Source organism: Rathayibacter tritici (assembly GCF_002932875.1).
Taxonomy (GTDB): Bacteria; Actinomycetota; Actinomycetes; order Actinomycetales; family Microbacteriaceae; genus Rathayibacter; species Rathayibacter tritici.
Genome location: NZ_PSWS01000058.1, coordinates 169,529 through 227,199, shown reverse-complemented (window position 1 = coordinate 227,199; position 57,671 = coordinate 169,529). Strand labels below are relative to the sequence as shown.

The window sequence follows — 57,671 nt, the reverse complement described above, 5'->3', positions numbered from 1 at the left end:
GCGACCCCGACCTCAGCATCGCCGAGGGCGTCATCATTCCCTGGACCACCCAGGGCAAGGGCCTCTTCCAGTACTACGAGAAGCTGCTCGACGGCCTGGCGCGCGACCTGGGCTTCGCGCTGACCACCCCGTGGAAGCGCCTCAGCACCGAGGTGCAGCAGGCCGTCCTCCACGGCGACAACTTCGAGGTCAAGGTCAAGTGGAAGAACCGCTACGGCCGCGAAATGAGCTACACCTCCGGCTTCGAGGGCGTCGTGCCCTACATCGAGCGCCAGTTCGTTCAGGCCGAGACCGACGTCCAGCGCACCCGCTGGGCCGAGTTCCTCCGTGAGGTGCCCTGCCCCGTGTGCAAGGGCTCACGCCTCAAGCCCGAGGTGCTCGCCGTGCTCGTGCACGGCGCGAGCATCGCCGATGTGGCCGACCTCAGTCTGGGCGACGCCCAGGACTTCATGAGCCGGCTTGATCTCACCGACCGCGAGGCGCACATTGCCGCGCAGGTGCTCCGCGAGATCCGGGCGCGCATCGACTTCCTCATCGAAGTCGGGCTGAACTACCTCAACCTCTCGCGCGCCGCTGCCTCCCTGTCCGGCGGTGAGGCGCAGCGGATCCGGCTCGCGACCCAGATCGGCTCCGGGCTCACCGGTGTGCTCTACGTGCTCGACGAGCCGAGCATCGGCCTCCATCAGCGCGACAACCGCCGCCTCATCGACACGCTCATCAAGCTGCGCGATCTCGGCAACACTCTGATCGTGGTCGAGCACGACGAGGACACGATCCGCACTGCCGACTGGATCGTCGACATCGGCCCGGGTGCAGGGGTCAACGGCGGCAGGGTCGTGCACTCCGGCTCCTACGAATCCCTACTCCAGAACACCCACTCGCTCACCGGCGACTACGTGTCCGGCCGCAAGGCGATCGAGGTTCCGAAGAAGCGCCGCAAGATCGACCGCAAGCGGATGATCAAGGTCGTCGGGGCAAACGCCAACAACCTGCGCAAAGTCGATGCGGAGTTCCCGCTCGGCACGTTCGTCGCGGTCACCGGAGTCTCAGGATCGGGCAAGAGCACCCTGGTCAACGACATCCTGTATCGAGTGCTCGCCAACCAGCTCAATGGAGCCCGGAAAGTACCGGGCAAGCACACCCGCGTCACCGGCCTCGAGAACCTCGACAAGGTCGTGCACGTCGACCAGAACCCGATCGGCCGCACGCCGCGCTCGAACCCCGCCACCTACACCGGGGTGTTCGATCGCATCCGCAATCTCTTCGCAGAGACGACGGAGGCCAAGGCACGCGGCTATCTGCCCGGCCGGTTCAGCTTCAATGTCAAGGGCGGACGCTGCGAGGCCTGCTCGGGCGACGGCACGATCAAGATCGAGATGAACTTCCTTCCCGACGTCTATGTCGCGTGCGAGGTCTGCGGGGGAGCGCGCTACAACCGCGACACCCTCACCGTGCACTACAAGGGCAAGAACATCGCCGAGGTACTCGACATGCCGATCGCCGAGGCCGCCGACTTCTTCGAGCCGATCACGGCGATCCACCGGTTCCTCCGGACACTGGTCGAGGTGGGTCTCGGTTACGTCCGCCTCGGTCAGAGCGCGACCACGCTCTCCGGCGGCGAGGCGCAGCGCGTGAAGCTCGCCACCGAGCTCCAGCGCCGCTCGAACGGCCGCAGCGTCTACGTGCTCGACGAGCCGACCACGGGCCTGCACTTCGAGGACGTCCGCAAGCTCCTGATGGTGCTCAACGGCCTGGTCGACAAGGGCAACACGGTCATCACCATCGAGCACAACCTCGACGTGATCAAGTCGGCCGATTGGCTGATCGACATGGGCCCCGAGGGCGGAGCGGGCGGCGGCCAGGTGGTGGCCGTGGGCACGCCCGAGCATGTCGCGAAGGCCGAGGGAAGCCACACGGGCATGTTCCTCGCCGAGATCCTCGGCTGACGCGAGCGAGAGGCATGACGCAGACAGTCGACTTCCGGCCGAAGCCGGGCGAGATCCCGACCCTCCCGGGCGTGTACCGCTTCACGGACGCCCGGGGTCGGGTGCTCTACGTGGGCAAGGCCAAGAACCTCCGCGCTCGGCTGAGCAACTACTTCGCGCCACTCCCGAGCCTGCACGAGCGAACTCGGCGGATGGTCACCTCGGCCTCGGGAGTCGAGTGGACCGTCGTGGGGACCGACGTCGAGGCACTCCAGCTCGAATTCACCTGGATCAACGAGTTCGACCCGCCCTTCAACGTCAAGTTCCGCGACGACAAGTCGTACCCCTATATGGCGGTGACGCTCGGCGACGAGGCGCCGAGAGTGATGGTCACGCGCAACGCGAAAATTCGCAAGGCCCGCTACTTCGGGCCCTACCCGAAGATCTGGGCGATCCACGAGACGATCGACCTGATGATCAAGGCGTTCCCGATCAGGACCTGCAACGACTCCACCTACAAGCGCGCGATGCAGAGCGGTAAACCCTGCTTCGCGTCGCAGATCGGACGCTGCGGCGGGCCCTGCTCGCACCGGGTCACCTTTGCGGAGCACCGCGAGATGGTCGATCGTTTCGTCGCCTTCATGGGCAGTCATGACCGGCGGATGATCGGCGAACTCGAGAAGGAGATGCGCGAGGCCGCCGGCGCGATGGAGTACGAGCGAGCGGGCAAGCTGCGCGACCAGGCTGCCGCCCTCGACGCGGTCCTGGCCAAGAGCGCGGTCGTGCTCAGAGACAACGTCGATGTCGATCTCTATGCGATCGTGCACGACGAACTCGCCGCCTCCGTGCAGCAGTTCCGCGTCCGCGGGGGCCGCATTCGCGGTGAGCGCGGCTGGGTCGTCGACAAGGAGCTCGACATGAGCACGGCGGAGCTCGTCGACACGGCTCTTCAGGCCGCGTACGAGACCGGCGACCTCCCGCCCCGGGAGGTCGTCGTGCCGGAGCTCCCGGAGGATACCGAGGCGCTCGAGGAGTGGCTGAGCGATCTGCGCGGTACGAATGTCCGCCTCCGAGCGGCTCAGCGCGGTGATAAGGCGGCTCTGCTCGAGACGGCGACGCAGAACGCGAAGCACTCGCTGATGCTCTATAAGACCCGCCGCTCGGCCGATTTCACCGCGCGCACGCAGGCGCTCGAGGACATCCGCGACGCCCTGGGAATGAGTGAGGCGCCGCTGCGGATGGAGTGCTACGACGTCTCCCACCTCAGCGGCACCAACATCGTCGCCTCGATGGTGGTCTTCGAGGACGGGCTCGCTCGCAAGGACCAGTACCGTCGCTTCTCCATCGCCGAGTCCACCGATGACACGGAGTCGCTGCACCAGGTGCTCACCCGCCGCCTCGCCTACCTGCGCGAGCCGGTCGAGCCCGCGGCGATCGACCCGGAGACGGGCGAGGCCAAGCGGCGCAAGTTCTCCTACCCGCCGCAGCTGCTGATCGTCGACGGCGGTCAGCCCCAGGTCGCAGCCGCCCAGCGTGCGCTGAACGAGTCGGGGGTGACGGGCATCACCCTGTGCGGGATCGCCAAGCGCCTCGAGGAGATCTGGCTGCCCGACTCCGACTTCCCCGTGATCCTGCCGCGCAATAGTGACGCTCTCTTCCTCTTTCAGCGGATTCGCGACGAGGCCCACCGCTTCGCGATCACGCACCAGCGCACGCGACGCAAGCGCGACATCTCGTCGCAGCTCGCCGAGGTGCCCGGGCTCGGCAGCACGCGCGTGCGCGAGCTGCTCAAGCACTTCGGCTCCGTCGCGCGACTGCGCGAGGCGGGCGAGAGCGAGATCGCCGAGGTCACCGGCATCGGCCCGACTCTGGCGGGCGCGATCCACGCACACCTACACCCGGACGGGTCCGCCGCAGGGGGCACGCCCTAGGCTGGAGGCCCGTCCTCCGGGGAGAGCGGGCCGGTGCCCGGCACCGAGGACACGAGCAGACACGAGCACGGAGAGCGCATGAGCACGGAGAGCGAGCAGCAAGACGTGCTGATCGTCACGGGGATGTCCGGAGCGGGCCGGTCCACAGCCGCGAACGCGCTGGAGGACCTCGGCTGGTACGTCGTCGACAATCTGCCGCCGCAGATGCTGCGGCCGCTCGTCGACCTCGCCCAGCGGGCGGGGGACACGCTGCCGAAGATCGCCGCGGTCGTCGATGTCCGCGGACGCGACTTCTTCGAGGACCTGGGCGACATCATCCGCGAGCTGCGCGCCGGAGTCGACCTGCGGGTGGTGTTCCTGGAGGCGACCGACGCCGCCCTGGTCCGCCGCTTCGAGCAGGTACGCCGGCCGCACCCGCTGCAGGGCCGGGGCACGCTCCTGGACGGCATCTCCGCCGAGCGCACGCGCCTGGCCCAACTGCGGGAGTCGGCAGATATCGTCATCGACACCTCGGATCTCAACATCCACCAGCTCGCCACCAGCATCACGGAGCGCTTCGCCGAGGCCGGCCGCGCCGGTCTACAGGTCACGGTGATGAGCTTCGGCTTCAAGTACGGACTGCCGACCGACGCCGACATGGTCGCCGACGCACGGTTCCTGCCGAACCCGTACTGGATTCCGGAGCTGCGTCCGCATACGGGTCTCGACGAAGAGGTGAGAGACTACGTGCTGGCCCAGCAGGGCGCCGAGGAGTTCATCGACTCCTACTCCCGGGCTCTGCGCCCCGTGCTCGACGGCTACCAGCGCGAGAACAAGCGCCACGCGACCATCGCCATCGGCTGCACAGGAGGCAAGCACCGCTCCGTCGCGGTCGCCGGCCGTGTCGCGGCTCGGCTGGCTGAACTGCCGGGCGTCGCCGTCAACGTGGCGCACCGCGACCTCGGCCGAGAATGATCCCCGCGCGCTCAGCCGCGCACCCGACGTAAGGAAGACTCCGTGGCCCTCACCGCAGACGTCAAGGGCGAACTGGTTGCGATCGTCTCGCGCAAGAACACCGTCCGAGCCGCCGAACTGGCGACCATCCTCCGCTTCTGCGGAGGACTGCACATCATTTCCCACCGCCTCGCGGTCGAGGTCGAGCTCGACTCCGCCCCGCTCGCGACCCGCGTGCGCCGCGACCTCGCCGAACTCTACGGCGTCCGCAGCGAGGGCAGCATCGTCTCGGCCGGCGGCTCGCGTCGCACTACGAGCTGGCTCGTGCGCGTCGTCGACGGCGGGGACACCCTCGCCCGGCAGACCGGCCTGCTCGATCAGCGCGGCCGCCCCGTCCGCGGCCTTCCGAATCGCCTGACCACCGGCTCCCGTGAGGAACTCGCCGCTCTGTGGCGCGGCGCCTTCCTCGCGCAGGGCTCGCTGACCGACCCCGGCCGCTCTGCCGCGCTCGAGGTCGTCTGCCCGGGCAATGAAGCGGCGATGGCGATCGTCGGAGCGGCGGGACGCCTCGGCGTCCAGGCCAAGTCCCGCGAAGTCCGCGGCGTGCACCGCGTCGTCATCCGCGACGGCGAGAGCATCAGCGCGATGCTCACCCTGATGGGCGCGACCGCGACCGTCGCGAGCTGGGAGGAGCTGCGCCAGCGCCGCGAGGTCCGCGCGACCGCGAATCGGCTCGTCAACTTCGACGACGCCAACCTGCGCCGCTCCGCCCAGGCCGCCGTTGCCGCGTGCGCGCGAGTGGAGCGCGCGATGGAGATCCTCGGCGACGACATCCCCGAGCACCTCCGCTATGCCGGACGCCTGCGCCTGGCCCACCGCGACGCGAGCCTGGACGAGCTCGGTCACCACGCCGACCCGCCGATGACCAAGGACGCCGTGGCCGGTCGGATTCGCCGACTGCTCGCGATGGCCGACAAGCGCGCCTCCGATCTTGATATCCCGGGCACCGACGCGAACCTTCCCGCCGAACTGCAGGACCTGTAGACCCGGCGGGCGGGCCAGCGTCGCCAGGCGAACGCTGAGTGTCGCCTGGTCGAACAGCACAAGCCCTCCGAACGCCGCGGGGGCCTCTCGCTAGACTGATCGGGTCGCTCAGGACACTCCCGGCCCTCTTCCTCCGCCGTGCGGAAGACGCCGAGACGCCGACGGGTCGCACGGGAGCGACGACCACGAACAGGAGATCGCACATGGCTGACTACACGCTCGCCGAACTGCCCTACGACTACTCGGCCCTCGAGCCGAACATCAGTGGGCGGATCATGGAGCTCCACCACGACAAGCACCACGCGACGTACGTGACCGGGGCGAACACCGCTCTCGCCGCGCTGCAGGAGGCTCGCGACAGCGAGAATCTCGCGAACGTGAACAAGCTCCAGAAGGACCTGGCCTTCAACCTCGCCGGTCACGTGAACCACACCGTGTTCTGGAACAACCTCTCGCCGGACGGCGGCGACAAGCCCGTCGGCGAGCTCGCCGCGGCAATCGACGACAACTTCGGCTCGTTCGATAAGTTCCGCGCCCACTTCACCGCGTCGGCCCTCGGCATCCAGGGCTCCGGCTGGTCGATCCTCGCTTGGGACTCGCTCGGCGAGAAGCTCCTCATCGAGCAGCTCTACGACCACCAGGGCAACCTCGCCGCGGCGACCGTCCCGGTCCTCCTGCTCGACATGTGGGAGCACGCCTTCTACCTCGACTACGTCAATGTGAAGGCCGACTACGTCGCGGCATTCTGGAACATTGTGAACTGGGCCGACGTGTCCGCGCGCTTCGAGAAGGCTCGCGAGCGGACGTCGGGTCTGCTGCTACTGTCGTAGCGATCTCGGCGTCCCGGGCCCCGCGCCCGGGACGCCCTGTCGCCGGCTTCCACCCCTCCACTGCACCGTCGAGGTGCCTGTCCTCATCAGGAGATATCTGTGTCCGTCAAGATCGGCATCAATGGCTTTGGCCGTATCGGTCGTAACTTCTTCCGCGCGGCCCTCGCCAAGGGCAGCGACCTCGAGATCGTCGCGGTCAACGACCTCACCGACAACAAGGCCCTCGCGCACCTCCTGAAGTACGACTCCATCACGGGCCGTCTCGACGCGACCGTCGAGCTCGACGGCGACCGCATCGTCGTCAACGGTCGGCCGATCATCGTCCTTGAGGAGCGCGACCCCGCGAACCTCCCCTGGGGTGAGCTGGGAGTCGACGTCGTCATCGAGTCGACCGGCCGCTTCACCAAGTCGGAGGATGCGCGCAAGCACATTACCGCGGGTGCCAAGAAGGTCATCGTCTCCGCTCCCGCCACCGGCAGTGACGTCGCGACCCTGGTCCTCGGTGTGAACGAGAACACCTACGACCCGGCGACGCACGACATCATTTCGAACGCGTCCTGCACGACGAACTGCCTCGCGCCGCTCGCCAAGGTTCTGCTCGACACCTTCGGCATCGAGCGAGGGCTGATGACCACGGTCCACGCGTACACCGCGGATCAGAACCTGCAGGACGGCCCGCACAGCGACCTGCGTCGCGCACGCGCCGCCGCGCTCAACATCATCCCGACCTCGACCGGTGCCGCCAAGGCTCTCGGCCTGGTCATCCCGGAGCTCGTCGGCAAGCTCGACGGCTACGCCCTGCGTGTCCCGGTCCCGACCGGCTCGATCACCGACCTCACCGTTGAGCTGACCACCCCCGCCACCGTCGAGGAGATCAACGCGGCGTACAAGGCGGCCTCCGAGGGCGACCTCAAGGGCATCCTGAAGTACACCGAGGACCCGATCGTGTCGAGTGACATCGTGACCGACCCGCACTCCTCGATCTTCGATTCGGGTCTCACCAAGGTGATTGGCAACCAGGTCAAGGTCGCCTCCTGGTACGACAACGAGTGGGGCTACTCCAACCGTCTCGTCGACGTCGCCGAGTTCGTCGCCGGCAAGCTCTAAGGGCTGCGCGCAGTGACGTTCCGCACTCTGGACTCACTGGGTTCCCTCGCAGGCAAGCGCGTCGTCGTCCGCTGCGATCTGAACGTCCCCCTGAGGGACGCGACGATTACGGACGACGGTCGCGTGCGTGCGTCGGTCCCCACGCTCCAGCGTCTGGTCTCCGAGGGTGCCCGAGTCGTGGTCGTGAGCCACCTCGGGCGCCCCGAGGGGACGCCCGAGGCGAAGTACAGTCTCGCTCCCGTCGCCGCCCGCCTCGGCGAGCTGCTCGATGCTCCAGTGTCCTTCGCAGACGACACCGTCGGCGAGGCCGCTTCGGCCGCCGTCGACGCCCTCGAGGACGGCCAGGTCGTCGTCCTCGAGAACCTGCGGTTCAACCCCGGCGAGACGAGCAAGGACGAGGCGGAGCGCCGTGCCTTCGCCGAGAAGCTCGCCGCCTACGGCGACGCCTTCGTCTCCGACGGCTTCGGAGTCGTCCACCGCAAGCAGGCCAGCGTCTACGAGCTCGCTCAGCTGCTCCCCAGTGCTGCGGGCACGCTGATCGCGGCCGAGTTGAAGGTGCTGGAGCGTCTGACCGAAAAGCCCGAGCGCCCCTATTCCGTCGTTCTCGGCGGCTCGAAGGTGTCGGACAAGCTCGGCGTGATCGAGCACCTGCTGCCGAAGGTCGACTCGATCCTCATCGGTGGCGGGATGCTCTTCACCTTCCTCAAGGCCCAGGGCCACGAGGTCGGCGCGAGCCTGCTCGAGGCGGACCAGGTCGACACCGTGCTCGGCTACCTTGCGAGGGCGAAGGAGCTGGGGGTCGAGATCGTGCTGCCCACCGACATCGTGGTGGCCTCAAGGTTCGGCGCCGACGCCGAGCACGAGGTCACTGCGGCCGATGCGATCGAGGACACCGCGTTCGGTGACAAGGGCCTCGGCCTCGACATCGGACCGGACACGGCGAAGCGCTTCGCCGAGGTCATTGCAGCGTCCACGACGGTGTTCTGGAACGGACCGATGGGCGTCTTCGAGCTGGAGCCGTTCGCGGCCGGCACGAAGACCGTCGCGCAGGCGCTCACCGAGGTCGACGGACTCAGCGTCGTCGGTGGCGGCGACTCCGCCGCCGCCGTCCGGGCCCTCGGCTTCGAGGATGACCAGTTCGGCCACATCTCAACGGGAGGTGGAGCGAGCCTCGAATTCCTCGAAGGCAAGCGCCTCCCCGGATTGGAGGTCCTCGGATGGTAGACACCACCGCCCGCACCCCGCTCATCGCCGGCAACTGGAAGATGAATCTGGACCACCTCCAGGCCATTGCCTTCGTGCAGAAGCTGGCGTGGAGCCTCAAGGACGCCAACCACGACTTTGACGGCGTCGAGGTGGCGGTGTTTCCGCCCTTCACCGACCTCCGGCCGGTGCAGATCCTCATCGACTCGGACGCCCTGCCGCTCACGTACGGTGCGCAAGACGTCTCGAAGTTCGACAGCGGTGCCTACACCGGGGAGATCTCGGGCCAGTTCTTGAAGCAGCTGGACTGCGACTACGTGATCGTCGGCCACTCGGAGCGGCGCACGCTCCACGGCGAGACGGACGCGGACATCGCAGCCAAGTCGGCCGCAGCGGTCAAGCATGGCGTCGCCCCGATCATCTGCGTCGGCGAGACCGCGGAGGACCTCGAGAAGCACGGCCCCTCGGCCGTGCCGGTTGCGCAGCTGAAGGAGGCCCTCACCGGCCTCCCGACGGACGCCGACCTGGTCGTCGCGTACGAGCCGGTCTGGGCCATCGGCTCCGGCCAGGCGGCGACGCCCGAGCAGGCGCAGCAGGTCTGCAAGGCCCTGCGCGCGGTAGTCGCCGATGTCCTCGGCGCGGACACCGCGGCGAAGACCCGCATCCTCTACGGCGGGTCCGTGAAGTCCGGCAACATCGCCGGCTTCATGCGCGAGCCCGATGTCGATGGAGCGCTCGTCGGAGGCGCCAGCCTCCAGGTCGACGAGTTCGCCGCGATCGCACGATTCCGGAACCACGTCGGGGTCTGAGCTGGTGCGAGGAAAGGGCGGGCCCGTGGGGCCCGCCCTTTCCTCGTCCACACCGCTCCCTGCGCGGCGTTGCGCGGTCGGCTCGGTGGCGGGGTGCGTTGCGGAGAGCGTGCGACGCTCGGCTCCGTCGATCCGGTGGACCGCGGATCACCGGTTCGCCTTGCACGGCTGCGCGCGGCTTGTCGGAGGCCCGCCCATATCCGTCCGCGGGAACACGAGGCTACGCATTCCTCGGCGATTCGCAGGCGCCGTTATACTCGTCGGGGCGCGCAAGGCGCAAGAACTTCGAAAGGTACCGCGTGGACATCCTCCAGGTCGTGCTCCAGGTCATCCTGGGCATCACGAGCCTTCTGCTCACCATGCTGATCCTGCTCCACAAGGGGCGCGGCGGCGGTCTGTCCGACATGTTCGGGGGCGGAGTCACCTCCAACCTCGGTGCCTCGGGCGTCGCCGAGCGCAACCTGAACCGCATCACTGTGATTCTCGGGCTCATCTGGCTGGCGTGCATCGTGGTGCTCGGCCTCATCACCAAGTTCACCACCGGAGCATAGGGGTACTCGCAATGGCATCAGGCGGCAGTGCAATCCGCGGTTCGCGCGTCGGCGCAGGACCGATGGGCGAGCAGGACCGGGGCTTCCACGCGGAACGCGTCGCGGTCTCCTACTGGGACGCTCTCGGCAACGAGACGGTGCGCCACTTCTCGGCGGCGCTCCCCGATGACGAGATCCCCGAGGTGATCGACTCCCCGCAGTCCGGTCTCCCCGCGGGCCGTGACCGGGCGAACCCGCCCCAGGTCGCGAAGGCCGAGCCGTACAAGACGCACCTCGCCTACGTGAAGGAGCGCCGGACCGAGGCCGAGGCGGCGCAGCTCCTCGAGGAGGCCTTGCAGCAGCTGCGTGCTCGCCGGGGAACCGCCACCCCCTCCTGATCCTCTCGGACGGGAGAACGCCGGAAGGCCCGCCCCCTCGGGGACGGCCCTTCCGGCGTCTGCGAGCCTCAGTAGCTGGGGGCGATCAGCGACTCCGGGACCTCGGCCGCGGCCTCCTGGTCGACGAAGAAGACCGTGCGCTTGCGCCCGAACGCACCCGACGCCGGGACCTCGTTGGTACTGGCACCCGCGAGCGCGAGTCCGAGGGCCGAGGCCTTGTCGGCGCCGGCGAGGACCATCCAGATGCGGTCCGACTGGTTGATCAGCGGCAGTGTGAGCGTCAAGCGCTCGGGCGGCGGCTTAGGGGAGTTGCGGACCGCGAGAACGCCCGGAGTTCTCGAGCGGATCGCGGAGCGCTCGGGGAAGAGCGAGGCGATATGTCCGTCCGGTCCGACGCCGAGGAAGGTGATGTCGAACCGCGGGTACTCGCGGCCCTCGGAGGCGTGCTCCCGCAGCTGCGCATCGTAAGCGGCGGCGGCCCCGTCGAGGTCGAGGCCCTCGTCCGATGCGGGGTACGAGTGCACGTTCGCCGCTGGCACGTCCAGGACACGGAACAGATCTCCGGCCTGGACGTCGTTGCGATCCTCGTGTCTCCGCGGCACCCAGCGCTCATCGCCCCACCAGAAGTGCACACGCGACCAGTCGACGTTACCTGCGGCGGAGGAGGAGGCGATCTCCGCGAGTGTAGCGGCCCCCATGCTCCCTCCGGTGAGCACCACGTTCGCCGACCCCAGGTCGTCGAGGATGTCGATCGTCTTGGTCAGGAACCGCGCGGCGACCGAGCCGGCGAGGGTCTGCTTGTCGCGATGGACCAGCACGCGGCGTTCGGTGGTCATCTGGGGATCTCCTTCGGGTTCGGGTGCCGAGCGGCGGGGTTCGGCTCCGGTGTCGGGAAGTTCTGAGGTGGGGCGCCCGGGATAGGCGCTCGCACCTCAGGAGGCGCTGCGGGCCTCGGCCTTCTCGGTGAGCATGTCGACCCCGCGCGAGATCACTTCACCGTACAGGTCATCCGGATCGAGGCGGCGCAGCTCCTCCGCCAGACAGTCGCGGAGGCTGCGGCGCGGGAGCGAGATGTCGTGTACCGGCTGCTCGGGCTGCGTGAGCGTTGCGATATCGGGGACGGAGCGCTCGAGCTCGATGACTCCGGAGTCGCGGATCAGCCGCACGCCGTGGATCCCGCTGGACCCGGTCGCGCTGATCGTGAGCTCGTGGTCGACCGGGATGCCGAGTTCGAGCTGTAGCCAGGCGGCGAGCAGGATCGTCGAGGGGGAGTCGGGCGCGCCCGAGACCTGGACGGCGGTGATCGGCTCGTACGGCGGCTGGTCCAGCACGGCGGCGAGCTGAGCGCGCCAGAGGGTGAGGCGGGTCCAGGCGAAGTCGGTGTCGCCGGGCGCGTAGGTGGAGGCGAGGTGGTGCAACGCCTCCGCCGGGTTCGACTGGGCCGAGGCGTCGGTGATGCGCCGGGTCGCGATGCGGCCGATCGGCGACGCGGAGGCGTTCCCGGGCGCGCTGTTCGGCCACCAGGCGACGACGGGAGCGTCGGGCAGGAGCAGGCCCGTGACGAGGCTCTCCTCATCCACCGCCGCATCGCCGTAGGGGCGAAGGACCACCACCTCGCTCGCTCCGGCGTCGCCTCCGACCCGGATCTGCGCGTCGACTCGGGCGGTCGCGTCGACCGGCACCGTCGTGGTGCCGTCGTCCTTGGAGACCACGATGACGCGCATGGGATGCTCGCGGGACGCGTCGTTGGCGGCCTCGATGGCCTCCTCCTCGTGACCCCGGGAGGTGGCGATGATGAGGGTCAGCACGCGGCCGAGGGCGACGGCGCCGCCCTCCTCACGGATCTTGACGAGGGTCTTCGAGACCTCGCTCGTCGTGGTGTCGGGCAGATCGACGATCATGGACGCCTCCAGGTGCGGCCGTCGCGGGCGAGGAGCTCGTCGGCGGAATCGGGGCCCCAGGTTCCGGGGCGGTACTGCTCGGGCTGGCCCTGCGTGCTCCAGAACTCCTCGATCGGGTCGAGGATCTTCCAGGACAGCTCGACTTCCTCGTGCCGCGGGAAGAGCGGCGGCTCTCCCAGCAGGACGTCGAGGATGAGGCGCTCGTAGGCCTCGGGGCTGGCCTCGGTGAAGGCGTGGCCGTAACCGAAGTCCATCGTCACATCGCGCACCTGCATCCCGGCGCCGGGCACCTTGGAGCCGAAGCGCATGGTGACCCCTTCGTCGGGCTGTACCCGGATGACGAGCGCGTTCTGGCCCAGCGAGGTGGTCTGGCTCTCAGCGAAGAGCTGCTGCGGCGCGCGCTTGAACACGACGGCGATTTCCGTTACTCGACGACCGAGGCGCTTGCCGGCGCGCAGGTAGAACGGGACGCCGGCCCAGCGGCGGGTGCCGATATCCAGGCGCATGGCGGCGTAGGTCTCGGTGGTCGACGTGGGGCTCATGCCGTCCTCCTCGAGGAAGCCGAGGACCTTCTCTCCGCCCTGCCAACCGCCGGCGTACTGCCCGCGAGCGGTCGCTGTCGACAGATCGGCGGGCAGGCGCACGGCCGCAAGCACTTTCTCCTTCTCGGCGCGGAGGTCGGCCGCATCGAACGAGATCGGCTCCTCCATCGCGGTGAGCGCGAGCAGCTGGAGCAGGTGGTTCTGGATGACGTCGCGCGCCGCTCCGATGCCGTCGTAGTAGCCCGCGCGACCACCGACGCCGATGTCCTCGGCCATCGTGATCTGAACGTGGTCGACATAGTTCGCGTTCCAGAGCGGCTCGTACATCATGTTGGCGAAGCGCAACGCCAGGATGTTCTGGACGGTCTCCTTGCCGAGGTAGTGGTCGATGCGGAAGACGGAGTCGGGCGGGAAGACCGACTCGACCACGTCGTTGAGTTCGCGGGCCGTCGTCAGGTCGCTGCCGAACGGCTTTTCGATGACGACGCGGCGCCACTGGCCGTCCTTTTGCTCGGCGAGACCCGAGTTGCGCAGCTGTTCGGTGACCTGCGGGAAAGATTTCGGGGGAATCGAGAGGTAGAAGGCGAAGTTGCCGTTCGTCCCGCGCTCGCGGTCGAGTTCGTCGACCGTAGTCTTCAGTCGCGCGAACGCCTCCGGATCGTCGAACTCGCCCTGCACGAAGCGGATTCCCTGGGCGAGTTGCGCCCAGACCTCCTCGTGGAACTCGGTGCGTGCGTGCTTCTTCACTGAGTCGTGGACGACCTGCTCGAAGTCCTGGTCGTCCCAGTCGCGCCGGGCGAACCCGACGAGGGCGAAGCCGGGCGGCAGGAGACCGCGGTTCGCGAGGTCGTACACCGCGGGCATGAGTTTTTTCCGGGAGAGGTCGCCGGTCACGCCGAAGATAACGAGCCCGCTGGGCCCGGCGATCCGGTTCAATCGGCGGTCGAAGCTCAACCTCAGCGGGTTGAATTCGGGGGTGATGTCCACAGACATGTGCAGTGTCCTTCTGTGTGCCGGTGGGACCGACGCACTGCTCTCGGTGAGGAGGAGGGGGAGGAGTGGGCGCGCGCGGAGCCGTTCCCGGAAGTGATCGTGGGAAGTGATCACGGGGGACGACCGCGGGCACGCCGCTGCACGCCGGAGACGCGGCAGCGGCGTGCCCGGCGGATCAGGTGTTCAGGGCTTCGAAGAGCGCCTCGAGGTCGGCCTCGGGGTCGGTCAGCGTGAGCGTGAGCACCGGCCGGCCATGCTCGGCGAGCACGCTCGCGTCGCCTGCGGCCTGGGCCAGGATCAGCTGGCCGAAGGTGAACGGACTCTCCGGGATCTCGAGATCCACGTCGGAGCGCTCGGTGATCTGCAGGAACACGCCCGTCGGCGCGCCACCCTTGTGGTACTGCCCAGTCGAGTGGAGGAAGCGCGGGCCCCATCCGAAGGTGACGGGGCGCTGCGCCTGCGCGGCGAGCAGGTCGCGGACGCCCTCGAGCTGCGGCAGGGTGAGGCGGTCGACATAGGCCTGGATCGAGACGTAGCCGCCGACGCCGAGCTGGGCGAGGAGCCGGTCCACCGCCGCGGCGACGGTCGCGACACCCTCGGTGACGCTGCTGCTTCCGGTGACCTCGATGCCCGCGTCGGTGAACGCGGGTGCCTCGGGCTCAGGGCGCTTCTCGAGCAGCGCCCGGGTCGCGACCTTGGCTGATTCGACGTCGGGCTGGTCGAACGGGTTGATGCCGAGGAGCCGTCCCGCGACCGCGACGGCGTACTCCCAGGTCAGCATCTGCGCGCCGAGCGAGCCGGAGAGGAGGATCTCGCCCGCGTGCCGGTCGCGCGGGAACAGGTGCAGCGCGGTGGCGTCCTCGACGAGGCGGACGACCTGTACGTCAGGCAGGTCCTCCGAGAGCTCGGGGGCGAGGGTACCGAGGACGACGGGGAGGATGCCGGTGCCGTCCTTGCCGGTGGACTCGGCAATGAGCTGCTCGGCCCAGTCGGCGAACCCGACGATGTCGGTCCCGTCGGCGACGATCGCGAGCTTGTCGCGGCGCGGGCTGGTGGCGGCGATTGCCGCTCCGAGGATCAGACCCGGGTTCTCGGGGCTGTCGACGGCCAGCCCGAGCGAGGCCTCGGCAGCCTCGTCGAGGAGGGCCTCGATGTCGGCGCCGGCGAGCCCGGAGGGCACGAGTCCGAACGCGGAGAGCGCCGAGAAACGCCCGCCGATGTTCGGGTCGGCGTTGAAGACGCGGTAGCCCGCCTCGCGGGACGAAGAGTCCAACGGCGAGCCGGGGTCGGTCACGATGACGATGCGCTCCAGCGGGTCGATGCCCGCCTCGGTGAACGCCTTCTCGTAGGCCTTCTTCTGGCTCGCGGTCTCGACGGTCGAGCCGGACTTGGAGGAGATGACGACCGCGGTCGAGGCGAGCCGGTCGTTCAGAGCCGCGAGCACCTGCCCAGGCGCCGTCGAGTCGAGCACGGTCAGCTCGACTCCGGCGGTGCGCGTGATGACCTCGGGCGCGAGCGACGAACCGCCCATCCCGCCGAGGACGATGTGGTCGATGCCCTTGGCCTGAAACTCCTCGCGCAGGGCGAGGATCTCGGGGATCAACGGTCTGGAGACGGAGGTCGACTCGGTCCAACCGAGGCGCTTGGCCGACTCCTCCTCCGCCGCGGCGCCCCACAGCGTGGGGACCTGGGCGGTGATGCCGGACGCGACCTCGTCGGCGACGAGTTCCGGGACGACGCGGTCGACGGCCTTTTCGGCGTCTCCGCTGACGTGGATCTGGAGGGCCATGATCAGGCCTGCGCCTTCGCGCCCTCGAGCGCGGCGGTGACGGTGTCGAGCAGCTCGTTCCAGGAGACGATGAACTTCTCGACTCCCTCCTTCTCGAGCAGCTCGGTGACCTCGGCGTAGGAGACGCCCTGCGCCGCGACGGCGTCGAGGACGGCGTTCGCGTCGGCGTAGGAGCCGGTGACGGTGTCGCCGGTGATCTCGCCGTGATCGAAGGTCGCCTCAAGGGTCTTCTCGGGCATCGTGTTGACGACGCCGGCCGCAACCAGCTCGGTCACGTAGAGGGTGTCGGGGAGATCGGTCGACTTGACGCCGGTCGAGGCCCACAGGGGGCGCTGGCGGTTGGCTCCCGACTCCTGCAGCAGCAGCGCGCGCTCGGTGGCGAACGCCTCCACGAAGACTTCGTACGCGAGCTGCGCGTTGGCGACGCCCGACTTGCTCTTCAGCGCGCGGGCCTCGTCGGTGCCGACGGCCTCGAGGCGCTTGTCGATCTCGGTGTCGACGCGCGAGACGAAGAACGAGGCGACGGAGTGGATGGTGGACAGGTCGATGCCGGCGTCCTTGGCCTTCTCGAGGCCGGCCAGGTAGGCGTTGATGACGGCGCGGTAGCGGGCAAGCGAGAAGATCAGCGTGACGTTCACCGAGATGCCGGATCCGATGACCTCGGTGATGGCCTCGAGGCCCTCGACGGTCGCGGGGATCTTAATCATCACGTTCGGGCGGTCGACCTTCTTCCAGAGGGCCTTGGCCTGCTCGATGGTGCCCTGGGCGTCGTGCGCGAGACCGGGCTCGACCTCGATCGAGACACGGCCGTCGTAGCCGTCGGTCGCGTCGTAGATCGGGCGGAAGATGTCGGACGCCGCGGCGACGTCGTCGGTGGTGATCTCAAAGACGGCGTCGGTCACCGAGGTGCCGGCGGCGGCGAGCTCGCGCACCTGCGCGTCGTAGGACTCGCCGTTGGTCAGGGCAGCGGCGAAGATCGTCGGGTTCGTGGTGACTCCGACGACGTTCTTCTCCTCGATGAGCTTCTGCAGCCCTCCGGTGGAGATACGCGAGCGGGAGAGGTCGTCGAGCCAGATGCTGACTCCGGCGGCGGAGAGGTCTGCGGTGGGGGTGTTCTCGGTCATGTCTCTTCTTCTTCTGCGTCGATGGTGCGTGGTGTGAGGGGGAGCCGCGGCCCCGAGCGCGAAGGCCGCGTCCGTGGTGGACGCGGCCTTCGGGTCAGGACGCTGCGAGCGACTCCTTGGCGGCGGACAGAGCCGCCTCGGTGGTGATTCCGAACTCGCGGAACAGGGTCTTGTAGTCGGCCGAGGCGCCGAAGTGCTCGATCGAGACGGAGCGGCCGGCGTCGCCGACGTACTTCTGCCACCCCAGGCTCAGGCCGGCCTCGATCGAGACGCGGGCCTTCACGGAGGAGGGGAGGACCTTCTCGCGGTACTCGGCGTCCTGCTCCTCGAACCACTCGAGCGACGGAGCCGAGACGACGCGGGCGTTGATGCCCTCGCCCTTCAGCGCTTCGCGCGCCTCGACGGCGATCTGGACCTCGGAGCCGGTCGCGATGAAGATCACGTCCGGGGTGCCGCCCGGTGCCTCGGCCAGGATGTAGGCGCCTCGTGCCACGTTCGCGGCGGAGGCGAAGGTTTCGCCCACCGCGTCGCCGTCGCCGCGCTCGAACACCGGGATGTTCTGACGGGTGAGCGCGAGGCCGGCGGGTCCCTCGCGGCGCTCGAGGATGGTCTTCCAGGCGTAGGCGACCTCATTGGCGTCGCCGGGGCGAACGATGTCCAGGCCGGGGATCGCGCGGAGAGTCGCCAGCTGCTCGATCGGCTGGTGCGTCGGGCCGTCCTCACCGAGCGCCACGGAGTCGTGGGTCCAGACGTAGATCGCCGGCGCCTTCATCAGCGCGGCGAGACGGACTGCCGGGCGCATGTAGTCGGAGAAGATCAAGAAGGTGCCGCCGAAGGGACGGGTGTTCCCGTGGAGCACGATGCCGTTGAGGATCGCGCCCATCGCGTGCTCGCGGATGCCGAAGTGCAGCACGCGGCCGCCCTTCGTGCCGGTCCACTCGTGCGTCGAGAACTCCGAGGGGACGAAGGAGCCGGCTCCCTCGATCGTGGTGTTGTTCGACTCGGCGAGGTCGGCGGAGCCGCCCCACAGCTCCGGGATCACCCCGGCGAGGGCGTTGATGACCTTGCCGGACGCGGCGCGGGTCGAGACCTCCTTGCCCGGCTCGAAGACCGGGAGTGCCTCCTGGACGCCCTCGGGCAGCTCACCCGAGAGGACCCGGTCCAGTAGCTCCTTCTTCTCGGGATTCGCCGACGCCCAGGCGGCGAACTGCTCGTCCCATTCGGCGTGCTGCGCCTGGCCGCGCTCGACGGCCCTGCGGGTGTGCTGGATGACCTCGTCGGCGACGTCGAAGGTCTTCTCGGGGTCGAAGCCGAGCACCTCCTTCAGGCCGCGGAGCTCGTCGGCGCCCAGGGCGGAGCCGTGGATCTTGCCGGTGTTCTGCTTCTTCGGCGAGGGCCAGCCGATGATGGTGCGCAGGATGATGAGTGACGGCTTGTCCGTCTCGCTCTTCGCGGCCTCGATCGCGGCGTGCAGCTCGGCGACGTCCTCGTGGTACTCGCCGGTCTTCTTCCAGTCGACGACCTGGACCTGCCAGTCGTACGCCTCATAGCGCGCCTTGACGTCCTCGGTGAAGGCGATGTTCGTGTCGTCCTCGATCGAGATCTGGTTGGAGTCGTAGATGACGACCAGATTGCCGAGCTTCTGGTGGCCGGCGAGTGAGGAGGCTTCGCTGGTGACGCCCTCCTGCAGGTCGCCATCGCCGGCGATGGCATAGACGAAGTGATCGAACGGGGAGGTGCCCGCGGCAGCCTCCGGATCGAACAGGTCGCGCTCGAAGCGCGAGGCGTAGGCGAAGCCCACGGCGGAGGCGAGACCCTGGCCAAGGGGGCCGGTGGTGATCTCCACGCCGTCGGTGTGGCCGTACTCGGGGTGGCCCGGGGTCTTCGAACCCCAGGTGCGCAACGCCTTGAGGTCGTCGAGTTCGAGTCCGTAGCCGCCCAGGTAGAACTGGACGTACTGCGTCAGCGAGGAGTGGCCGACCGACAGGATGAAGCGGTCACGACCGATCCAGGTGGCATCGGACGGATCGCGGCGCATGACCTTCTGGAACAGGAGGTACGCGGCCGGCGCGAGGCTCATGGCGGTTCCGGGATGGCCGTTGCCGACCTTCTCGACTGCATCCGCGGCGAGAACCCTCGCCGTGTCGACTGCCTTCTCGTCAATGGATTCCCATTGCAGTTCTGACACTTGGTACTGACCCTTCTCGAGACGTGGGGCAGACGGGGACCGTCCGCCCTCTCGCATGGTGGAGCACGCCGCATGACGACGTCGACACGATGCTCCGGCGACGGCCCTCTCGGCCCCGTGCCGACGATCATCGGGCGGGCTCGGAGACGTACCGGGCACTCTGGCGAGCAGTCCCGAGTATACGGAGGGGGTGCCCCGTGGACCGGGGGTTGCGCGGTCGCATTTGTCTGCGTCCGATTGGACAAGCGTGCACGCCGGACCCTGCTCCCTGGCGGGCGCATTACACTCGTTCGGGATCATCGAATCGTTAGAGGAGCAATGGACGCAGTCGTGGAGACCACCGCCATCGAGGGGGGCGGGGCGTCGACGACCCTCTCGCGCAAGGTGAAGGCCTTCGTCGCTCTGACGAAGCCACGGGTGATCGAGCTTCTCCTCGTGGTGACGGCACCCACGATGATTCTGGCGCAGGGTGGTATCCCGGATCTGTTGCTCGTGCTGAACGTCCTGATCGGTGGTGCGCTGAGCGCGGGATCCGCCGGCGCCTTCAACTGCTACTTCGACCGCGACATCGACCGCATCATGAACCGGACGAAGAACCGTCCGCTCGTGACGGGGGTGATCTCGGACCGGTCGGCGCTCGTGTTCGCGACCACGATCGGCGTGCTCTCGATCGTCTGGCTCGGTCTCACCGCGAACTGGCTCTCCGCGGGTCTCTCGTTCGCCGCGATCCTCATCTACGTCGTCTTCTACACCCTCTTTCTCAAGCGCCGCACTCCGCAGAACATCGTCTGGGGCGGGATCGCGGGCTGCATGCCCGTCCTGATCGGCTGGGCCGCGGTGACGAACTCGCTCGACTGGGCGCCGGTCATCCTCTTCTCGGTGATCTTCCTCTGGACGCCGCCGCACTACTGGCCGCTCTCGATGAAGTACCGCGACGACTACCAGGCGGCGGGCGTCCCCATGCTGGCCGTTGTTCGCGGGCGCACCATCGTCGGCCTCCAGGTGATCCTTTACGCCTGGGCCGCCGTCGTCTGCTCGCTCCTGCTCATCCCCGTCGCGGGCATGGGAGTCGTATACACCGTGGTCGCCCTCGGTAGTGGAGTCTGGTTCGTCGCCGAGACGCACCGCCTGTACAGTCTGGCGATTCGTCACGAGCACGTCTCACCCATGCGGGTCTTCCACGGTTCGATCGGGTACCTCACCCTGCTCTTCCTCGCCGTCGGCATCGACCCGCTGCTGCCGTTCTGATGATCACGCCGTTCGCCTTCCTCGCGGAGCGGGTGAGCCTGGGGCCGCGCGCCCTGCGCTGGGGGACCACCGCGGCGCTCCTTGCGAGCATCCTGATCATCTTCTTCGGCGGAGTCGTCCGGCTCACCGGCTCCGGTCTTGGCTGCCCGACGTGGCCCGCCTGCGAGACGGGCTCCCTCACCTCCACGCCGGAGCTGGGAATCCACGGTTTCATCGAGTTCACGAACCGCGCCTTCACCGGTGTCCTCGTGGTCGCGGTCGGCTGGGCGATCACCGCTGCGCGCCTGCAGAAGCCGCGCGATCGCACCATGACCCGGCTCGCGTGGTCGCAGTTCTGGCTCGTGGTCGCCAACGCCCTCGCGGGGGGAGCAACCGTGCACTCCGGTCTCAACCCGTACATCGTGGCCGGGCACTTCGTCCTTGCGATCGCCCTGCTCACCACGACCGCCCTCACCTGGCACCGCGCCCACCGCTCGCAGTCCGTCGCCTTCGCACCGGACCGCGTGACGCGGGTGCTCAGCATCGGCCTTGTCGCTCTCACCCTGCTCGTGATCCTCGTCGGGACCCTCGTGACGGGCACCGGTCCGCACGCCGGCGACTCGGCGGAGGTACCTCGCATGCAGTTCCACTGGGAGAGCGTGAGCGTCGTCCACGGGGTCCTCGGGACGGCGGTGCTCCTCGCGGGTGCCGTGCTGCTCGCGCGCCTGTCGCGGGTGGCGGGCTCCGAACTCTCCCGGCGGCGCGTCGTGACCTTCCTCGTGGTCGTGGTGCTGCAGGCCCTGGTCGGTGTCGTGCAGTCGCTCACGGCGCTGCCCGAGGCTCTCGTCGCCGTCCATCTGCTCGGATCGGCGCTCGTCTGGGTCGGTGCCGTCCGCGTGCTGCTCGATGTGAATCCACGGCTGTTCACCGTGCGTGCTCAGCGCCGCGAATCCGCTCCGCAGCTCCAGCCGACCGCCTGAGCGGTGGGGTCTGCTCGGCGAAGAGCAGGTGCCGGCGTAGTCGTAGCAGCACGCGGGGGAGTGCCCGGAGCGGGAGTTCCGAGGCGAGCGCGCGGGCGAGGGGACCGAACGCGCAGGCGGGCTCGGCGGGCAGGCCCGCAGCGAACAGTGCGGTCAGGAGTCGGGCGGGGATCGGGATCGAGGTGTTGATCGTCATGGGAGGACTGCATCACGGACCACTGACACTCGTATGGCCATGTGTGTCTGACGGCGTGTCGCCCGGCGCCCGGCCGACACCCAGGTGCGGAGGTTCCGCTGAGCGGCGGACGCCCGTAGAATGAGAAGCTGGTCACGCTCCATCGCATCCCGCGTCGTCCTGAGCGCAGCCTGCGTTTCGCGGACAGGGCGCGTGACCCGCACGGACGGCCCGACGAAGCGCCGAAGCACACCTCAGGAATCCCAGGGACGCACATCACCCGCTTCGCGCATCAGATCGATGGCGCGACCGGCCGGAAAGCACCCGCGGGTCACCCCCGGGGGAATGACTCCGGGACCCGACCGGTTAGCAGTGGGTAGGAAACGAGGTACACATGTCAGACATCCTGATCGACCGCCCCGAGCTCGAGAGCCTGGGCGTTTACGAGTTCGGCTGGTCCGACTCGGACTCCGCTGGAGCGTCCGCACGTCGCGGGGTCTCACCCGAGGTCGTCTCCGACATCTCCGCGCTGAAGAATGAGCCCGCCTGGATGCGCGACCGCCGCATGAAGGCGCTGAAGCTCTTCGAGCGCAAGCCCATGCCCACGTGGGGCGCCGATCTGTCGGACATCGACTTCGACAACATCAAGTACTTCGTCCGCTCCACCGAGAAGCAGGCGCAGACCTGGGACGACCTCCCCGACGACATCAAGAACACCTATGAGAAGCTCGGCATCCCCGAGGCAGAGCGCCAGCGCCTCGTCGGCGGCGTCGCGGCACAGTACGAGTCCGAGGTCGTCTACCACCAGATCCGCGAGGACCTGGAGGAGCAGGGCGTCATCTTCATGGACACGGACACGGCCCTCCGCGAGCACCCCGAGATCTTCGAGGAGTACTTCGGCACCGTCATCCCCGCGGGCGACAACAAGTTCGCGGCGCTGAACACCGCGGTCTGGTCCGGCGGCTCGTTCGTCTACGTTCCCAAGGGTGTCCATGTCGACATCCCGCTGCAGGCCTACTTCCGGATCAACACCGAGAACATGGGCCAGTTCGAGCGGACCCTGATCATCGCGGACGAGGACAGCTACGTCCACTACATCGAGGGGTGCACGGCTCCGATCTACAAGTCGGATTCCCTGCACTCGGCCGTGGTCGAGATCATCGTGAAGAAGAACGCCCGCGTGCGCTACACGACGATCCAGAACTGGTCCAACAACGTCTACAACCTCGTCACCAAGCGCGCAATCGCTCACGAGGGCGCGACGATGGAGTGGATCGATGGCAACATCGGCTCCAAGGTCACCATGAAGTACCCGTCGATCTTCCTGGTCGGCGAGCACGCCAAGGGTGAGACCCTCTCCGTCGCGTTCGCGGGCCCCGGTCAGCACCAGGACGCCGGCGCGAAGATGGTGCACATGGCGCCGTACACGCAGTCGTCGATCGTCTCGAAGTCGATCGCCCGCGGAGGCGGCCGGGCCGGGTACCGCGGAGAGGTCCGGGTGGACGCCAACGCGCACCACTCGGCGAACACCGTGCGTTGCGACGCACTCCTCGTCGACACCATCTCGCGCTCGGACACGTATCCGGCGATCGACATCCGCGTCGACGACGTGCAACTCGGCCACGAGGCGACCGTGTCGAAGGTCAGCGAGGAGCAGCTCTTCTACCTGATGTCTCGCGGCCTGCCGGAGGACGAGGCGATGGCCATGATCGTCCGCGGCTTCATCGAGCCGATCGCGCGCGAACTGCCCATGGAGTACGCGCTCGAGCTGAACAAGCTGATCGAGATGGGGATGGAGGGCAGCGTCGGTTGACGCCCGCCTCCCCCCTCGAACGGGCGCCCGAATGGGGCGCCCCGCACTCATCGAAAGGAATCACCGCCAGATGACGGTCCCCACGAGCGCCGCGACCTCCGAGATCGACGGCGCGGCCGCCGCTGAGCGCCTGGGCATCAGTGCCCACTCCGATGGGGCGTTCACGCCCGTGCAGACGCGCTCCGAGCGCTTCGCCTCGGCCGACGTTCTGGCCTTTGAGGCCGTGAACGGCCGCGAGATCGCCTGGAAGCTGACGCCCGTTGCGCGCCTGGGCGATCTCATCGACGGCGCGCTCGACGGCTCGCCCGCCTCGCTCGAGCATGCAGTGGTGGACGGGGTGAACGTCTCGTGGGTCGGCCGCGACGACGAGCGGATCGGCATGGCCGGTCTGCCCGAGGACCGTGCCGCCGCGAACGCCTGGTCGAGCTTCGAGAAGGCCCTCGTCGTGCGTATCACGGGCGAGGACGAGAAGGTCGCAACCTTCATCCGCTCCGGTCTCGGCTCCGCACCCCGCGCCGCGCACACGATCATCGAGGCGGCCCCCTACGCCCGCGCCGTCGTCGTGCTGCAGAACGAGGGTGAGGCCTCGCTCGCCGAGAACGTCGAGATCCTGGTGGGCGAGGGCGCGCAGCTCACCGTGGTCACCGTGCAGGAGTGGGCCGACGGCGCCCGCCACCTCGCCAACCACATCATCCGCGTGGGACGCGACGCGAAGCTGAAGCACATCGTGGTCAGCCTCGGCGGATCCATCGTCCGGGTGAATCCCTCGGCGCACCTCGTCGAGCGCGGGGCGGAGGGGGAGCTGTTCGGCCTGTACTTCGCCGACGGCGGCCAGCACCTCGAACAGCAGGTGTACGTCGACCACGACGCCCCCGACACCCGCAGCCGCGTGACCTACAAGGGCGCACTGCAGGGTGAGGGCGCGCGCACCGTCTGGGTCGGCGATGTCCTGATCCGCAACAGCGCGACCGGCACCGACAGCTACGAGCAGAACCGCAACCTGGTTCTCTCGGACGGCACGCGCGCCGACTCCATCCCGAACCTCGAGATCGAGACCGGCGACATCGCCGGAGCGGGACACGCCTCGGCGACCGGTCGCTTCGACGACGAGCAGCTCTTCTACTTGCAGTCGCGCGGCATCCGCGAAGACGAGGCGCGTCGATTGGTGGTCCGCGGCTTCCTGAGCGAGATCGTGCAGCAGATCAAGGTGGCTGAGCTCGAGGACCGCCTGCAGCTCGCGATCGAGGCCGAGCTGGCTGGCAGCGCCGGTCAGACAGGATCCTCGCGCGGAGCGGCGGTCACAGCATGAGCAACGCCGCGATGATCTGCTCGGTCTCCGAGCTGATCCCCAATCAGGCCATCCGCGTCGAGGTCGACGGAGTCGCGATCGCGGTCGTCCAGGACTCCGCCGGCGACATCCACGCGATCGGCGATACCTGCACACATGGCGAGATTTCGCTGTCCGAAGGCTTCGTCGAGGGCGAGAGCCTTGAGTGCTGGGCGCACGGCTCCCAGTTCTCCCTGCGCACCGGCGCCCCGCTGAACCTCCCGGCGTACGAGCCGGTCCCCGTCTTCGTCGTCGAGATCATCGACGGCGACGTTTACATCGACCCGACTGTCACGAAGGAAGTCTGAATGTCCGTTCTCCAGATCAGCGATCTCCACGTCAGTGTCGAGACCGAGCAGGGGACCAAGCAGATCCTCCGCGGTGTCGATCTCACCATCAACAAGGGCGAGATCCACGCGATCATGGGCCCCAACGGGTCCGGTAAGTCCACCCTGGCGTACACGATCGCGGGACACCCCAAGTACCACGTCGACGGCGGATCAATCACCCTCGACGGTGTCGAGGTCCTCGACATGACCGTCGACGAGCGTGCCCGCGCCGGCCTGTTCCTCGCGATGCAGTACCCGGTCGAGATCCCCGGTGTGACCAACACCAACTTCCTTCGCACGGCGAAGACCGCGATCGATGGCGAGGCGCCGGCGATCCGCACGTGGACCAAGGACGTCAAGGCCGCGATGGCGAACCTGCGGATGGACTCGTCCTTCGCGGCGCGCAACGTCAACGAGGGCTTCTCGGGCGGCGAGAAGAAGCGCAACGAGATCCTCCAGCTCGAGCTGCTCGCCCCGCAGTTCGCCGTCCTCGACGAGACCGACTCCGGTCTCGACGTCGATGCGCTCAAGATCGTGTCGGAGGGTGTGAACCGCGCGCACCAGAGCACCGGCCTCGGCGTGCTGCTGATCACGCACTACACCCGGATCCTGCGCTACATCCAGCCGGACTTCGTGCACGTCTTCGTCGCCGGCCGCGTCGCCGAGCAGGGCGGCAAGGAGTTGGCCTCGCGGCTCGAGGACGAGGGCTACGACCGCTTCCTGACGTCGGCGACGGTCTGATCGTGGGGGTCACCACTCTCGATCCGAAGCTCTTCGACCAGGTCGAGGAGGCGCTCAAGGACGTCATGGACCCCGAGCTCGGGGTGAACGTCGTCGATCTGGGCCTGATCTACGATCTGGGCTGGGACGACGAGAACGACGCCCTCGTGATCCACATGACCCTCACCTCGGCGGGCTGTCCGCTGACCGACGTCCTCGAGGAGCAGACCGCGGAGTCGCTGGACGGCATCGTCGAGGCCTTCAGGATCAACTGGGTCTGGATGCCGCCGTGGGGTCCCGAGCGGATCACCGAGGACGGCCGCGACATGATGCGCGCGCTCGGCTTCTCGATCTAGAGACTGCACGGCGAACGCCGAAGGGCCGGGAGGACGATGCCCCCCGGCCCTTCGGCGTTCGCGACGATTCGGCTCAGCGGCGCCGCTTCGTCAGGGCGTCCGCTCCGCGCCAGGCCACCGGCAGGAGGACCGCGGCGATGACCGCCTTAGCCGCTCCGCCGATCAGGAACGGGTAGAAGCCTCCCACGAGGGTCGATTGCAGGTCGCTCGGGTAGCCGAGGGTGTGCAGGCTCACCGCGAGCCACGGCAGACCGACGGCGAAGACGACCAGCGAGCCGCCGACGAACGTTGCCAATGCCTTGGGGAAGACGCGCTCCCACGATCGCTCCGACAACCAGCCGACGACGGCTGCCGAGAGCACGAAGCCGACGATGTAGCCGAAGCTCGGCGATGCGGCCGCCGCGAGACCGGTCGAGTGAGTACCGTCGGCCTGCGGGGCGTACACGGGCAGGCCGACCAGCCCGAGGACGAGGTACAGCGCGAGCGAGGACGCACCGCGCGCTGCACCGAGCGTCGAGCCGACCAGCAGGACGGCCAGCGTCTGTCCCGTGACCGGCACCGGCCACATCGGGACGGTGATCTGCGCCAGACCCGCGGTCACGGCGGCACCGCCGAGCACGAGGGCCAGGTCGGTCGCGAGTGACCGAGTGACGAGGATGTCGGCAAGCACCGGCCGAGACGGTCCGAGCGAGAGTGTGGACATGGGTCCTCCAAAGACCGGCCGCGGTGCGACGAGGGTACGGAAGCGCTGAGTGGACACGGACGTCGATCTGCCCGGTGGCGCAGCATTTATACTAGGGGGCTGCTGTATCGCGGCCTCTTGCCTCATCCCTGACGAACCGAGCGCCATTTCTTGGCGAGAACGGACAGAACTGTGCTCAGCGTGCACGACCTCGAACTCCGAGTCGGCGCCCGACTCCTGATGGAGAACGTCTCCTTCCGGGTCAGCGACGGCGACAAGGTCGGCCTCGTCGGCCGCAACGGGGCGGGGAAGACGACGCTGACCAAGGTCCTCGCGGGCGACCTGATCGCCTCGAGGGGCACGGTCGACCGCGGTGGCGAGATCGGCTACCTGCCGCAGGACCCGCGCTCCGGTGACCCGGACGAGTTGGCGCGTACCCGCATTCTCGACGCGCGCGGGCTGGGGCAGCTCGTGCTCGGTATGCAGGAGGCGACCGTCGCGATGTCGAGCAGCGATGCCTCCGTCAGCGCGTCCGGCATGAAGAAGTACGGCACTCTGACCGACCGCTTCCTCGCGCTGGGCGGGTACGCGGCGGAGGCGGAGGCTGCGTCCATCGCGAGCAACCTCAACCTGCCCGATCGGATCCTCGAGCAGCCGCTGAAGACGCTTTCCGGTGGCCAGCGGCGCCGGATCGAGCTCGCACGCATCCTGTTCTCGGACGCCAGCACGCTCATCCTCGACGAGCCGACGAACCACCTCGATGCGGATTCGGTGGTCTGGCTTCGCGAGTTCCTCAAGAACTACCGCGGCGGTTTCATCGTGATCAGCCACGACATCGAGCTTGTCGGCGAGACCGTGAACCGCGTCTTCTACCTCGACGCCAACCGCCAGGTCATCGACGTCTACAACATGAACTGGAAGAACTACCAGCGCCAGCGCGCCGCCGACGAGGAGCGTCGCAAAAAGGAGCGCGCGAACGTCGAGAAGAAGGCGGGCGCACTCCAGCTCCAGGCCGCGCGATTCGGAGCCAAGGCCTCCAAGGCAGCGGCCGCGCACCAGATGGTCGCCCGCGCCGAGAAGATGCTCAGCGGCCTCGAGGAGGTGCGCGCGGTGGATCGCGTCGCCAAGCTGCGCTTCCCGACTCCGATGGCCTGCGGGCGCACTCCTCTGCACGCCGAGAACCTGTCGAAGAGCTACGGCTCGCTCGAAATCTTCACGGCTGTCGACCTCGCCATCGACCGCGGCTCCAAGGTCGTCATCCTGGGTCTGAACGGCGCGGGCAAGACGACACTGCTGCGGATCCTCGGCGGTGTCGACCAGCCCGACACCGGCGTGATCGAGGCCGGGCACGGACTGCGGATCGGCTACTACGCACAGGAGCACGAGACGATCGACGTCAAGCGCTCAGTGCTGGAGAACATGGTCTCGGCCAGTCCGAACCTCACCGAGACCGAGGCCCGTCGGGTGCTGGGCTCGTTCCTCTTCACGGGGGACGACTCGCACAAGCCGGCGGGCGTCCTCTCGGGCGGAGAGAAGACCCGCCTCGCTCTCGCGATGATCGTCGTGTCCGGCGCGAATGTGCTCCTGCTCGACGAGCCCACGAACAACCTCGACCCGGCGAGCCGCGAGGAGATCCTGGACGCGCTCGCCCACTACGAGGGGGCGGTCGTTCTGGTCAGCCACGACGAGGGAGCCGTCGAAGCCCTGAACCCCGAGCGTGTGCTGATCATGCCCGAGGGCACCGAGGACCACTGGGCGACCGACTACCTCGACCTGATCACGCTGGCCTGACGGGCGTCGAGCAGCTCGTCCTCGACCTCGGAATCACTCCGACCTCGACGGCGCCGACGCTGCTCGCGGCGCTCCTCGGCCGCGACAACCTCGGGGTCGTCGGCGTTGCGAATCCGGTACTCGTGCCGGATTGCCCAGAGGAGCCCGCCGAAGCCCATGACCGCGAACAGCACCCACTGGATGGCGTAGCTGATGTGCAGGCCCTCGTCCGCGACCGGCTTGATCGCGGCAAGCGGGGGAGCGTCGAGTGGCGCGGGTGCCTCGGCGACGAGCAGGCCGTAGGCCGCCGTGCGGAGGGGCTCATCCAGCTGAGCCGCGAGGTCGTCGAGCTGAATGGTCGCGATCTGACCGGCGGGTGCGGAGCGGCCCTCGATCCGCCCCTCGGCAGGCTTGAGGCGGGCGACGACGGTCACCTCGCCCTCCGGCGGGGCAGGGACTGTGTCGGGGGAGTCCTCGGTCGAACCGACCGGGATCCAGCCGCGGTCCACGACGAACAGACCGCCGTCGGCGAGGCGGAGGGGCGTGAGAACCTCGAAGCCGGGGTTGCCGTTGTAGGGGCGGTTGCGCACCAGCGTCTGCCCCTGCGTCTCGTAGACGCCGTTGACCTCGACGGGGCGGTACTCGAGAGCGTCATTCCAGGGCGACCCGGCCGGCAGCAGGCCGTCAAGGGCGCTCGGATCGGCGGTCCAGTTCGCCGTGACCAGCCGATTGGTCGAGGCAGCCTCATCGAGGCGCGCCATCTGCCAGCGCGAGAGCAGGATGCAGGCGATAGCGAAGACGATCGCGAGGGCGAGGTATCCGAACCAGCGGCGGGAGAGCACGAAGCGCCAGGAGGGCCGCGGCGCGTCTGCGCTCACAGCGCGGCTCCGCGATCGACTGTGTAGAGCGGCTTGACCTCGAGCGGGAAGTCCCGGGCCAAAAGGAACTCCCGCAGGAAGTCGAGGTGCTCGCCGCAGGCCAGCCAGGTCTTGCGGCGGTCCTCGGCATGGATCTTCGGGTTCCGCCACTCCACCGCGTAGGTCGCCGTGGTCTGGCAGCCCGCCCGTGAGCAGACGTGCGCGTCCGGAATTCCTCCGAGCGGAATCACGGCCGTGCTCCCCGCGGGTCGCCGCCCTCAGGGCCCAACGGCGCCTCGGAGTCGGCGGCCGGGGGCGGCGGCGGAACGGGACGGGAGAGGACGATCGCGCCGGGTCGCTCCACTGCGCCCCCCTCGCCCGCGCTGCCGACATTGGCGAGCACGACGGCGAAGTAGGGGAGCACGACGGCTCCGATCGCGAAGAAGAGGAGCCACCAGCCGTGGGCGAAGAGCAGACAGATCACGCAGAGCATCCGGATGCCCATCGCGATCGAGTACTTGATCGCACGGGAGCGCCGCTCGGCGCTCGGCGACGGCGGTAGGGAGGTCAGAGTTTCGCGTGGTTTCACAGCCCTGCAAGTTTACGTCCCGGCGGGCAGGTGCGGACCGGGAGGACCGCATCCCGGAATCTGTTGCGCGACGCGCCTCTAGGATGTACGGGTCGCCCGGCGCCGCACGAGCGCCGGCAGGAGGGACACCATGACCACGCCGCGCACCGTCCTCGTCACCGGGGGCAACCGGGGGATCGGCTTCGCCATCGCCCAGGAGTTCGTGGTCGCTGGTCACCGTGTCGCCGTCACGGCGCGCTCGGGCTCCGGCCCGGAGGGGTCGCTCACCGTCGTCGCCGACGTGACGGACACCGCCTCCATCGATGCCGCGTTCACGCAGGTCGAAGCCGAGCTCGGGCCGGTCGACATCCTCGTGGCGAACGCGGGCATCACGCGGGACACACTGCTGCTGCGCATGTCCGAGGAGGATTTCACCTCCGTCATCGACACCAACCTCACCGGGGCCTTCCGCGTCGTCAAGCGTGCATCGAAGGGGATGCTGAAGCAGCGCTTCGGCCGCGTCGTCCTCATCTCCAGCGTTGTCGGCCTCTACGGGTCGCCCGGGCAGATCAACTACTCCTCATCGAAGGCGGCTCTCGTGGGCTTCGCCCGTTCGCTCACCCGAGAGCTCGGTGCCCGCAACATCACCGCGAACGTCGTCGCTCCCGGCTTCATCGAGACCGACATGACCGCTGGGCTCTCCGCGGAGCAGCAGGCCGAGTACCGTACGAGCATCCCGCTTGCGCGCTATGGAACGGCGGCCGAGGTCGCGAAGGTCACCCGCTGGCTGACCAGCGATGAGGCGGCCTACATCTCGGGCGCAGTGATCCCGGTTGACGGCGGGCTCGGGATGGGGCACTGACCGGTCCGCGCGTCACTGCGCGTTCGCGCTCAGACAGGCGTTTGTTCTCGAGCAGATCCCCGGACCGTAGAACCCCGGATGGAGCAGGACAGCGGCGCCGAGGAACCGGAGCGGTGAGACGATCGCGAGGACTTCGACGTGGCGACCGAAGACGAGCATCGTGAGCCCCGCGGTGGTCTGCAGCAAGGTCCCGCCGCAGGACTGACCCCAGAAGAAAGCCGCGAACTCCCCTCAGCGACTTGTCGTGAAAGGAGGTAGACGACCGAGTGGTCCGCGTCGAAGCGGTGACCAGGACCCAGGATGAAGGGCGCACGCAGGACCAGCCCGAGCGCGGCGAGCACCCAGACGGTGAGCGAGATCGCGTGAATCCGGCTTCACTGCAGCACGCGCGCGCTCCGCCCGTGAGCCTGAACAGCCTGGGTCACCATCCACAACCACCTCACCCTCCGAGCCGCGGTGACGCGGCCCTGGAGAAGACACCTCCCCGACTCGTCACCAGCGCCGACCCTTTCGCGTGACAGCAGCACCGACGGCACTGCGTCAGTCGGCCGTTCACGACGTCGGCTTCCCTACCGCTGCCGCGCGGCCGGGAGGCGAGAATGTCGTCAGCCGCGCAGGCCCAGGACCGGCAGGAGCTGCGCGAGGTCGAGGTCACCGAGCACGAGATCTGCGCGTTCTCGGACGAGGGGCTTGGCATTGAAGGCGACGGCCAGGGCCGCGACCGCCATCATCTCGAGATCGTTGGCACCGTCGCCGACGGCGATCGTGCGCTGAGGAGGGACTCCCGAGGCCGCCGCCCACTCGCGCAGCGCCTCCGCCTTGGCTCCTGCGTCGATGATCCGGCCGTGGACGTCGCCCGTCAGCGTGCCGCCGCGGCAGCACAGGCGGTTCGCACGGACGAAGTCCAGCGCGAGGGCACCCGCGACGGGATCGAGGATCTCGTGGAAGCCGCCGGAGACCACTCCGATGCGGCCTCCTGCGGCATGCACGCCCGCGACGAGCTCGGCAGCACCGGGCGTGACCCGGACACCGGCGCTCACTCCCGAGAAGACCGTGTCCGGAACGCCCGCCAGGGTCGCCACCCGCTCGCGGAGGCTTTCGCCGAAGTCGAGCTCACCACGCATCGCCCGTTCCGTCACGGCCGCCACGCGCTCCTCGGACCCGGCGTGGACCGCGAGGAGTTCAATGACCTCGTCCTGGAGGAGGGTGGAGTCCGCGTCGAGGACGACGAGGAAGCGGGCAGGCGTCGCAGGGCGCTCACTCATGGGCCGGGCCAATCGGTCGGGTGGATGCGCCGGAGCGCAGATCTCGACCCGTGGGGGTGCTACGGGTGGACGACGACGCCCTTGCCGACGACGGTGATGCCCGACTCGGTGACAGTGAACCCGCGTTCGCGATCGCGGTCGTGGTCCACGCCGATGCGAGCTCCGGGCTCGACGACGACGTCCTTGTCGAGGATAGCGCGGGCGATCAGAGCGTCCGGGCCGATGCGCACCTTGTCGAAGACAACGGAGTCGGTGACCGTCGCGTTCGACTCGATGATCGTCCACGGACCGACGACGCTTCTCTCGATGTGCGCACCGGAGATGACGGTCCCGAGCGAGACGACCGAGTCGACCGTCGATCCCATGTTGCCCTTGCCGTCACGCACGATTTTGGCCGGCGGCGAGTTGAGCTGCGACGAGAAGATCGGCCACTGCTGGTTGTAGAGATTGAACACGGGCAGTGCCGAGATGAGGTCCTGGTGCGCTTCGAAGAAGGAGTCGATGGTGCCGACATCGCGCCAGTAGTAGCGGTCGCGGTCGGTCGAGCCGGGGACATCGTTGAGCTTGAGGTCGTAGACGCCCGCTTCGCCGCGCGCGACGAAGTCGGGGATGATGTCGCCGCCCATGTCGTGGTCCGACGTCGAGGACTCGCCGTCGCGGATGACCGCATCGATCAGCGCGTCGGCGTCGAAGACGTAATTCCCCATCGAGGCGAGGACCTCGTGCGGCGAGTCGGCCAGGCCGACTGCGTCCTTGGGCTTCTCGAGGAACTCGGAAATCATCGTCGGGACGATGCCGTCCCCCGCCTCGTCACCGGCGAGCTGGATGACGCCGAACTGGTCCGCAAGCTCGATCGGCTGGCGGATCGCTGCGACAGTCGCCTTCGCTCCTGACATGATGTGCGCGTCGATCATCTGCGAGAAGTCCATCCGGTAGACGTGGTCGGCGCCGACGACCACGACGATGTCGGGCTTCTCGTCTCGGATCAGGTTGAGGCTCTGCAGGATCGCGTCGGCCGAGCCGCTGAACCAGCGCTTGCCCAGGCGCTGCTGCGCGGGGACCGAGGCGACATAGGAATTCAGCAGGCCCGAGAGGCGCCACGTCTGGGAGACATGGCGGTCGAGCGAGTGCGACTTGTACTGAGTCAGCACCACGATCTGGGTGAGACCGGAGTTGATCAGGTTGGACAGTGCGAAGTCGATCAGCCGGTACTGCCCGCCGAACGGAACCGCGGGCTTGGCCCGGTCGGCAGTGAGGGGCATGAGCCGCTTTCCCTCGCCACCGGCGAGGACGATGCCGAAGATCTTCTGTGACTGCATGGCACCACAGTAGGGGGTCGACGAAGTCGGCGGACCCGGCTGTCGCCGGGGGAGTCGGCTGTACTACGGTTCGGGGGTGCGAGTCGATCTGCTGACCAAGGAATACCCGCCCGAGGTGTACGGAGGAGCCGGCGTTCACGTTGCCGAACTCACCGCGGCGCTGCGCCGTGACCTGGAGGTCGTGGTGCGCTGCTTCGGCGCGCGGCGCGAGGAGGAGGGCACGTTCGCCTACCCCGTCCCCGTCGAGCTCGCCGACGCGAACGGCGCGTTGCAGACCCTCGGAGTCGACCTGCAGATGGCGCAGGACGCAGCGGGGGCCGACCTGGTCCACTCCCACACCTGGTACGCCAACGCTGCCGGCAGGCTCGCTCAACTGCTGCACGGCGTCCCGCACGTCGTCTCGGCGCACAGCCTCGAACCGTTGCGGCCGTGGAAAGCAGAGCAGCTCGGTGGCGGCTACCGCGTCTCGAGCTGGATCGAGCGGGAGGCGTACGAGAACGCCGACGCCGTGATCGCGGTGTCCGGCGGCATGCGCGAGGACATCCTCCGCTCCTACCCGGCCCTGGACCCGGCGAAGGTCCACGTCGTCTACAACGGCATCGACCTCGACGCTTGGCACCCCGTCGAGGACGAGGCCGTCCTCGCCGAGCTGGGCATCGATCCCTCGCGCCCCTCCGTCGTCTTCGTCGGACGCATCACCCGGCAGAAGGGCCTGCCGTATCTGCTCCGAGCCGCGGCGACCCTGCCGCCCGAGGTGCAGCTCGTGCTCTGCGCAGGCGCCCCCGACACTCCGGAGATCATGGCCGAGGTGACCACGCTGGTCCGCGCTCTCCAGCAGGAGCGCACCGGCGTGGTCTGGATCGACCGGCACCTGCCGCGCCACCAGCTCTCCGCGGTGTTGAGCGCGGCGACCACGTTCGTCTGCCCCTCGATCTACGAGCCCCTCGGCATCGTCAACCTCGAGGCGATGGCGTGCGGTGCGGCTGTCGTCGGGACGGCGACGGGCGGTATCCCGGAGGTCGTCGTCGACGGCGTGACCGGCCGGCTCGTTCCGATCGAGCAGGTTACCGACGGCACCGGGACGCCCGTGGATCCGGAGCGCTACGTCGCGGATCTCGCCGCCGCGCTCGCGGAGGTCGTCGCCGATCCGGAAGCGGCGAAGCGGATGGGCGCTGCCGGCCGCGAGCGCGCACAGAGCCACTTCAGTTGGACGCAGATCGCGCGGGACACCCGGGCGATCTACGCCTCACTCGTCTGAGCCTCCCGACCGCCCCCTTTAGAATGGCTGCCATGCCCAGCGTTGTCTCGTTCGTCGATGTGTCCTTCGTCCGGAACGGCAAGCGGATCCTCGACCACGTGTCGTGGGACGTGGCCGAGGACGAGCGCTGGGTGATCCTCGGCCCCAACGGGGCGGGTAAAACGTCGATCCTGCAGGTTGCGGCTGCGCAGAACTACCCCTCGACCGGTGCCGCGCACCTGCTCGAGGAGACGCTCGGCCGGGTCGACGTCTTCGAGCTGCGCCCGCGGATCGGTTACGCCTCGACCGCGATGGCACGCCGCCTCCCTGCCGGCGAGAGCGTGCTCGACGTCGTGATGACCGCTGCCTATGCTGTCACCGGCCGGTGGAACGAGGGCTACGACGCGATCGACGAACGCCGTGCACGTCGCGTGCTGTCGGAGTGGAAGCTTGAGCACCTCGCCGAGCGGACCTTCGGGACCCTCTCGGACGGCGAGCAAAAGCGGGTTCAGATCGCCCGCGCGATTATGACGGACCCGGAGCTGCTTCTGCTCGACGAGCCCGCCGCGAGCCTCGACCTCGGCGCCCGCGAAGAGCTTGTCCAGCTGCTCGGTGGCTTCGCGAAGGACCCGGCGTCACCGGCGATCGTGATGGTGACCCACCACGTCGAGGAAATCCCTGACGGCTTCACCCACGCGCTGCTCCTGCGCGACGGAGCGGTCGTGGCGGCGGGCCCGCTCGCCGAGTCGCTGACGGAGGCCACTCTCGCGGAGACCTTCGGGCTCGACATCGCGCTCGCCCGCGAGAACGGGCGCTTCTCGGCCCGCGCCCGGACCTGACCGCGGCTCCGAGACCCGGGCACGGCGCGCCTTCTCCGCGGGCGGCCGGTCTGCTATTCTCGGTAGCTGGTTCGGGCCCGTTCGCGGTGCGCCCGCCCCCTCCACCCGTTCCCGTCGACGACAGGTGCGGTTCAGGACCATCGACGACAGGACACGACCATGAAGACCGATATCCACCCCGAGTACTCCGCGATCGTCTTCCGCGACCTCGCATCTGGTGAGACCTTCCTCACCCGTTCGACGGCGAAGAGCAGCAAGACGATCGAGCTCGACGGCGTGACCTATCCCGTCATCGATGTCGAGATCTCGTCTGCCTCGCACCCCTTCTACACGGGCAAGCAGCGCATCATGGACTCGGCCGGTCGCGTCGAGAAGTTCAACAGCCGCTACAAGAACTTCGGCAAGTAGCACTCCTCGAAGGGCCCTCGACCTCGCGGTCGGGGGCCCTTCGTCGTTGTCGGGCTGGTTCGGCTCGCGGAATCGGGTTCGGCTCGCAAAAACCGCCCCTGTTCGCGAGCCCGACGGGTTTCCGCGAGCCGGGGGTTGATGGACGCGGTAACGTCCAGACATGGTGTCCTTCGCCGACAAGCCGATCCTGCCGTTCACGGCTCCCGAGGAGTGGGACGCCTACCTCCGGGACAACCCCGACCCGGGGGGAGTCCGGCTGAAGCTGCGGAAGAAGGCGGCCGTGGATCCGGGGATCAGTTACGCCGAGGCGCTCGACGTCGCGCTCTGCCACGGCTGGATCGACGGGCAGGCGGGGGCGTTCGACGAGCAGTACAAGCTCCAGGCATTTACTCCGCGGTGCCGGGCGAGCCCGTGGTCGAAGGTCAATCGCGACCACGTCGCACGGCTGATCGCAGAAGGCCGGATGCTGCCGGCCGGGCTCGCGGAGGTCGAGCGTGCGCGGGCAGACGGGCGCTGGGACGCCGCGTACCGGCAGCGCGACGCGGAGGTGCCGGCCGATTTCCAGCGGGGGCTCGACGCGGATCCGGAGGCGCTCGCGTTCTTCGAAACCGTCACCGGTCAGAAGCGCTTCGCCTTCCTGTTCCGGCTGTCGCAGCTGAAACGGGCCGAGTCCCGGGACCGGCGGATCGCCGAGTACGTGGTGCTCCTGCACGAGGGGCGCACGCTCACCTGAGGGATCAGTGGCGGACGGGCCAGGCGCCGTCGGCGACGAATGAGTCATCGCGGACACGGCGCATGTACTCCTGGAACGACTCCGCCTGCGTGCGGCACCAGTCGACCTGGAGCGCGTGCAGGGCGTCAGCGCCGACCCCGAGCTCGTCGGCGAAGGTTCGGCCCAACGCCTGAGCGACCCGGCCGGCCGCGACGGCGTCTGCGCTCGCGTCGTGTGCGTCCGTCAGCGCGACTCCGTAGTGCTCGGCGGCGAGGGCGAGAGTGCGCTTGCCCCTGCGGTAGCGATCCACCGCCTTGTCGATGACGAGCGGATCGATGACCGGGCTCGGGTCCAGCAGCACGGGGACGCCCCAGCGGCGCGCCTCGTGCGCGAGCAGGGAGAGGTCGTAGGGGGCGTTGTAGACAACGACCGGGACGCCGCGGGCGAGCAGCGAGCGCAGGGCCTCGGAGACCTCGGCCACGACCTCGCCTGCGGGGCGGCCGTGCTCGCGCGCGTGCTCGGTACTGATGCCGTGGACCGCCGAGGCGCCGGCCGGGATCTCGACTCCGGGGTCCGCGAGCCAGGTCGTTCCCTCGATCGGCTCGCCCGCCGCGTCGATCACGCCGACGTGCGCGGTGACGATGCGGCTCGTGCGGACGTCGACGCCGGTGGTCTCGAGGTCGAACACCGCCAGCAGGTCGAACCAGCGCGCCCCCTCGGACGGCGCGAGCCCCAGCTCGGCGTCATCGAACAGCGTCGGCTCGGTCTGCGGCTCGGTCGTTCCGGTGGTGCTCACGCGGACAGCATAAACGGGGCCCCCGACATCGGCCGCAGGCCCCGCGGCGTGCTCCCGGGTCAGCGCGCCTCGCGCGCCTTGGCCACGTGCAGCCAGAAGAAGCCCTGGGTTCCGAGGGTCATCGTCAGCGTGCCGTCGTCCCTGAAGCCGGGGAAGCGCCCGCCGCCGAAGAGGTCGCTCAGCGTCGATCCGGGGTTCTCGGGGTCGGTGATCGTCACCGAGACCGGATTGTGGTTGAAGCTGAAGACGCAGAGCACCTCCTCCGGCTGGTCACCCATCGCCGTGCCCGAGCCCGCATAATCGCGCACGAACGCGAGCACCGACTCGTGATCGGTCTCGAGCACCCGCATGGAGCCCAGGCCGAACGCGGGGTGGCCACGGCGCACGTGCAAGACGTTCCGCATCCAGTGCAGCAGGGAGCGCGATTGCGCGAGCTGCGCCTCCACGTTGACCTGGTTGTAGTGGTAGACGAGCGACTGCACGATCGGCTGCACGAGTTTGCCGGGATCGGCGGCCGAGAAGCCGGCATTGCGGTCGGGCGTCCACTGCATGGGGGTGCGGGAGGCGTCGCGGTCGTTGAGCCAGATGTTGTCGCCCATCCCGATCTCGTCGCCGTAGTAGAGAAACGGGCTGCCGGCAAGGGAGAAGAGCAGGGCGTTGATCAGCTCGAGTTCGGCGCGCGAATTGTCCAGAAGCGGCGCGAGGCGGCGGCGGATACCGATGTTGGAGCGCATCCGCGGGTCGTAGGCGTACCAGCCGTACATCGCCTGGCGGTACTCCTCCGAGACCATCTCGAGGGTGAGCTCGTCGTGGTTGCGCAGAAAGACGCCCCAGGCGGCGCCGCTGGGGATGTCGAAGGTCTCCGACAGCACCTTTTTCAGCTCGTTCGCCGTCTGTGCCCGGAGCGAGTAGAAAATGCGCGGCATGACTGGGAAGTCGAAGGCCATGTGGCACTCCGGCTCCTCCTCCGTGCCGAAGAATGCGGCGACCTCGCGCGGCCACTGATTTGCCTCGGCGATCAGGATGCGGCCCGGGTAATCCCGGTCGACCATCGTGCGCAGGTTCTTGATGAACTCGTGCGTGGGCGGCTCGCCCTCGCCGTTGCCTTCGTCGGACTCGTAGAGGTAGGGGATCGCGTCGAGGCGGATGCCGTCCACGCCCAGGTCGAGCCAGAACTTCACGACATCGTGAATGGCCTCGTGCACGGCGGGGATCTCGAAATTGAGATCGGGCTGGTGTGAGAAGAAGCGGTGGAAGTAGAACTGGCGGCGCTCGGCGTCGAAAGCCCAGTTCGAGTCCTCGGTGTCGACGAAGATGATGCGGATGTCCGGCCACTTGTCGTCGGTGTCGTTCCAGACGTAGAAGTCGCCGTAGGGACCCTCGGGGTCGGAGCGCGACTGCTGAAACCACTCGTGCTGGTCGCTGGTGTGGTTGAGCGGGAAATCCATCACGATGCGCATATTGCGCTCGTGGGCCTTCGTGACCAGGTCGCGGAAGTCCTCCATCGTGCCGAACTCGGGGAGAATCGCCTTGAAATCGGAGACGTCGTACCCGCCGTCGCGCAGGGGCGACATGTAGAACGGCGGCAGCCAGAGAGCGTCGATCCCGAGCCACTGGAGGTAGTCGAGCTTGGAGGCGAGTCCGTTGATGTCGCCGGCGCCGTCCCCATTGGAGTCGTAGTACGACCGGATCATCACCTCGTAGAACACCGCTCGGCGGTACCACTGAGGGTCGAGGGCGAGTCCGGGGAGTTGGATCGGCGACGTGAAGCTCACGGTGCTCCTTCTGCTGCTGCCTGAGCGGATGGCCGTCGGGGGAGGACGGACGGGGGGCGATGCGCCGCGAAGCGAGCGCGTGATCATGCTCTCGGCTCCGATCGAGGCCACGCAAGGCGTTGCGGCCAGATCTTCGACGGCTGTTCCCTACGATAAGGAGCGCGATGACCACTCCCTCCCCTTACGCCTCCGATCTTGGCCGTGTCCCCATCCGGGAGGGCGCCGTGGACGTCGCCGGATCCCGCACCTCCTACTGGAGCTACGGTTCGCCGTCGGCCTCGAGGGTCCTCGTGCTGGTGCACGGGTTCCGCGGCGAGCATCACGGGCTCGAGCCGGTGATCGCGCGCCTCCTCGCCGGCGGAGCGGATGTCCGGGTCATCGCTCCGGACCTGCCCGGCTTCGGCGCCTCCGCGCCGATGACGCGCTTCCCGCACGATGTCGAGGGCTACGCCGCCTGGCTCGGGATGTTCCTGGATGCGCTGGGGCTGCGCGGCGACGCGGTGGTGCTCGGCCACTCCTTCGGCTCGATCGTCGCCGCGGCGGCCGTCGCCGGCGGGCTGCCGACTCCGCTCCTGGTGTTGGTCAATCCGATCGGGGCGCCCGCGCTGCAGGGCCCGCGGGGTGTCCTGACCCGTCTCGCGGTCCTTTATTACCGGCTCGGCGCGGTGCTGCCCGGACCGCTGGGACACCGCCTGCTGAGCAACCCGATGATTGTTCGGTTGATGAGCCTGGCGATGGTGAAGACGAAGGAGCCGGTACTGCGCCGCTTCGTGCACGACCAGCACGACCGGTACTTCAGCGCCTTCGCCTCCCGCGAGACGGTGCTCGAGGCGTTCCGCGCCTCCGTTTCGCACGACGTCGGCGAGTACGCCCCCCGAATCGCCGTCCCGACGCTGTTGATCGCGGCGGCGCAGGACGACATCACCCCGCTCTCGGCGCAGTACCGCCTGCTCGAGCGACTCCCGCACGCCCGCCTGCACGTCATCGACGGGGTCGGCCATCTCATCCACTACGAGACTCCTGGCGAGGCCGCCGCAGTACTGCGGGCGGCCCTGGAGGAGGGGATCGACCGATGAGGATCGTCGTCGACTGCCGATACACCCGGCTCGAGCGGCATGACGGGATCAGCCGCTACACCGCGGAGATCGTGCGTGAGCTCGCCCGCCTGCACGACGTCACGATGCTGATCAGCGACCGCCGTCAGCTCGCGATGCTGCCCGCGCTCCCGTGGGAGCGGGTGACAGGACCATCCAGCGTTTTCGAGCCGTTCGTCGCCCTGCTGGTGAACCGGCTGCGGCCGGACGTGGTGTTCTCGCCCATGCAGACGATGGGCTCCCTCGGCCGCCGCTACCGGCTCGTGCTGACGGTGCACGACCTCATCTACTACCGCCACCGCACTCCGCCGCGGGATCTCCCGGTGCCCTTGCGAGCGCTCTGGCGGCTCTATCACCTGGCATGGTGGCCGCAGCGCAGGCTCCTCCAGCACGCTGACGCGGTCGTCACCGTCTCGGAGACGACCCGCGATCTGATCCGCCTGTACCGCTTGACCACCCGGCCGGTCGTCGTGGTGCCGAACGCGGCGACCGAGCCCGACGAAGCGAGTGTCGCGCTGGCCTCGTCGCTGCCCGACCGCTCCGCTGCGCGCTCGCTCGTCTACATGGGCTCGTTCATGCCGTACAAGAACGTCGAAACGCTGGCGCGGGCGATGCGGCTCCTCCCCGACTACGAGCTGCACCTCATGAGCCGGGCGAGCGAGGAGACGATCGAGACGCTGCGCGCACTGGCGCCCACCGCCAAGCTCGTCTTCCATCAGGGGGCTCCGGATGCGGAGTACCGCGGCGTGCTGGCCCGGGCGACGGCGCTCGTCACCGCGAGCAGGGACGAGGGCTTCGGGATCCCGCTCGTCGAGGCGATGGCGCTCGGGACGCCGGTGGTGGTCAGCGACATCCCGATCTTCCGGGAGATCGCGCAGGACGCGGCAGTCTACGTCGATCCGTCGAGCGCGAAGGGAATCGCGGACGGTGTGCGGTCCCTGGAGGACGGGCAGACCTGGCAGGGGCAGTCGGCGCGGGCGAAGCAGCGCGCGGCCGCCTTCTCGTGGCGAGACTCCGCCAGGGTGCTCTTCGGGGTCCTCGAGGACCTCGGTCGGCGCTGAGCGGACCCGATCTGCGCCGGCTCAGGCTCCGACGGACGGGCTGAGCACGTCATCGAGGTCGACGTCGGCGACCACGACATCGCCGGAGTCGTCGACGCCGACGATCCGCAGGGCACCGTCGACGATCGCGAAATCGTGCCGGGAGCCGTTGCCGACCGAGATCCCGTGCACCGGGAGATCCTCGCTACTCAGCGCGCGGATCAGACTGCCGATCACGGCGCCGTGCGTCGCGACGACGACTGAGGCGTCGGGGAAGCGCTCGGCGACATCGAGCAGCGCGACGGTCGCCCGCTCGACGACGTCGGCGCGCGACTCGCAACCGGGGATCGGAGCATGCTCGATACCGCCGGGAAACCGCTCGGCGAGTTCAGGCCCCGTCATGCCCTCGGCCTCGCCATAGGCGCGCTCGGCGAGCCCCGGGACGGCCAGCGGCTCAACGAGCCCCAGGCCTCGCGCGATGATCGCTCCGGTGTCGAACGCGCGCTGCAACGGGCTGGCGACGACCGCATCGACATGCCGCTCGCTCAGCAGCCGCGCGGCGGCCCGGGCCTGCGCGCGGCCGACAGCGTTGAGCGGAATGTCGCTCCTGCCCTGGATGCGTCGGGCGGCGTTCCAGTCGGTCTGGCCGTGGCGGACAAGGGTGAACTGGGTCACGGGGGCCTCTCAGGCGGTCGGGTGCGAAAGTCGCAGGATCAGAGAGCGACGGAGCGCCGGGCGGGAAGGCGCTCGGCGAGCTCGCGCAGCACCTCGCTGGTGCCCCCGTCGATCTTGATGCTCGCGCGCGAGTCGCCCTTGGTGGCGCCACGATTCACGATCACGATCGGCATCCGGGCGCGCCGGGCGATCTCGAGGAAGCGGATGCCTGAGTTCACCACGAGGGATGAGCCGGCCACGAGCAGGGCGTCGGCGCCCGCGACAAGGGCGCGCGCCTCCTCGAACCGCTCCGTGGGGATGAACTCGCCGAAAAAGACGATGTCAGGCTTGAGGATCCCGCCGCAGACGGTGCACTCGGGGACGGCCATTGCGGAGACGTCGTGCACCTCCGCGTCGCCGTCGGGGTTGAGGGAGGAGACGTCGGGGTCGTCGAGCCAGGGATTGAGCTCCTCGATCCGCTCGGCGACCGCGTCGCGCGCGAAGAACTGGCCGCAGGTCATGCAGCGGACCCGGTCGGCTGACCCGTGCAAGTCGACCACACGGCGGGAGCCCGCTCGCACGTGCAGGCCGTCGACGTTCTGCGTGACGACTCCGGTGAGCAGCCCGCGCTCCTCGAGTCGTGCCAGAGCGCGGTGTCCGTCGTTGGGCACCGTGCTGGTGAAGCGGCGCCAGCCGAGCTGGCTGCCGGCCCAGTAGCGCCGGCGGTAGTCCGGATCGGCGACGAACTGCGAATACGTCATCGGGCTGCGCACCGGTGCGCCGGCGCCGCGGTAGTCGGGGATGCCCGAGTCGGTGCTCATGCCAGCACCGGTGACAGCAGCGATGCTGCGGCCAGTGAGGAGGTCGACGGCCTGCTCGATCGCGAGAGCGTCGGGGCCCTCGGCGACCGGTGTCGGACTCGACTCCATCCGCGCCTCCTTCGAGGGCCGTTCGAGCGACCCTGGACGAGTTTAGACCGCGCCGTGCCCTAGATTGCCGGGATGCCGATCGTGCACATCACGGCCCTCGACCACCCGCTCCTCGCGGACTACCACCGCCTCACCGACGTTGCGCTGCGACGGGTGCTGGAGCCGGAGGGCGGGCTGTACATTGCGGAGTCGGCCACGGTGATCGAGCGGGCCCTCGACGCGGGGCACCGACCGCGCTCCGTGCTCGTGCAGCAGAAGCGGCTGCCGGACGCGGCCGAGGTCCTCGAGCGCTTCCCCGAGGTGCCGGTGTTCGTCGCGCCCGATCTGCTGATCGAGGAGCTGACCGGGTTCCACCTCCACCGCGGGGCGCTCGCGTCGATGCACCGTCCTCCGCTGCGCCCGATGGCCGAGCTGCTGGCGGACGCGCGCCTGGTCGTCATCCTGGAGAATCTGGTCGACCACACCAACGTCGGAGCCGTCTTCCGAGCGGCCGCCGGCCTGGGCGCGGACGCGGTCCTGGTGACGCCCCGATGCGCGGATCCGCTCTACCGGCGCAGCGTGCGCGTGAGCATGGGCACCGTGCTCCAGGTGCCGTGGACGCGGACGCCCGACTGGGCGCCGACCCGGGAGGCGCTGCTCGCGGCGGGGTTCTCGGTGGCGGCGCTGGCCCTCGCGCCGGACGCGGTGCCGCTGGACGAGTTCGCGGCCGCCCGGCCCGAGCGGGTTGCGATCGTGCTGGGAGCGGAGGGGGACGGGCTCAGCCGTGCGGCTCTGGACGCCTCGGACGCCGTGGTCACGATCCCGATGCTGCATGGCGTTGACTCGCTCAACGTGGCCTCGGCGAGCGCCGTCGCACTCTGGGCGCTGACGCGGGGGCGCTGAGGCGAGGGGCCGCCCGTACGATGTCCGGATGGCCTCCCCGACCCGATCCGACGACGCGCTCGACCTGTTCGGGGAGCCCGCCGCGCAGAAGTCCCGGCCGCGCCGGCGGCGCGGGGCGGTCATCGCGGGTGCTGTCGCCGCGACGGTTCTGTTCGGTGCGGGCGGCGCCTACGCCACGAACGCGGCGACGGCCGAGCTGCCCGCCGCGAGCGCCGTCACCCTCGAGCCGGTGTCCCGCACTCTCGCTGCCCCCGCACTGGCCTGGCCGGCGTACGGCTCCGGCGCAGTGGCTGCCGTCGGTGTCGACGGTGCGGAGGAGGACGGGCTGCTTGCGCGCTACGGCTCCACCGACACGCTGCCGACGGGGAGCATCGCCAAGGTGGTCACCGCTCTGGTCGTGCTCGCCGCGAAGCCGATCGCCGTGGGGACCGACGGGGAGACGATCACCTTCACCAGCGCAGACGTCCAGTACTACGCCGAGACCCTCGCCGAGGACGGCTCGAACGCTCCCGTCACTGCGGGTCTGCAACTGACCGAGCGGCAGGCGTTGACGGCGATGATGCTCCCGTCCGCCAACAACTACGCGAAGTCACTCGCGATCTGGGCCTACGGCTCCGAGGAGGCCTTCCTGGCCGCCGCGCGCAGCTGGCTCGACGGGCAGGGGCTCGCGCGGACCTCTCTCGCCGATGCCAGCGGGCTCTCGCCGGCCACGGTCAGTACGACGGCAGAGATGGTGCGGCTGGGCGAGCTGCTGATCGTGGATCCGGTGCTCGCTCCGATCGTCGCCCTGCCGACCGCGGACATCCCGGGGGTCGGTGAGCTCGAGAACACGAACTCGCTGCTCGGCCGCTCCGGAGTCGACGGGATCAAGACCGGAACGACCGACGAGGCGGGCTCGTGCCTGCTCTTCTCGCTGGACGCGACCGTCGAGGGGCAACCGGTCACCCTCGTCGGCGTGGTGGTCGGAGCCCGCACCCATCCGCAGCTCGCCGCCGATGTGCTGGCGCTGATCCCGAGTGTCGAAGCGGGATTCCACAGCGTCCCCCTGACCGCTGAGGGCCAGGACTACGGCAGCCTCACGAGCGCCTGGGGCGAGATGGTGGCCGCCGAGACTGCTCAGGCGCAGTCCGTGCTGGTGTGGGGTGCGGTGTCGACCAGCACCTCCGTCGCCCTGGATCCGGTCGAGACCGTCACCGACGGAGGGCGAGTGGGCACCGCGACCGTGTCAGTCAACGGCACCCCGTACGAGCTGCCCCTCGTAGCGGACGGCGCAATCGAGGATCCGGGGTTCGCCTGGCGCCTCGCTCACCCGGCGGAGCTGTTCGGCTGAGCCGCTGGTGCCGGTCATTGCGATCGGGCGTTGCCGACTGGCCGGTCGTTCTCAGCCCGCGGGCTGCTCGCCGATGATCCGCACCCCGGCCGTCGCGATGTCCGCCGCGACCTGCTCCGGAGTGGCGTTGCCCGGAACCAGCGAGCCGGGCTGGGACTCTGCGGGGTCGGCGATCCAGCGCTCCGCCGAGGGCCGCTTGGCGGTGATGAAATCGCCGGAGGACTGGTGGCGCACCCGGCGCAGCACCCACGGCACGAGGTACTCGCGCGCCCACTGGATGTCCTCCGTGCGCGCGGCGCGCCACGTTCGGGCAGGCAGCGGCTGCGGAGCGAGGGGACGCAGGTCGTTCTCGACGTTCAGCGCCTCGAGCACCATCCGCGCCACCTCGTGGTGGCCGTGCGGGTTGAGGTGCAGGCGGTCCGGTGCCCACATCCGCACGTCCTGGATCTCCTGCAGCGACCACTGGTCGGCGACGATGCAGTCGTAGCGCTTGGCCAGCGCCCGCAGGTTCTCGTTGTAGATCGCAACCTTGCCGCGGATGCGACCGAAGACGGGGGAGAAGCCCACATCGACGCCCGTGAAGAGGACCACCGTGGCTCCGTCCGCGCGGAGGCGCTCGAGGCCAGACTCGAAGCGCGCGGCGATGTCGTCGGGGTCGGTGCCGGGCCGGATGACGTCGTTCCCTCCCGCGGAGATCGTGATCAGGTCGGGCCGCAGCTCCAGGGCCGGCTCGATCTGCTCGTCGACGATCTGCTGCAGGAGCCGCCCGCGAACCGCGAGATTGGCGTACGCGAAGTCCTCGTTCTGGCTGCCGAGGACCTCCGCCACCCGGTCCGCCCAGCCGCGGTGCCCACCGGGACTGCCGGGCTCGGGATCACCGATCCCCTCGGTGAACGAGTCGCCCAAGGCGACATAGCGGGACCACGGATGACGCTGCTCGACCATCCGTCCATTGTGCTCCGCCCCCGAAGAGCAGGCGGCGCACTGCGACACGCCGGGGTCCTCCCGACGGGCCGCGGGCACGGGCCTGCTGTCGGAGCCGTCGGCTAGATTCGATCCACGTGAATCCTCCCTCGAGCTTCGGTCATCAGGTCGGTACCTCCGCCGCTGAGCACCTGTCCCCGTCGTTCCCCGGCAGGGCCCCGTGGGGAACCGCGAACAAGCTGAGGGCCTGGCAGGCCGAGGCCCTGGAGGCCTACTTCCAGCACGAGCCGCGCGACTTCCTCGCCGCGGCGACCCCGGGCGCGGGCAAGACCACCTTCGCGCTGCGCCTGGCCGCCGAACTCCTGCACAATCGCACGGTCGATCGGATCACCGTGGTCGCGCCGACCGAGCACCTCAAGCGCCAGTGGGCCGAGGCGGCGCACCGCGTCGGGATCCGCCTGGACCCGACCTTCACGAACCGCATGGGCCGCCACGCACGGCACTACCACGGCGTCGCCGTCACCTACGCGCAGGTCGCGGTGCGTGCCGAGCTGCACCGTGAGCTCACGGTCTCGGGCCGCACGCTCGTCATCCTCGACGAGGTCCACCACGCGGGCGATGCTCTGAGTTGGGGCGACGCGGTGCGCGAGGCCTTCGAGCCCGCCGTCCGCCGACTCTCGCTGACCGGGACGCCCTTCCGCTCGGACACGGCGCCGATCCCGTTCGTGAGCTACCTGCCGGACGAGGAGGGCATCCGCACCTCGCTCACCGACTACGCCTACGGCTACGGCCGCGCGCTGGCCGACGGCGTCGTCCGGCCGGTGCTCTTCATGGTCTATGCGGGGCAGATGCGCTGGAAGTCCAAGGCCGGCGATGAGATGGAGGCGCGGCTCGGCGAGGGCAATACGAAGGACATCACCTCGCAGGCCTGGCGGACCGCGCTGGATCCCCGGGGGGACTGGATCCCCTCGGTGCTCCGTGCCGCCAACACGCGGCTGACGGAGGTGCGGCGCGCGGTACCCGACGCCGGCGGCCTGGTTATCGCGACCGACCACTACAGCGCGCGCGCCTACGCCGCGATGCTCCGCGAGATCAGCGGCGAGAGCGTCACTGTCGTCCTCTCCGACGAGAAGGAGGCGAGCGAGCGGATCGAGGAGTTCGCGAAGGACACCAGTCGCTGGATGGTCGCGGTGCGGATGGTGTCCGAGGGCGTCGACGTGCCGCGGCTCGCGGTGGGCGTCTACGCGACCTCGGCGTCGACTCCGCTGTTCTTCGCCCAGGCGATCGGCCGCTTCGTGCGCGCGCGGCGCCGCGGCGAGACCGCCTCCGTGTTTCTCCCGAACGTGCCCGGTCTGCTCGCTCTGGCGGGCTCGATGGAGCTGCAGCGCGACCACGCGCTCGACCGTAGGAGGTCGGACGACGAGGAGTACCCCGAGGCCGACCTGATGGCCGACGCCGAGCGCAGCGACAAGGCGTCCTCGGATCTGCTCGAGGAAGGGCGGTTCGAGTCGATCGGCTCCGCCGCCACCTTCGACCGTGTCGTCTATGAGGGTGCCGAATTCGGGATGGAGGTCGAGGTCGAGAGCGAGGAGGAGCTCGACTTCATCGGCCTGCCGGGGCTGTTGGAGCCGGACCAGGTGCGCGAACTGCTGCAGCACCGGCAGCAGCGCCAGGCCAAGCGGGCCGGCGCGCACGCGGGAGCCGCAGCTCCCGCCGAGCCGAAGAACGAGATCCCGGCGCCGCTGTACCGCACGCTCAAGGAGCAGCGCAGTCTGCTCAACTCGCTGGTCGGGCTCTGGGCGCGCGGGACAGGCGAGTCGCACGGCCAGGTCCATACCGAGCTTCGGCGGCTCTGCGGCGGCCCGGCAGTGGCGCAGGCCAGCGTGACGCAGTTGCAGGCGCGGATCGACCTCCTCCGGCGCCGTCTCGGCTCGCACTGAGCGGTGGAGCGCGGCGCGGGTGGCTGTCGTACGTGGCGTGGAGAGCGTGCTCGCGTGAGCCACCGGGGCCCGTCTCGGCCGTTTAGCCGATGCACCCGGCGCAGCGCCAGCCCTCCCGGACGGACGCGGCGCGACCGTACTGTTCGAGCGTGACCCACCGGAACGACCTGCTCGCGCGCGCGTGCGCAGGACGATTCGCACGGCGGTCCCGGCCGCTGGTCGTGACCACCGGAGGAGGACTGCGCGATGAGCGCTGATCGTCAGGGGAAAGCTCGAGACGCGCTCGCTAAGGTGGGCAGTCGGTCCGCCGCGGAAGTGACGGACCATCACCCCCGACGTCGGGCATCCGAAGACCGCACATCGGCGTCTTCCGGAGTGCCCGAGAATGATCCCTTGAGGAGTCTCGTGGAGACCTGGCCTGGAACCGCCTACCCGCTGGGCGCGACATTCGATGGAAGCGGCACGAACTTCGCCCTGTTCAGTGAGATCGCCGAGCGCGTCGAGCTCTGCCTCTTCGACGAGGACGGGACCGAGACGCGGGTCGACGTCCAGGAGTCGGACGCCTACGTCTGGCACTGCTACCTGCCTCAGGTGCAGCCGGGTCAGCGCTATGGCTTCCGGATTCACGGGTCGTACGATCCCGACTCCGGCCACCGCTGCAACCCGAACAAGCTGTTGCTGGACCCCTACGCGAAAGCGATCTCGGGAGAGATCGACTGGGACCAGTCCCTCTTCTCGTACACTTTCGGCGATCCCGACTCGACGAATGACGAGGACTCGGCGCCGCACATGATGATGGGCGTCGTCATCAATCCGTTCTTCGACTGGGCGGGGGATCGCCGCCCGCGCACCTCGTACGACAGCACCGTGATCTACGAGGCTCACGTGAAGGGCCTCACCAAGACGCATCCCGACGTGCCGGAGGAGCTCCGCGGCACCTACGCCGGCGTCGCGCACCCCGCGGTGATCGACCACCTCAAGCACCTCGGTGTCTCGGCGATCGAGCTCATGCCCGTGCACCAGTTCGTGAACGACTCCACCCTGATGGAGAAGGGCCTCTCGAACTATTGGGGCTACAACACGATCGGGTTCTTTGCTCCGCAGAATACCTACTCCTCCACGGGCGACCAGGGCCAGCAGGTCCAGGAGTTCAAGAGCATGGTGAAGGCGCTGCACGCGGCCGGTATCGAGGTGATCCTCGACGTTGTCTACAACCACACGGCGGAGGGGAACCACCTCGGCCCGACTCTGTCCTTCCGCGGGATCGACAACGAGGCGTACTACCGGCTGGTCGATGACGACAAGCGGTACTACATGGACTACACCGGCACCGGCAACACGCTGAACGTCCGCCACCCGCACTCGCTGCAGCTGATCATGGACTCGCTGCGGTACTGGGTGACCGAGATGCGCGTCGACGGCTTCCGCTTCGACCTCGCCTCGGCGCTGGCCCGGGAGTTCTACGACGTCGACCGGCTTTCGACCTTCTTCGAGCTTGTCCAGCAGGACCCGGTGGTTTCGCAGGTGAAGCTCATCGCAGAGCCGTGGGACGTCGGGCCCGGCGGCTACCAGGTGGGCAACTTCCCGCCCCAGTGGACGGAGTGGAACGGGAAGTACCGCGATACCGTCCGCGACTTCTGGCGCGGCGAGCCGTCGACGCTGGGGGAGTTCGCGTCGCGCCTCACCGGCTCGGCCGACCTCTACGCGCACTCGGGTCGTTATCCGGTGGCCTCGATCAACTTCGTCACCGCGCACGACGGCTTCACGCTCCGCGATCTGGTCTCGTACAACGAGAAGCACAACGACGCGAACGGTGAGGACGGCAACGACGGCGAGTCGCACAATCGCTCGTGGAATCACGGAGTGGAGGGGCCGACCGATGATCCGCGGGTGCTCGCGCTCCGCGCGCGCCAGCAGCGCAACTTCCTCGCGACGATGCTGATCTCGCAGGGTGTGCCGATGATCCTGCACGGCGACGAGCTGGGCCGCACGCAGAACGGCAACAACAACACCTACGCGCAGGACGGCGAGCTGACCTGGATCGACTGGGCTCACGCTGACCGGCCGCTGCTGGAGTTCACCGCGGCTCTCATCCGCCTGCGGGCCGAGCACCCCACGTTCCGGCGCATGCGCTTCTTCGACGGCCGGCCCGTGCTGCGCGGTGACGGCGAGCCCCTGCCCGACATCGTCTGGTTCACGGCGGCGGGCACCGAGATGTCGCCGTCGGACTGGGACTCGGGGCTCGGACGCTCGGTCGGCATCTACCTCAACGGCAACGGCATCCGTGAGCGCGACCAGCGCGGGCGCCCCGTCACCGACGACAGTTTCCTGCTGTACTTCAACGCGGATGACGTGGACGTCGAGTTCTCGATCCCGAGCGACGAGTACGCGCTGGAGTGGCGTGTCCTCGTGGACACAGCCGGTGCTGAGGCCGACTCGATCCCGCGCCCGGCGGGGGCGACGCTCACCGTCCAGGCGAAGTCGCTGGTCATTCTGCAGGAGCACAGTACCCCCGAGCCCGAGGTCGATCACTCGGTCGCCGCCTCACTCGCATCCCTCGCCGCGACGTCGGCCATCCCGATCGTCTCCTCGACGGGACCCACCAGCCCCCATGCCGAGTCGACCGACTCCGCGACCGCCCCCTCGACAGGAGCCTGACGTGCGTCTGCCCGCCTCCACCTACCGCCTCCAGATCCGGTCGGCGTTCGACCTCGACGACGCCGCGCGCGTCGCCGACTACGTGCGCTCGCTCGGAGCGGACTGGCTGTACTTCTCGCCGCTGCTGAAGGCCGAGCCCGGCTCGGACCACGGCTACGACGTGGTGGACCACAGCGAGGTCGACCCGGACCGCGGTGGTGCGGCGGGCCTGTCGAATGCTTCGCGAGCGGCAAGGGCCGAGGGCCTCGGGGTCCTCATCGACATCGTGCCGAACCACATGGGCGTCGCGACTCCGAGCGAGAATTCGTGGTGGTGGGACCTCCTGAAGAACGGCATGTCCTCCCGCTACTCCAGCGCGTTCGACATCGATTGGGAGGCGGGCGGAGGGAAGCTGCGCGTGCCGATCCTGGGCGACGGCGCGAGCGAGGGTGACAGTGACAGCGAGCTCGACGCGCTCGAGGTCGTCGGCGACGAGCTGCACTACTACGAGAACCGCCTGCCGATCGCGCCGGGGACCGCCGAGCCCGGCGACTCCGGCCGCACAGTGCACGAACGGCAGAGCTATGAGCTGGTGAATTGGCGCCGCGCCGACGCCGAGCTGAACTACCGCCGCTTCTTCGCGGTGAACACCCTCGCCGCTCTCGCGGTCGAGCGTCCGGAGGTGTTCGACGCCTCCCACCGCGAGATCGTCCGCTGGTTTACCGAGGGGCTCGCCGACGGTCTGCGCGTGGACCACCCGGACGGCCTGGCCGACCCGGGCGGATACCTCGACGATCTCGCCCGTGCAATCGGTGGCGCTCCCGTCTGGGTCGAGAAGATCCTCGAGGGCGACGAGGAACTTCCTCCGCACTGGGCGACGGTGGGCACCACCGGCTACGACGCCCTGGCCGACGTCGACCGCATCCTGGTCGACCCCGATGCACGCCCGGTGCTCGAGGGCCTCGATGCCGAACTCGGCGGGGGAGGCGCGCCCCTGAAATGGGCCGACCTCATCCACGACACCAAGCGGGGCATCGCCGACGGCATCCTCCGCTCGGAGGTGCTGCGGCTCGCCCGACTTCTGCCGCAGATCGATGGAGCCGATGATGCACTGGCCGAGCTCCTCGCGACCTACCCCGTGTACCGCAGCTACCTGCCCTACGGAGCCGAGCACCTCGAGCACGCCCGGGTCGACGCTGTGCGCCGCCGACCCGAGATCGCGTCGACCATCGACGAGGTCGCCGTCGCGCTGGGCGAGACCGGCACTCCCGTCTCCGTCCGCTTCCAGCAGACGTCCGGCATGGTGATGGCCAAGGGCGTGGAGGACACCGCCTTCTACCGTTTCAGCCGCCTCACCTCGCTCAACGAGGTCGGAGCGGACCCGGACGAGTTCGCGATCGACCTGGTCGAGTTCCATCGTCGCCAGGCCGTGCGCCAAGCCTCGTTCCCGGCCTCGCTGACCACTCTCTCGACGCATGACACCAAGCGCGGCGAGGACACCCGGGCCCGCATCACGGCGTTGGCGGAGGACCCTGAGGCCTGGGCGTCGACGCTGCGCGAGCTGCACTCCCTGGTCGGCTTCGGCGATGGTCCGATCGAGCACCTGCTCTGGGAGGCCGTCGTCGGCACCTGGCCCGCGACCCGTGAGCGTCTGCACGCCTACGCTGAGAAGGCGTCCCGGGAGGCCGACGACTCGACGCACTGGACCGCGCCGGACGAGGCGTTCGAGAAGCGGATGCACGCCGCTATCGATGCCGCGTTCGACGAGCCCGCCGTGCACCGGCTCGTCGAGCAGAGCGTCGAGCGGGTCTCGGCCGCCGGCTGGTCGAACGGGCTTGCTGCGAAGCTCGTGCAGATCACGGCGCCCGGCATCCCGGACGTCTACCAGGGCAGCGAGCTCTGGGAGACTTCCCTCGTCGATCCGGATAACCGCCGTGAGGTCGACTTTGGACACCGCCGTGCGCTGCTCGAGCAGATCGACGGGGGCTGGCAGCCGCCGATCGACGCCGTGGGAGCTGCGAAGCTCCTCGTCACCTCCCGTGCCCTCCGACTCCGCCGCGACCGCCCGGAGCTGTTCACCCGCTACGCAGCCGTTCCCGCGATCGGCCCCGCGGCCGAGCATGCGATCGCCTTCGACCGCGGCGGTGCCCTGACCATCGCGACCCGCCTCCCCGCGGGGCTCGCCTCCGCCGGTGGTTGGGGCGGAACCGTCGTCGTGCTCCCCGGCCACCCGATGGAGGACGTCCTTACGGGCCGCACCTTCGCGGGAGGCGTGACTCCCGTGGCGGAGCTTCTCGGGGTGTACCCCGTGGCCCTGCTGGTACCGATCTCCTGATCTGTTCCACCGCCACACCTCCGACCGCCTCGACACCTTCTGGAGACCGCAGTGACCCGCACGACTCCCTACCGCTACGCCCTGCCGACGACCGGACCGGAGCGCTTCGACGTCTGGGCACCCGAGGCCTCTACCGTCGAGCTCCTGCTCGGCGGGGATTCGTCGCTGACCATGACCCGCCTCGGTGACCAGGGTTGGTGGCGAGCCCCCGCGTCGGCCCCCGCTACCGGCGAGGTCGACTACGGCTACCGCGTGGACGGCAGTGGACCACTGCCGGATCCCCGTTCGCGCCGCCAGCCGCAGGGCGTGCACGAACTCTCGCGCACGTTCGACCCCTCGGTGCACGAGTGGGGCGACTCCGCCTGGACGGGTCGCGAGCTGGCCGGTGCCGTCGTCTACGAGCTGCACCTGGGCACGTTCACGCCCGAGGGCACGCTGGATGCGGCGGCTGAGCGTTTCGAGCACCTGCGCTCGATCGGCGTCGACTTCATCGAGTTGCTGCCGGTCAACGCGGTGAACGGCACGCACAACTGGGGTTATGACGGCGTTCTCTGGTACGCCGTGCACGAGCCGTACGGCGGACCCGAGGCGTACCAGCGCTTCGTCGACGCCGCTCACCGCGCGGGACTCGGCGTGGTCCAGGACGTCGTCTACAACCACCTCGGTCCAAGCGGCAACTACCTCCCCGAGTTCGGCCCCTACCTCAAGAACGAGAAGGCGAACACCTGGGGCAGCTCGATCAACCTGGACGGTGAGGGCTCGGATACGGTTCGCGGCTACATCATCGACAACGCGCTGATGTGGCTGCGCGACTACCACGTCGACGCTCTGCGCCTGGACGCGGTGCACGCGCTCTCGGACGAACGGGCCGTGCACGTGCTCGAGGAGATGGCCGCCGAGGTGGCCGTGCTCTCGGCGCACGTCGGACGCCCGTTGACGCTGATCGCTGAGTCGGATCTGAACGACCCGAAGCTGATCACGCCGCGGGAGGCACACGGTTACGGACTCGATGCGCAGTGGAGCGACGACTTCCACCATGCTGTGCACGTTGCTCTGACGGGGGAGACCACGGGCTACTACGAGGACTTCGCTCCGTTGGGCGCCCTCGCGAAGGTCCTGACCCGGGGCTTCTTCCACGACGGCACCCTTTCGACCTTCCGCGGCCGTCACCACGGCCGCCCGATCGACACCGAGCGCATGCCGACCTGGCGTCTCGTGGTGTGTAGCCAGAACCATGACCAGATCGGTAACCGGGCGATCGGCGACCGCCTGACCGCGACGCTCGACGAGGGCCGTCTCGCGATCGCCGCCGCACTGACGCTGCTCGGCCCGTTCACGCCGATGCTCTTCATGGGTGAGGAGTGGGCGGCGTCGACCCCGTGGCAGTTCTTCACCTCGCACCCGGAGAAGGATCTGGGCGAGGCGACGGCGAAGGGCCGCATCGAGGAGTTTGCGAAGATGGGCTGGGACCCGGAGGTCGTGCCCGACCCGCAGGATCCGGAGACGTTCCTCCGCTCGCGCCTGAACTGGTCGGAGGCCCAGGAGGGGCGTCATGCCCGCATCCTGGCCGTTTACCGCGAGCTGGCGGCGATCCGCCGTCGCTTCCCCGAGCTGACAGACCCGCGCTTCGGGTCGTTCCGGGTGGAGTTCGACGAGCAGGCCCGCTGGCTGACCCTTGGTCGTGGACGGGTGACTGTCGCGATCAACGTGGGGGAGGCCGCCGCGCGCGTCCGCCTGCCCGAGGTGGCGGAGACCCTGCTTGCCGTCGGTGAGTACGCGGTGCAGGCCGGCGACACGGCGGTGGACCTCGGGGCCTCGTCGCTGCTGGTGACGCTCGGCGCCTGAGCATCTCATGTCGTGGCCGCGGCGTACTCCGTCGCGGCCACGACGCGCACGCCCTCGTCGTGGACGAGCAGGAGCGCGCGCAACGGGATCGCCCTCCGGTGGCAGGCGGCTGCGAGGTGTCGGGCGAGGACTCGGTCGGTCGCGCCGAGGAATGCCCGCCCGGGACGCTCGAGGGCGAAGGCGATCGAGCCTACGTCCTGGTGGGCGACGGCCTTCGCGAGTATGGCGACGATCCGCTCGGTCTTTTCTTCGTCGGGGTGCACGGGCAGCCCGTCGACCGGGTAGAGGATCGGCAGCTGCACGCCGTCTCGATCGAGGAAGATCGGCCAGAGTGCGCGGCGGTAGGCGGGCCCGATCAGTGAGGAGACGCGCTCGCGCAGCTCGCGGTCGTTCAGGAGCGGTGCGTTCAGGAGCGGTGTATCCAGGTGCGGCGCGGGAGCGGCGTGGTCGAGGGTCGTCATGGTGTCGCTTTCTGGTGGGTCGAGCGGGTGGTGCCGCTCAGTGGTCATCGGAAGTTGCGTGAGGTGGTGCGCGCGCCGACAGTGAGGGTTTCGAACCGGTCGGCGAGCAGGTTGGTCACTCCCTCGTCGGAGCGCTCGAGGATCCCCCTGACCAGCAGGGCGGGTGCCTCGCGTGCCACGCGTCGGTAGCGGTTCCATACTCCGACGGAGCAGATCACATTGAGGATCCCGTGTTCGTCTTCGAGGTTGAGAAAGGTCACTCCGCCGGCTGTGGAGGGACGTTGACGGTGGATCACGACCCCGCCGACCTCGATTCGGGTGCCCGACGGGGTGCTGGGGAGGTCGGCTGAGGAGCGGGCTCCGCGCCGGACGAGTCCCTCGCGCAGGTGCCGCAGTGGATGGTCATCCGGTGAGATCCCGGTGGCCCAGAAATCGAAGACGACCCGCTCCTGCGCAGACAGCATCGGCAGCAGCGGGGGCTGCACGACGACCGTCGAGCCGGCGAGGAACTCCTCGCGGTCGCCCGCAGCGGTTCCCGCCTCCCAGAGCGCCTGCCTGCGCTGCAGCCCGAGCGAGTCGAAGGCGCCGGCAGCGCCCAGCGCCTCGAGCTGGGCGGCGGTCGTGCCGACCCGGCGCGAGAGGTCGGCCATGCTCGTGTAGGGGCCGCCGCGCTCGCGCTCGGCGACGATGTGCGCGGCGAGCGCTGTGCCGATGCCCTTCACTCCGGCGAGTCCGAGTCGGATCACGAAGCCGCTGTCGCGCCGGTGGTTGTCCGTGTGGAAGTGCTCGGAGCGCTCGAAGAGCCCGGTCGGGGGCTGGTCGGCGCGGAGGCAGTCGTCGCTCCCGTAGGCGGCGCCGCCCCGTCGGCGTACGCAGGCGCCCTCCTGTGCCTCGAGTCCGGGCGGGGCCAGCGAGCGGTTGATGTCGGGCGAGGCGACCTCGACCCCGTGCCGGCGCGCATCGGCGACCAGGGTGTGCGGCGCGTAGAAGCCCATCGGTTGAGCCCTCAGCAGCGCGGCGGTGAAGGCGGCGGGGTAGTGCAGGCGGAGCCAGGCGCTGGCGTAGACCAGCAGGGCGAAGCTGATCGCGTGGCTTTCGGCGAAACCGAAGTTCGCGAAGGCCTGGATCCGACGGTAGATGTCGTCGGCGACCTCGCCGGTGATCCCGTTGCGGGCCATCCCCTGGTAGAGCCGCTCGCGTAGCGTCTCGATCTTCTCGGTTCCGCGTTTGGAGCCCATCGCCCGGCGCAGCAGGTCGGCGTCCTCCGCGTTGCAGTCGCCGACCGCCACCGCCACCTGCATCAGCTGTTCCTGGAAGAGCGGCACACCCAGAGTGCGCTTGAGCGGGGTGACGAGGAGGGGGTGCTGATAGGTCACCGGCTCCTCGCCGAGTTTGCGGCGGATGTAGGGGTGGACGGCACCGCCCTGGATGGGCCCGGGCCGGATGAGCGCCACCTCGATCACCAGGTCGTAGAAGCGTCGCGGCTGCAGCCGGGGGAGGGTGCCCATCTGCGCGCGGCTCTCGACCTGGAACACTCCGATCGAGTCGGCGCGGCAGAGCTGGTCGTAAACGCCCTTTTCCTCGCGCGGGATGGTCGAGAGGTCCCACTTCTCGCCGACGTGCTCGGCGACGAGGTCGAAGGTGTACTGCAGCGCGGCCAGCATTCCCAACCCGAGCAGGTCGAACTTGACCAGGCCCATCCAGGCGCAGTCGTCCTTGTCCCACTGCAGGACGGTGCGGTCCTCCATCCGCGCGGGCTCGATCGGGCAGACCTCGCCCACCGGGCGGTCGGTCAGGACCATGCCGCCGGAGTGGATGCCCAGGTGCCGGGGCGTGCCGAGTACCCGGGTGGTCAGCGCAACGACGTCCTCGGGGATGTCGTGATCGGTGCTCTCAGTGATCGAGCCCCATCGCTCGACCTGCTTCGACCAGCCGTCCTGCTGCCCGGCGCTGTAACCGAGAGCTTTGGCCATGTCTCGGACGGCGAATTTGGGCCGGTAGGTGATGACGTTGGCGACCTGGGCCGCGTTCAGCCGCCCGTACTTCCGGTAGACGTACTGAATCACTTCCTCCCGTCGCTCCGAGTCGAAGTCGACGTCGATATCGGGCTCCTCGTCGCGGATGCTGGAGAGGAATCGCTCGAACGGCAGGTCGTAGAAGATCGAGTCGACCGCGGTGATCCCCAGGACATAGCAGACCGCCGAGTTCGCTGCTGAGCCGCGGCCCTGGCAGAGGATCCCGTGGCGCTTGGCGTAGTGAACGATGTCGTGGACGATCAGGAAGTAGCCGGGGAAGTCCTTCTGCTCGATCACCGCAAGCTCCTTTTCGAGCCGGGC

Annotated in this window: 51 protein-coding genes (2 of these 51 running past the window's edge); 31 read left to right on the top strand and 20 right to left on the bottom strand. The window is 69.0% G+C overall.

The features are described from left to right. The 10 genes from uvrA to C5D07_RS11425 all read left to right on the top strand — a co-directional run. A protein-coding gene (uvrA, locus tag C5D07_RS11470; protein WP_249028230.1) for an excinuclease ABC subunit UvrA crosses the window boundary here: on the top strand, positions 1-1,946 show its 3' portion. It extends 880 nt beyond the left edge of the window; only the last 1,946 of its 2,826 coding nucleotides appear in the window; its start codon lies beyond the left edge, outside the window; the stop codon is at positions 1,944-1,946. 14 nt (positions 1,947-1,960) lie between these two features. Continuing rightward, on the top strand, positions 1,961-3,856 hold the full coding sequence (gene uvrC, locus C5D07_RS11465) for an excinuclease ABC subunit UvrC (RefSeq protein WP_104259384.1): 1,896 nt from the start codon (positions 1,961-1,963) through the stop codon (positions 3,854-3,856). Positions 3,857-3,934: 78 nt separating this feature from the next. Further along, entirely contained in the window at positions 3,935-4,810 is an 876-nt protein-coding gene (gene rapZ / locus C5D07_RS11460; RefSeq protein WP_068257200.1) for an RNase adapter RapZ, read from the top strand. A 42-nt stretch (positions 4,811-4,852) separates the two neighbouring features. Continuing rightward, on the top strand, positions 4,853-5,833 hold the full coding sequence (gene whiA, locus C5D07_RS11455) for a DNA-binding protein WhiA (RefSeq protein WP_068252928.1): 981 nt from the start codon (positions 4,853-4,855) through the stop codon (positions 5,831-5,833). Positions 5,834-6,036: 203 nt separating this feature from the next. Then, the gene (locus tag C5D07_RS11450; RefSeq protein WP_068252931.1) at positions 6,037-6,663 is read left to right on the top strand and encodes a superoxide dismutase; all 627 of its coding nucleotides are present in this window, start codon (positions 6,037-6,039) and stop codon (positions 6,661-6,663) included. Positions 6,664-6,762: 99 nt separating this feature from the next. Beyond that, on the top strand, positions 6,763-7,770 hold the full coding sequence (gap, locus tag C5D07_RS11445) for a type I glyceraldehyde-3-phosphate dehydrogenase (protein WP_068252934.1): 1,008 nt from the start codon (positions 6,763-6,765) through the stop codon (positions 7,768-7,770). A 12-nt stretch (positions 7,771-7,782) separates the two neighbouring features. After that, complete coding sequence (locus C5D07_RS11440) at positions 7,783-8,994, top strand: phosphoglycerate kinase (protein WP_068252937.1); 1,212 nt, start codon at positions 7,783-7,785, stop codon at positions 8,992-8,994. Beyond that, positions 8,988-9,782: a triose-phosphate isomerase gene (tpiA, locus tag C5D07_RS11435; RefSeq protein WP_068252940.1), complete on the top strand. Its 795-nt coding sequence runs from the start codon at positions 8,988-8,990 to the stop codon at positions 9,780-9,782. Before C5D07_RS11440 ends, tpiA begins: the two co-directional genes overlap by 7 nt. A gap of 299 nt (positions 9,783-10,081) precedes the next feature. Then, positions 10,082-10,333 (top strand): preprotein translocase subunit SecG, encoded by a 252-nt coding sequence (secG, locus tag C5D07_RS11430; RefSeq protein ID WP_068252943.1) that lies wholly within the window; start codon positions 10,082-10,084, stop codon positions 10,331-10,333. A gap of 11 nt (positions 10,334-10,344) precedes the next feature. Continuing rightward, complete coding sequence (locus C5D07_RS11425; protein ID WP_068252946.1) at positions 10,345-10,710, top strand: RNA polymerase-binding protein RbpA; 366 nt, start codon at positions 10,345-10,347, stop codon at positions 10,708-10,710. 68 nt (positions 10,711-10,778) lie between these two features. Here C5D07_RS11425 and pgl read toward each other — a convergent pair whose 3' ends face one another. The 6 genes from pgl to tkt all read right to left on the bottom strand — a co-directional run bounded on the left by pgl (position 10,779) and on the right by tkt (position 19,247). Beyond that, positions 10,779-11,546 carry a 6-phosphogluconolactonase gene (gene pgl / locus C5D07_RS11420; RefSeq protein ID WP_104259383.1) on the bottom strand — a complete coding sequence of 256 codons (768 nt, stop codon included), beginning with the start codon at positions 11,544-11,546 and terminating at the stop codon, positions 10,779-10,781. Between the two features lie 96 nt (positions 11,547-11,642). After that, positions 11,643-12,611 carry a glucose-6-phosphate dehydrogenase assembly protein OpcA gene (locus C5D07_RS11415; RefSeq protein ID WP_068252952.1) on the bottom strand — a complete coding sequence of 323 codons (969 nt, stop codon included), beginning with the start codon at positions 12,609-12,611 and terminating at the stop codon, positions 11,643-11,645. Then, entirely contained in the window at positions 12,608-14,146 is a 1,539-nt protein-coding gene (gene zwf, locus C5D07_RS11410; RefSeq protein ID WP_068252954.1) for a glucose-6-phosphate dehydrogenase, read from the bottom strand. The genes C5D07_RS11415 and zwf overlap by 4 nt, the downstream gene beginning before the upstream one ends. Positions 14,147-14,321: 175 nt before the next feature. Next, the gene (locus C5D07_RS11405) at positions 14,322-15,935 is read right to left on the bottom strand and encodes a glucose-6-phosphate isomerase (protein WP_104259382.1); all 1,614 of its coding nucleotides are present in this window, start codon (positions 15,933-15,935) and stop codon (positions 14,322-14,324) included. Between the two features lie 2 nt (positions 15,936-15,937). Beyond that, a complete protein-coding gene (tal, locus tag C5D07_RS11400; RefSeq protein ID WP_068252960.1) occupies positions 15,938-17,059 on the bottom strand; it encodes a transaldolase in 1,122 nt (373 codons plus the stop codon). A 94-nt stretch (positions 17,060-17,153) separates the two neighbouring features. Continuing rightward, a complete protein-coding gene (tkt, locus tag C5D07_RS11395; protein ID WP_104259381.1) occupies positions 17,154-19,247 on the bottom strand; it encodes a transketolase in 2,094 nt (697 codons plus the stop codon). A gap of 318 nt (positions 19,248-19,565) precedes the next feature. Here tkt and C5D07_RS11390 point away from each other — a divergent pair, with 318 nt between their 5' ends. From C5D07_RS11390 to C5D07_RS11355, 7 genes are all read left to right on the top strand, one after another. Then, positions 19,566-20,495 (top strand): heme o synthase, encoded by a 930-nt coding sequence (locus C5D07_RS11390; protein WP_068252966.1) that lies wholly within the window; start codon positions 19,566-19,568, stop codon positions 20,493-20,495. Next, complete coding sequence (locus tag C5D07_RS11385) at positions 20,495-21,454, top strand: COX15/CtaA family protein (RefSeq protein ID WP_104259380.1); 960 nt, start codon at positions 20,495-20,497, stop codon at positions 21,452-21,454. The genes C5D07_RS11390 and C5D07_RS11385 overlap by 1 nt, the downstream gene beginning before the upstream one ends. A gap of 569 nt (positions 21,455-22,023) precedes the next feature. Beyond that, positions 22,024-23,442, top strand: coding sequence for a Fe-S cluster assembly protein SufB (gene sufB, locus C5D07_RS11375; RefSeq protein WP_068252972.1), 1,419 nt, complete (start codon positions 22,024-22,026; stop codon positions 23,440-23,442). Between the two features lie 70 nt (positions 23,443-23,512). After that, positions 23,513-24,751 carry a Fe-S cluster assembly protein SufD gene (sufD, locus tag C5D07_RS11370; protein ID WP_104259378.1) on the top strand — a complete coding sequence of 413 codons (1,239 nt, stop codon included), beginning with the start codon at positions 23,513-23,515 and terminating at the stop codon, positions 24,749-24,751. Continuing rightward, the gene (locus C5D07_RS11365) at positions 24,748-25,077 is read left to right on the top strand and encodes a non-heme iron oxygenase ferredoxin subunit (RefSeq protein ID WP_084415858.1); all 330 of its coding nucleotides are present in this window, start codon (positions 24,748-24,750) and stop codon (positions 25,075-25,077) included. Before sufD ends, C5D07_RS11365 begins: the two co-directional genes overlap by 4 nt. Next, positions 25,078-25,839 (top strand): Fe-S cluster assembly ATPase SufC, encoded by a 762-nt coding sequence (sufC, locus tag C5D07_RS11360; protein WP_068252978.1) that lies wholly within the window; start codon positions 25,078-25,080, stop codon positions 25,837-25,839. It abuts the gene before it with no gap. Positions 25,840-25,841: 2 nt separating this feature from the next. Next, entirely contained in the window at positions 25,842-26,174 is a 333-nt protein-coding gene (locus C5D07_RS11355; protein ID WP_373408346.1) for a metal-sulfur cluster assembly factor, read from the top strand. 73 nt (positions 26,175-26,247) lie between these two features. Here C5D07_RS11355 and C5D07_RS11350 read toward each other — a convergent pair whose 3' ends face one another. Further along, positions 26,248-26,877, bottom strand: coding sequence for a biotin transporter BioY (locus C5D07_RS11350; protein WP_104259377.1), 630 nt, complete (start codon positions 26,875-26,877; stop codon positions 26,248-26,250). Positions 26,878-27,048: 171 nt separating this feature from the next. On the opposite strand from C5D07_RS11350, the gene C5D07_RS11345 reads away from it, so the two are divergent. Continuing rightward, complete coding sequence (locus C5D07_RS11345) at positions 27,049-28,647, top strand: ABC-F family ATP-binding cassette domain-containing protein (RefSeq protein WP_104259376.1); 1,599 nt, start codon at positions 27,049-27,051, stop codon at positions 28,645-28,647. On the opposite strand, the gene C5D07_RS11340 is transcribed toward C5D07_RS11345, so the two are convergent. Genes C5D07_RS11340 through C5D07_RS11330 form a run of 3 tightly spaced genes read right to left on the bottom strand, consistent with a single transcriptional unit; the run spans position 28,620 to position 30,072 of the window. Continuing rightward, on the bottom strand, positions 28,620-29,504 hold the full coding sequence (locus C5D07_RS11340) for an SURF1 family cytochrome oxidase biogenesis protein (RefSeq protein WP_068252986.1): 885 nt from the start codon (positions 29,502-29,504) through the stop codon (positions 28,620-28,622). The genes C5D07_RS11345 and C5D07_RS11340 overlap by 28 nt on opposite strands. After that, on the bottom strand, positions 29,501-29,734 hold the full coding sequence (locus C5D07_RS11335) for a hypothetical protein (protein ID WP_181026346.1): 234 nt from the start codon (positions 29,732-29,734) through the stop codon (positions 29,501-29,503). The genes C5D07_RS11340 and C5D07_RS11335 overlap by 4 nt, the downstream gene beginning before the upstream one ends. After that, positions 29,731-30,072, bottom strand: coding sequence for a DUF3099 domain-containing protein (locus C5D07_RS11330; RefSeq protein ID WP_084415859.1), 342 nt, complete (start codon positions 30,070-30,072; stop codon positions 29,731-29,733). Before C5D07_RS11330 ends, C5D07_RS11335 begins: the two co-directional genes overlap by 4 nt. Positions 30,073-30,202: 130 nt before the next feature. Here C5D07_RS11330 and fabG point away from each other — a divergent pair, with 130 nt between their 5' ends. After that, a complete protein-coding gene (gene fabG / locus C5D07_RS11325; RefSeq protein WP_104259375.1) occupies positions 30,203-30,913 on the top strand; it encodes a 3-oxoacyl-ACP reductase FabG in 711 nt (236 codons plus the stop codon). A gap of 12 nt (positions 30,914-30,925) precedes the next feature. Here fabG and C5D07_RS15800 read toward each other — a convergent pair whose 3' ends face one another. From C5D07_RS15800 to C5D07_RS11315, 3 genes are all read right to left on the bottom strand, one after another. Next, complete coding sequence (locus C5D07_RS15800) at positions 30,926-31,099, bottom strand: hypothetical protein (protein WP_157593789.1); 174 nt, start codon at positions 31,097-31,099, stop codon at positions 30,926-30,928. Between the two features lie 419 nt (positions 31,100-31,518). Then, positions 31,519-32,178, bottom strand: a complete 660-nt coding sequence (gene serB, locus C5D07_RS11320) for a phosphoserine phosphatase SerB (protein ID WP_068252991.1) — start codon at positions 32,176-32,178, stop codon at positions 31,519-31,521. Positions 32,179-32,237: 59 nt separating this feature from the next. Further along, positions 32,238-33,497, bottom strand: a complete 1,260-nt coding sequence (locus C5D07_RS11315; RefSeq protein WP_068252994.1) for a glucose-1-phosphate adenylyltransferase — start codon at positions 33,495-33,497, stop codon at positions 32,238-32,240. 76 nt (positions 33,498-33,573) lie between these two features. On the opposite strand from C5D07_RS11315, the gene glgA reads away from it, so the two are divergent. The 4 genes from glgA (at position 33,574) to C5D07_RS11295 (ending at position 36,714) form a co-directional block, all read left to right on the top strand. Further along, a complete protein-coding gene (gene glgA, locus C5D07_RS11310; protein ID WP_104259374.1) occupies positions 33,574-34,755 on the top strand; it encodes a glycogen synthase in 1,182 nt (393 codons plus the stop codon). A 32-nt stretch (positions 34,756-34,787) separates the two neighbouring features. Further along, positions 34,788-35,573, top strand: a complete 786-nt coding sequence (locus tag C5D07_RS11305; RefSeq protein WP_068253000.1) for an ABC transporter ATP-binding protein — start codon at positions 34,788-34,790, stop codon at positions 35,571-35,573. Positions 35,574-35,732: 159 nt separating this feature from the next. Next, positions 35,733-35,981: a type B 50S ribosomal protein L31 gene (locus C5D07_RS11300; protein ID WP_068253003.1), complete on the top strand. Its 249-nt coding sequence runs from the start codon at positions 35,733-35,735 to the stop codon at positions 35,979-35,981. Between the two features lie 160 nt (positions 35,982-36,141). Next, entirely contained in the window at positions 36,142-36,714 is a 573-nt protein-coding gene (locus tag C5D07_RS11295) for a YdeI/OmpD-associated family protein (RefSeq protein ID WP_068253006.1), read from the top strand. A gap of 4 nt (positions 36,715-36,718) precedes the next feature. On the opposite strand, the gene C5D07_RS11290 is transcribed toward C5D07_RS11295, so the two are convergent. Together C5D07_RS11290 and treS are read right to left on the bottom strand one after the other, a co-directional pair. After that, positions 36,719-37,447 (bottom strand): 3'-5' exonuclease, encoded by a 729-nt coding sequence (locus C5D07_RS11290; RefSeq protein WP_181026348.1) that lies wholly within the window; start codon positions 37,445-37,447, stop codon positions 36,719-36,721. Between the two features lie 101 nt (positions 37,448-37,548). After that, positions 37,549-39,264, bottom strand: coding sequence for a maltose alpha-D-glucosyltransferase (gene treS / locus C5D07_RS11285; protein ID WP_104259373.1), 1,716 nt, complete (start codon positions 39,262-39,264; stop codon positions 37,549-37,551). Positions 39,265-39,428: 164 nt separating this feature from the next. Between treS and C5D07_RS11280 the strand changes: the two genes are divergently transcribed. Beyond that, positions 39,429-40,340: an alpha/beta fold hydrolase gene (locus C5D07_RS11280; RefSeq protein ID WP_068253012.1), complete on the top strand. Its 912-nt coding sequence runs from the start codon at positions 39,429-39,431 to the stop codon at positions 40,338-40,340. Beyond that, positions 40,337-41,419, top strand: coding sequence for a glycosyltransferase family 4 protein (locus C5D07_RS11275; protein WP_104259372.1), 1,083 nt, complete (start codon positions 40,337-40,339; stop codon positions 41,417-41,419). The genes C5D07_RS11280 and C5D07_RS11275 overlap by 4 nt, the downstream gene beginning before the upstream one ends. Positions 41,420-41,440: 21 nt before the next feature. On the opposite strand, the gene C5D07_RS11270 is transcribed toward C5D07_RS11275, so the two are convergent. Both C5D07_RS11270 and C5D07_RS11265 read right to left on the bottom strand, forming a co-directional pair. Next, entirely contained in the window at positions 41,441-42,073 is a 633-nt protein-coding gene (locus C5D07_RS11270) for a histidine phosphatase family protein (RefSeq protein WP_068253018.1), read from the bottom strand. Between the two features lie 38 nt (positions 42,074-42,111). After that, a complete protein-coding gene (locus C5D07_RS11265; protein WP_068253021.1) occupies positions 42,112-42,981 on the bottom strand; it encodes a Sir2 family NAD-dependent protein deacetylase in 870 nt (289 codons plus the stop codon). Between the two features lie 72 nt (positions 42,982-43,053). On the opposite strand from C5D07_RS11265, the gene C5D07_RS11260 reads away from it, so the two are divergent. Together C5D07_RS11260 and C5D07_RS11255 are read left to right on the top strand one after the other, a co-directional pair. Further along, a complete protein-coding gene (locus C5D07_RS11260; RefSeq protein ID WP_104259371.1) occupies positions 43,054-43,863 on the top strand; it encodes a TrmH family RNA methyltransferase in 810 nt (269 codons plus the stop codon). A gap of 28 nt (positions 43,864-43,891) precedes the next feature. Then, entirely contained in the window at positions 43,892-45,193 is a 1,302-nt protein-coding gene (locus tag C5D07_RS11255; RefSeq protein ID WP_068253027.1) for a D-alanyl-D-alanine carboxypeptidase family protein, read from the top strand. Positions 45,194-45,244: 51 nt separating this feature from the next. Here C5D07_RS11255 and C5D07_RS11250 read toward each other — a convergent pair whose 3' ends face one another. Then, entirely contained in the window at positions 45,245-46,138 is an 894-nt protein-coding gene (locus C5D07_RS11250; RefSeq protein ID WP_084415861.1) for an SGNH/GDSL hydrolase family protein, read from the bottom strand. Positions 46,139-46,254: 116 nt separating this feature from the next. On the opposite strand from C5D07_RS11250, the gene C5D07_RS11245 reads away from it, so the two are divergent. The 4 genes from C5D07_RS11245 (at position 46,255) to treZ (ending at position 54,874) form a co-directional block, all read left to right on the top strand. Next, positions 46,255-48,057 carry a DEAD/DEAH box helicase gene (locus tag C5D07_RS11245; protein WP_068253030.1) on the top strand — a complete coding sequence of 601 codons (1,803 nt, stop codon included), beginning with the start codon at positions 46,255-46,257 and terminating at the stop codon, positions 48,055-48,057. Between the two features lie 405 nt (positions 48,058-48,462). Further along, positions 48,463-50,715, top strand: coding sequence for a glycogen debranching protein GlgX (gene glgX, locus C5D07_RS11240; protein ID WP_084415862.1), 2,253 nt, complete (start codon positions 48,463-48,465; stop codon positions 50,713-50,715). A gap of 1 nt (position 50,716) precedes the next feature. After that, the gene (gene treY, locus C5D07_RS11235; RefSeq protein WP_068253033.1) at positions 50,717-53,029 is read left to right on the top strand and encodes a malto-oligosyltrehalose synthase; all 2,313 of its coding nucleotides are present in this window, start codon (positions 50,717-50,719) and stop codon (positions 53,027-53,029) included. A 51-nt stretch (positions 53,030-53,080) separates the two neighbouring features. Then, positions 53,081-54,874 carry a malto-oligosyltrehalose trehalohydrolase gene (gene treZ, locus C5D07_RS11230; protein WP_249028227.1) on the top strand — a complete coding sequence of 598 codons (1,794 nt, stop codon included), beginning with the start codon at positions 53,081-53,083 and terminating at the stop codon, positions 54,872-54,874. Positions 54,875-54,879: 5 nt separating this feature from the next. Here the strand turns inward: treZ and C5D07_RS11225 are convergent, their stop codons facing one another. Both C5D07_RS11225 and C5D07_RS11220 read right to left on the bottom strand, forming a co-directional pair. Then, positions 54,880-55,383: a hypothetical protein gene (locus C5D07_RS11225; RefSeq protein ID WP_146076651.1), complete on the bottom strand. Its 504-nt coding sequence runs from the start codon at positions 55,381-55,383 to the stop codon at positions 54,880-54,882. After that, positions 55,380-57,671: the 3' portion of an error-prone DNA polymerase gene (locus tag C5D07_RS11220; protein WP_104259370.1), read on the bottom strand. It continues 1,122 nt past the right edge of the window; 2,292 of the gene's 3,414 nt are visible here — the last part of the coding sequence; the start codon falls outside the window, past its right edge — the gene reads right to left on this strand; the stop codon is at positions 55,380-55,382. The genes C5D07_RS11225 and C5D07_RS11220 overlap by 4 nt, the downstream gene beginning before the upstream one ends.

What these genes read in the sequence shown, in the direction of transcription:
- C5D07_RS11315 (WP_068252994.1), bottom strand. Translation starts at nt 33,497, where the DNA reads ATGCAGTCACAGAAGATCTTCGGCATCGTCCTCGCCGGTGGCGAGGGA.
- C5D07_RS11295 (WP_068253006.1), top strand. Translation starts at nt 36,142, where the DNA reads ATGGTGTCCTTCGCCGACAAGCCGATCCTGCCGTTCACGGCTCCCGAG.
- C5D07_RS11300 (WP_068253003.1), top strand. Translation starts at nt 35,733, where the DNA reads ATGAAGACCGATATCCACCCCGAGTACTCCGCGATCGTCTTCCGCGAC.
- sufC (WP_068252978.1), top strand. Translation starts at nt 25,078, where the DNA reads ATGTCCGTTCTCCAGATCAGCGATCTCCACGTCAGTGTCGAGACCGAG.
- uvrC (WP_104259384.1), top strand. Translation starts at nt 1,961, where the DNA reads ATGACGCAGACAGTCGACTTCCGGCCGAAGCCGGGCGAGATCCCGACC.
- C5D07_RS11250 (WP_084415861.1), bottom strand. Translation starts at nt 46,138, where the DNA reads ATGGTCGAGCAGCGTCATCCGTGGTCCCGCTATGTCGCCTTGGGCGAC.
- C5D07_RS11385 (WP_104259380.1), top strand. Translation starts at nt 20,495, where the DNA reads ATGATCACGCCGTTCGCCTTCCTCGCGGAGCGGGTGAGCCTGGGGCCG.
- tpiA (WP_068252940.1), top strand. Translation starts at nt 8,988, where the DNA reads ATGGTAGACACCACCGCCCGCACCCCGCTCATCGCCGGCAACTGGAAG.
- zwf (WP_068252954.1), bottom strand. Translation starts at nt 14,146, where the DNA reads ATGTCTGTGGACATCACCCCCGAATTCAACCCGCTGAGGTTGAGCTTC.
- C5D07_RS11265 (WP_068253021.1), bottom strand. Translation starts at nt 42,981, where the DNA reads ATGGAGTCGAGTCCGACACCGGTCGCCGAGGGCCCCGACGCTCTCGCG.
- C5D07_RS11390 (WP_068252966.1), top strand. Translation starts at nt 19,566, where the DNA reads ATGGACGCAGTCGTGGAGACCACCGCCATCGAGGGGGGCGGGGCGTCG.
- serB (WP_068252991.1), bottom strand. Translation starts at nt 32,178, where the DNA reads ATGAGTGAGCGCCCTGCGACGCCTGCCCGCTTCCTCGTCGTCCTCGAC.
- C5D07_RS11280 (WP_068253012.1), top strand. Translation starts at nt 39,429, where the DNA reads ATGACCACTCCCTCCCCTTACGCCTCCGATCTTGGCCGTGTCCCCATC.
- C5D07_RS11350 (WP_104259377.1), bottom strand. Translation starts at nt 26,877, where the DNA reads ATGTCCACACTCTCGCTCGGACCGTCTCGGCCGGTGCTTGCCGACATC.
- C5D07_RS11415 (WP_068252952.1), bottom strand. Translation starts at nt 12,611, where the DNA reads ATGATCGTCGATCTGCCCGACACCACGACGAGCGAGGTCTCGAAGACC.
- C5D07_RS11405 (WP_104259382.1), bottom strand. Translation starts at nt 15,935, where the DNA reads ATGGCCCTCCAGATCCACGTCAGCGGAGACGCCGAAAAGGCCGTCGAC.
- sufD (WP_104259378.1), top strand. Translation starts at nt 23,513, where the DNA reads ATGACGGTCCCCACGAGCGCCGCGACCTCCGAGATCGACGGCGCGGCC.
- tal (WP_068252960.1), bottom strand. Translation starts at nt 17,059, where the DNA reads ATGACCGAGAACACCCCCACCGCAGACCTCTCCGCCGCCGGAGTCAGC.
- C5D07_RS11255 (WP_068253027.1), top strand. Translation starts at nt 43,892, where the DNA reads ATGGCCTCCCCGACCCGATCCGACGACGCGCTCGACCTGTTCGGGGAG.
- C5D07_RS11275 (WP_104259372.1), top strand. Translation starts at nt 40,337, where the DNA reads ATGAGGATCGTCGTCGACTGCCGATACACCCGGCTCGAGCGGCATGAC.
- rapZ (WP_068257200.1), top strand. Translation starts at nt 3,935, where the DNA reads ATGAGCACGGAGAGCGAGCAGCAAGACGTGCTGATCGTCACGGGGATG.
- C5D07_RS11425 (WP_068252946.1), top strand. Translation starts at nt 10,345, where the DNA reads ATGGCATCAGGCGGCAGTGCAATCCGCGGTTCGCGCGTCGGCGCAGGA.
- fabG (WP_104259375.1), top strand. Translation starts at nt 30,203, where the DNA reads ATGACCACGCCGCGCACCGTCCTCGTCACCGGGGGCAACCGGGGGATC.
- C5D07_RS11305 (WP_068253000.1), top strand. Translation starts at nt 34,788, where the DNA reads ATGCCCAGCGTTGTCTCGTTCGTCGATGTGTCCTTCGTCCGGAACGGC.
- C5D07_RS11225 (WP_146076651.1), bottom strand. Translation starts at nt 55,383, where the DNA reads ATGACCACTGAGCGGCACCACCCGCTCGACCCACCAGAAAGCGACACC.
- C5D07_RS11260 (WP_104259371.1), top strand. Translation starts at nt 43,054, where the DNA reads ATGCCGATCGTGCACATCACGGCCCTCGACCACCCGCTCCTCGCGGAC.
- C5D07_RS11450 (WP_068252931.1), top strand. Translation starts at nt 6,037, where the DNA reads ATGGCTGACTACACGCTCGCCGAACTGCCCTACGACTACTCGGCCCTC.
- C5D07_RS11365 (WP_084415858.1), top strand. Translation starts at nt 24,748, where the DNA reads ATGAGCAACGCCGCGATGATCTGCTCGGTCTCCGAGCTGATCCCCAAT.
- pgl (WP_104259383.1), bottom strand. Translation starts at nt 11,546, where the DNA reads ATGACCACCGAACGCCGCGTGCTGGTCCATCGCGACAAGCAGACCCTC.
- sufB (WP_068252972.1), top strand. Translation starts at nt 22,024, where the DNA reads ATGTCAGACATCCTGATCGACCGCCCCGAGCTCGAGAGCCTGGGCGTT.